Origin of the sequence: Paraglaciecola chathamensis S18K6 (genome assembly GCA_000314955.1) — a bacterium.
Classification (GTDB): Bacteria; Pseudomonadota; Gammaproteobacteria; order Enterobacterales; family Alteromonadaceae; genus Paraglaciecola; species Paraglaciecola chathamensis.
In genome coordinates, this window is the sequence record BAEM01000032.1 from 173,015 (window position 1) to 230,685 (window position 57,671).

The 57,671-nt window shown below is 44.4% G+C and carries 50 protein-coding genes (2 of these 50 running past the window's edge); 23 read left to right on the plus strand and 27 right to left on the minus strand.

What is annotated here, in order from left to right; genetic code table 11:
• From GCHA_RS10405 to GCHA_RS10440, 8 genes are all read left to right on the plus strand, one after another.
• Positions 1 to 765: the 3' portion of a NarK family nitrate/nitrite MFS transporter gene (locus GCHA_RS10405; protein ID WP_007987911.1), read on the plus strand. 702 nt of this gene lie to the left of the window's left edge; only the last 765 of its 1,467 coding nucleotides appear in the window; its start codon lies beyond the left edge, outside the window; its stop codon occupies positions 763 to 765.
• Positions 766 to 800: 35 nt separating this feature from the next.
• Positions 801 to 2,513: a bifunctional protein-serine/threonine kinase/phosphatase gene (locus GCHA_RS10410; protein ID WP_007987912.1), complete on the plus strand. Its 1,713-nt coding sequence runs from the start codon at positions 801 to 803 to the stop codon at positions 2,511 to 2,513.
• Between the two features lie 346 nt (positions 2,514 to 2,859).
• On the plus strand, positions 2,860 to 4,260 hold the full coding sequence (locus tag GCHA_RS10415) for a CmpA/NrtA family ABC transporter substrate-binding protein (protein ID WP_007987914.1): 1,401 nt from the start codon (positions 2,860 to 2,862) through the stop codon (positions 4,258 to 4,260).
• A gap of 88 nt (positions 4,261 to 4,348) precedes the next feature.
• Positions 4,349 to 5,305 (plus strand): ABC transporter permease, encoded by a 957-nt coding sequence (locus GCHA_RS10420; protein ID WP_379066236.1) that lies wholly within the window; start codon positions 4,349 to 4,351, stop codon positions 5,303 to 5,305.
• A 93-nt stretch (positions 5,306 to 5,398) separates the two neighbouring features.
• Entirely contained in the window at positions 5,399 to 6,253 is an 855-nt protein-coding gene (locus GCHA_RS10425; RefSeq protein ID WP_007987916.1) for an ABC transporter ATP-binding protein, read from the plus strand.
• 156 nt (positions 6,254 to 6,409) lie between these two features.
• Positions 6,410 to 7,642, plus strand: coding sequence for an alginate export family protein (locus GCHA_RS10430; protein WP_007987917.1), 1,233 nt, complete (start codon positions 6,410 to 6,412; stop codon positions 7,640 to 7,642).
• 274 nt (positions 7,643 to 7,916) lie between these two features.
• On the plus strand, positions 7,917 to 8,114 hold the full coding sequence (locus GCHA_RS10435; protein ID WP_007987919.1) for a hypothetical protein: 198 nt from the start codon (positions 7,917 to 7,919) through the stop codon (positions 8,112 to 8,114).
• A 12-nt stretch (positions 8,115 to 8,126) separates the two neighbouring features.
• The gene (locus GCHA_RS10440) at positions 8,127 to 8,846 is read left to right on the plus strand and encodes an SIMPL domain-containing protein (protein ID WP_007987920.1); all 720 of its coding nucleotides are present in this window, start codon (positions 8,127 to 8,129) and stop codon (positions 8,844 to 8,846) included.
• A 363-nt stretch (positions 8,847 to 9,209) separates the two neighbouring features.
• On the opposite strand, the gene GCHA_RS10445 is transcribed toward GCHA_RS10440, so the two are convergent.
• The 10 genes from GCHA_RS10445 to GCHA_RS10490 form a co-directional block, all read right to left on the minus strand.
• On the minus strand, positions 9,210 to 9,581 hold the full coding sequence (locus GCHA_RS10445; protein ID WP_007987922.1) for a glutathione S-transferase N-terminal domain-containing protein: 372 nt from the start codon (positions 9,579 to 9,581) through the stop codon (positions 9,210 to 9,212).
• Positions 9,582 to 9,715: 134 nt separating this feature from the next.
• Positions 9,716 to 10,270 carry a TMEM165/GDT1 family protein gene (locus tag GCHA_RS10450; protein ID WP_007987923.1) on the minus strand — a complete coding sequence of 185 codons (555 nt, stop codon included), beginning with the start codon at positions 10,268 to 10,270 and terminating at the stop codon, positions 9,716 to 9,718.
• 218 nt (positions 10,271 to 10,488) lie between these two features.
• Positions 10,489 to 10,926: a hypothetical protein gene (locus GCHA_RS10455; protein ID WP_007987924.1), complete on the minus strand. Its 438-nt coding sequence runs from the start codon at positions 10,924 to 10,926 to the stop codon at positions 10,489 to 10,491.
• A gap of 298 nt (positions 10,927 to 11,224) precedes the next feature.
• Entirely contained in the window at positions 11,225 to 12,475 is a 1,251-nt protein-coding gene (locus GCHA_RS10460) for an ABC transporter permease (RefSeq protein ID WP_007987926.1), read from the minus strand.
• Between the two features lie 10 nt (positions 12,476 to 12,485).
• Positions 12,486 to 13,802: an ABC transporter permease gene (locus GCHA_RS10465; protein ID WP_007987927.1), complete on the minus strand. Its 1,317-nt coding sequence runs from the start codon at positions 13,800 to 13,802 to the stop codon at positions 12,486 to 12,488.
• Between the two features lie 9 nt (positions 13,803 to 13,811).
• Positions 13,812 to 14,549, minus strand: coding sequence for an ABC transporter ATP-binding protein (locus tag GCHA_RS10470; RefSeq protein ID WP_007987928.1), 738 nt, complete (start codon positions 14,547 to 14,549; stop codon positions 13,812 to 13,814).
• Between the two features lie 91 nt (positions 14,550 to 14,640).
• Positions 14,641 to 15,963 carry an efflux RND transporter periplasmic adaptor subunit gene (locus GCHA_RS10475; protein ID WP_007987929.1) on the minus strand — a complete coding sequence of 441 codons (1,323 nt, stop codon included), beginning with the start codon at positions 15,961 to 15,963 and terminating at the stop codon, positions 14,641 to 14,643.
• A gap of 162 nt (positions 15,964 to 16,125) precedes the next feature.
• Positions 16,126 to 16,653, minus strand: a complete 528-nt coding sequence (locus GCHA_RS10480; protein WP_007987930.1) for a response regulator — start codon at positions 16,651 to 16,653, stop codon at positions 16,126 to 16,128.
• Between the two features lie 237 nt (positions 16,654 to 16,890).
• Complete coding sequence (locus tag GCHA_RS10485; RefSeq protein ID WP_007987931.1) at positions 16,891 to 17,355, minus strand: pyridoxamine 5'-phosphate oxidase family protein; 465 nt, start codon at positions 17,353 to 17,355, stop codon at positions 16,891 to 16,893.
• A 309-nt stretch (positions 17,356 to 17,664) separates the two neighbouring features.
• Positions 17,665 to 19,788 (minus strand): TonB-dependent receptor, encoded by a 2,124-nt coding sequence (locus GCHA_RS10490; RefSeq protein WP_007987932.1) that lies wholly within the window; start codon positions 19,786 to 19,788, stop codon positions 17,665 to 17,667.
• Between the two features lie 257 nt (positions 19,789 to 20,045).
• On the opposite strand from GCHA_RS10490, the gene GCHA_RS10495 reads away from it, so the two are divergent.
• Entirely contained in the window at positions 20,046 to 21,038 is a 993-nt protein-coding gene (locus GCHA_RS10495) for a DUF2608 domain-containing protein (RefSeq protein WP_007987933.1), read from the plus strand.
• A 144-nt stretch (positions 21,039 to 21,182) separates the two neighbouring features.
• Here the strand turns inward: GCHA_RS10495 and GCHA_RS10500 are convergent, their stop codons facing one another.
• Positions 21,183 to 23,312, minus strand: a complete 2,130-nt coding sequence (locus GCHA_RS10500; RefSeq protein WP_007987934.1) for an NADPH-dependent 2,4-dienoyl-CoA reductase — start codon at positions 23,310 to 23,312, stop codon at positions 21,183 to 21,185.
• A 369-nt stretch (positions 23,313 to 23,681) separates the two neighbouring features.
• The gene (locus tag GCHA_RS10505) at positions 23,682 to 23,948 is read right to left on the minus strand and encodes a DksA/TraR family C4-type zinc finger protein (protein WP_007987937.1); all 267 of its coding nucleotides are present in this window, start codon (positions 23,946 to 23,948) and stop codon (positions 23,682 to 23,684) included.
• 515 nt (positions 23,949 to 24,463) lie between these two features.
• Between GCHA_RS10505 and GCHA_RS10510 the strand changes: the two genes are divergently transcribed.
• From GCHA_RS10510 to GCHA_RS10530, 5 genes are all read left to right on the plus strand, one after another.
• Positions 24,464 to 25,648 carry a cation:proton antiporter gene (locus tag GCHA_RS10510; protein WP_007987939.1) on the plus strand — a complete coding sequence of 395 codons (1,185 nt, stop codon included), beginning with the start codon at positions 24,464 to 24,466 and terminating at the stop codon, positions 25,646 to 25,648.
• Positions 25,649 to 25,840: 192 nt separating this feature from the next.
• On the plus strand, positions 25,841 to 26,350 hold the full coding sequence (locus GCHA_RS10515; protein ID WP_039992329.1) for a hypothetical protein: 510 nt from the start codon (positions 25,841 to 25,843) through the stop codon (positions 26,348 to 26,350).
• Positions 26,351 to 26,656: 306 nt separating this feature from the next.
• Positions 26,657 to 28,156: a TolC family protein gene (locus GCHA_RS10520; protein WP_007987945.1), complete on the plus strand. Its 1,500-nt coding sequence runs from the start codon at positions 26,657 to 26,659 to the stop codon at positions 28,154 to 28,156.
• Positions 28,153 to 29,790 (plus strand): efflux RND transporter periplasmic adaptor subunit, encoded by a 1,638-nt coding sequence (locus GCHA_RS10525; RefSeq protein ID WP_007987947.1) that lies wholly within the window; start codon positions 28,153 to 28,155, stop codon positions 29,788 to 29,790. The genes GCHA_RS10520 and GCHA_RS10525 overlap by 4 nt, the downstream gene beginning before the upstream one ends.
• A complete protein-coding gene (locus GCHA_RS10530; RefSeq protein ID WP_007987949.1) occupies positions 29,787 to 32,912 on the plus strand; it encodes an efflux RND transporter permease subunit in 3,126 nt (1,041 codons plus the stop codon). The genes GCHA_RS10525 and GCHA_RS10530 overlap by 4 nt, the downstream gene beginning before the upstream one ends.
• 92 nt (positions 32,913 to 33,004) lie before the next feature.
• Here the strand turns inward: GCHA_RS10530 and ahr are convergent, their stop codons facing one another.
• The 3 genes from ahr to GCHA_RS10545 all read right to left on the minus strand — a co-directional run bounded on the left by ahr (position 33,005) and on the right by GCHA_RS10545 (position 37,355).
• Complete coding sequence (ahr, locus tag GCHA_RS10535) at positions 33,005 to 34,006, minus strand: NADPH-dependent aldehyde reductase Ahr (RefSeq protein ID WP_039992347.1); 1,002 nt, start codon at positions 34,004 to 34,006, stop codon at positions 33,005 to 33,007.
• A 193-nt stretch (positions 34,007 to 34,199) separates the two neighbouring features.
• Entirely contained in the window at positions 34,200 to 35,240 is a 1,041-nt protein-coding gene (gene add, locus GCHA_RS10540) for an adenosine deaminase (protein WP_007987953.1), read from the minus strand.
• A 264-nt stretch (positions 35,241 to 35,504) separates the two neighbouring features.
• Entirely contained in the window at positions 35,505 to 37,355 is a 1,851-nt protein-coding gene (locus GCHA_RS10545) for a M61 family metallopeptidase (RefSeq protein WP_007987955.1), read from the minus strand.
• A 228-nt stretch (positions 37,356 to 37,583) separates the two neighbouring features.
• On the opposite strand from GCHA_RS10545, the gene GCHA_RS10550 reads away from it, so the two are divergent.
• The 5 genes from GCHA_RS10550 (at position 37,584) to GCHA_RS10570 (ending at position 41,828) form a co-directional block, all read left to right on the plus strand.
• Positions 37,584 to 38,198, plus strand: coding sequence for a PilZ domain-containing protein (locus GCHA_RS10550; protein ID WP_007987956.1), 615 nt, complete (start codon positions 37,584 to 37,586; stop codon positions 38,196 to 38,198).
• An 87-nt stretch (positions 38,199 to 38,285) separates the two neighbouring features.
• Complete coding sequence (locus GCHA_RS10555; protein ID WP_007987957.1) at positions 38,286 to 38,747, plus strand: Mpo1 family 2-hydroxy fatty acid dioxygenase; 462 nt, start codon at positions 38,286 to 38,288, stop codon at positions 38,745 to 38,747.
• Positions 38,748 to 38,881: 134 nt separating this feature from the next.
• Positions 38,882 to 39,943, plus strand: coding sequence for a sensor histidine kinase (locus GCHA_RS10560; protein ID WP_013753667.1), 1,062 nt, complete (start codon positions 38,882 to 38,884; stop codon positions 39,941 to 39,943).
• A 10-nt stretch (positions 39,944 to 39,953) separates the two neighbouring features.
• Positions 39,954 to 40,772 (plus strand): LytR/AlgR family response regulator transcription factor, encoded by an 819-nt coding sequence (locus GCHA_RS10565; RefSeq protein WP_007987959.1) that lies wholly within the window; start codon positions 39,954 to 39,956, stop codon positions 40,770 to 40,772.
• 213 nt (positions 40,773 to 40,985) lie between these two features.
• Entirely contained in the window at positions 40,986 to 41,828 is an 843-nt protein-coding gene (locus GCHA_RS10570; RefSeq protein ID WP_007987960.1) for a DUF6279 family lipoprotein, read from the plus strand.
• A gap of 135 nt (positions 41,829 to 41,963) precedes the next feature.
• Here the strand turns inward: GCHA_RS10570 and GCHA_RS10575 are convergent, their stop codons facing one another.
• The 6 genes from GCHA_RS10575 to GCHA_RS10600 all read right to left on the minus strand — a co-directional run bounded on the left by GCHA_RS10575 (position 41,964) and on the right by GCHA_RS10600 (position 48,392).
• Positions 41,964 to 43,133: a cupin domain-containing protein gene (locus GCHA_RS10575; RefSeq protein ID WP_007987961.1), complete on the minus strand. Its 1,170-nt coding sequence runs from the start codon at positions 43,131 to 43,133 to the stop codon at positions 41,964 to 41,966.
• 61 nt (positions 43,134 to 43,194) lie between these two features.
• Positions 43,195 to 44,418, minus strand: coding sequence for an adenylate/guanylate cyclase domain-containing protein (locus GCHA_RS10580; protein WP_039992332.1), 1,224 nt, complete (start codon positions 44,416 to 44,418; stop codon positions 43,195 to 43,197).
• A gap of 112 nt (positions 44,419 to 44,530) precedes the next feature.
• Positions 44,531 to 45,898 (minus strand): adenylosuccinate lyase, encoded by a 1,368-nt coding sequence (gene purB / locus GCHA_RS10585; protein WP_007987965.1) that lies wholly within the window; start codon positions 45,896 to 45,898, stop codon positions 44,531 to 44,533.
• A 13-nt stretch (positions 45,899 to 45,911) separates the two neighbouring features.
• Complete coding sequence (hflD, locus tag GCHA_RS10590) at positions 45,912 to 46,571, minus strand: high frequency lysogenization protein HflD (RefSeq protein ID WP_007987968.1); 660 nt, start codon at positions 46,569 to 46,571, stop codon at positions 45,912 to 45,914.
• The gene (mnmA, locus tag GCHA_RS10595; RefSeq protein ID WP_039992348.1) at positions 46,571 to 47,704 is read right to left on the minus strand and encodes a tRNA 2-thiouridine(34) synthase MnmA; all 1,134 of its coding nucleotides are present in this window, start codon (positions 47,702 to 47,704) and stop codon (positions 46,571 to 46,573) included. Before mnmA ends, hflD begins: the two co-directional genes overlap by 1 nt.
• 109 nt (positions 47,705 to 47,813) lie before the next feature.
• Complete coding sequence (locus tag GCHA_RS10600; RefSeq protein WP_007987972.1) at positions 47,814 to 48,392, minus strand: pseudouridine synthase; 579 nt, start codon at positions 48,390 to 48,392, stop codon at positions 47,814 to 47,816.
• A gap of 227 nt (positions 48,393 to 48,619) precedes the next feature.
• Between GCHA_RS10600 and GCHA_RS10605 the strand changes: the two genes are divergently transcribed.
• On the plus strand, positions 48,620 to 50,851 hold the full coding sequence (locus GCHA_RS10605) for an NADP-dependent isocitrate dehydrogenase (protein WP_007987973.1): 2,232 nt from the start codon (positions 48,620 to 48,622) through the stop codon (positions 50,849 to 50,851).
• Positions 50,852 to 50,911: 60 nt separating this feature from the next.
• Here the strand turns inward: GCHA_RS10605 and cspD are convergent, their stop codons facing one another.
• Positions 50,912 to 51,130 (minus strand): cold shock domain-containing protein CspD, encoded by a 219-nt coding sequence (cspD, locus tag GCHA_RS10610; RefSeq protein WP_006990872.1) that lies wholly within the window; start codon positions 51,128 to 51,130, stop codon positions 50,912 to 50,914.
• A gap of 201 nt (positions 51,131 to 51,331) precedes the next feature.
• Here cspD and clpS point away from each other — a divergent pair, with 201 nt between their 5' ends.
• Positions 51,332 to 51,652: an ATP-dependent Clp protease adapter ClpS gene (gene clpS, locus GCHA_RS10615; RefSeq protein ID WP_007987974.1), complete on the plus strand. Its 321-nt coding sequence runs from the start codon at positions 51,332 to 51,334 to the stop codon at positions 51,650 to 51,652.
• Between the two features lie 20 nt (positions 51,653 to 51,672).
• A complete protein-coding gene (clpA, locus tag GCHA_RS10620; RefSeq protein WP_007987975.1) occupies positions 51,673 to 53,940 on the plus strand; it encodes an ATP-dependent Clp protease ATP-binding subunit ClpA in 2,268 nt (755 codons plus the stop codon).
• Between the two features lie 98 nt (positions 53,941 to 54,038).
• On the opposite strand, the gene infA is transcribed toward clpA, so the two are convergent.
• The 4 genes from infA to trxB form a co-directional block, all read right to left on the minus strand.
• Positions 54,039 to 54,257, minus strand: a complete 219-nt coding sequence (gene infA / locus GCHA_RS10625) for a translation initiation factor IF-1 (RefSeq protein WP_006990869.1) — start codon at positions 54,255 to 54,257, stop codon at positions 54,039 to 54,041.
• Positions 54,258 to 54,337: 80 nt separating this feature from the next.
• Positions 54,338 to 55,033, minus strand: coding sequence for an arginyltransferase (locus GCHA_RS10630; protein WP_007987976.1), 696 nt, complete (start codon positions 55,031 to 55,033; stop codon positions 54,338 to 54,340).
• A complete protein-coding gene (gene aat, locus GCHA_RS10635) occupies positions 55,033 to 55,737 on the minus strand; it encodes a leucyl/phenylalanyl-tRNA--protein transferase (protein WP_007987977.1) in 705 nt (234 codons plus the stop codon). Before aat ends, GCHA_RS10630 begins: the two co-directional genes overlap by 1 nt.
• A 51-nt stretch (positions 55,738 to 55,788) precedes the next feature.
• Positions 55,789 to 56,739, minus strand: a complete 951-nt coding sequence (gene trxB / locus GCHA_RS10640) for a thioredoxin-disulfide reductase (RefSeq protein WP_007987979.1) — start codon at positions 56,737 to 56,739, stop codon at positions 55,789 to 55,791.
• Positions 56,740 to 56,988: 249 nt separating this feature from the next.
• Between trxB and yfbV the strand changes: the two genes are divergently transcribed.
• Positions 56,989 to 57,435, plus strand: a complete 447-nt coding sequence (gene yfbV, locus GCHA_RS10645) for a terminus macrodomain insulation protein YfbV (RefSeq protein ID WP_007987980.1) — start codon at positions 56,989 to 56,991, stop codon at positions 57,433 to 57,435.
• Here yfbV and GCHA_RS10650 read toward each other — a convergent pair.
• Positions 57,432 to 57,671: the 3' end of a SprT family zinc-dependent metalloprotease gene (locus GCHA_RS10650; protein ID WP_007987981.1), read on the minus strand. The gene runs 300 nt beyond the window's last position; only the last 240 of its 540 coding nucleotides appear in the window; its start codon lies off the right edge, out of view — the gene reads right to left on this strand; the stop codon is at positions 57,432 to 57,434. The genes yfbV and GCHA_RS10650 overlap by 4 nt on opposite strands.

The following is a 57,671-nucleotide window of genomic DNA, read 5'->3' on the forward strand; positions in this document are numbered from 1 at the left end:
GCCTTACTCAACTGGAAGTTATCGCCGCAAGGTGTTTCATTGTTAAGCGAGGGCGTCGCGCTTGCCATCTATTTAGGACTCGCGGCGCTGTACGTGTACGACGCCTATGCCACCTATAAAGTGAACAAAGAAATATTTGTTACCCCAGTGCCTGAGGTACATCAATATTCGTTTAAGCAAGTTGCAGTATTAAATATTTTGTACTTTGCCACCTTTGGCTCAGAGCTGGCGGTGGTGTCTATGTTACCAGCCTTTTTCGCAGAAACGTTTGAGCTGAATATGGCCACAGCAGGGCTACTTGCCGGTATGTACGCTTTTATGAATTTAATGTCGCGCCCAGGAGGAGGCTTAATTTCAGACCGTTTTGGGCGCAGAAAAACCTTACTGATACTAACAGCAGGTCTCGCATTGGGTTATTTTTGCCTGAGCCTTATTGATGCTACTTGGCCTATTTGGCTTGCCGTTATCGCTGTTATGGCCTGTTCATTCTTCGTGCAATCAGGGGAGGGAGCCGTCTTTGCAGTCGTCCCCCTCATCAAGCGCCGTTTAACGGGGCAAATAGCAGGCATGACCGGTGCGTACGGGAATGTAGGTGCTGTTGTGTATTTAACGGTTTATTCCATGGTTGATACCTCAACTTTCTTCGTTGTAATTTCTTGTACCGCTGTGCTTGGGTTTGTGGCATTGCTGTTTATGAAAGAGCCGCAAGGGGCAATGACGGAAGTGAGAGAAGATGGTAGTGTTGAATTAATCAACGTGACCTAGGCCACAGAAGTCGCCGTTTATATGAGAAATGCATATTGGAAAAACTAAGCTTAGTATTTGGTGGTTTTTCCAGCGAAGGGGTAAAGGCAGAAAACCAAGACGCCTTTGCCGCTTACCTACCAAAGGATGCCAATCTTGGCTCAAAAGGCGCCGTCGCTGCTATTGCTGACGGCGTCAGCGTTTGTACCCGCGCCCGGGAAGCCGCTATCACCTGTGTCACTAATTTTATTCAAGATTACTATCAAACCCCGCAAACCTGGACGGTTAAACATGCTAGCAGCAAAGTCTTACAAGGATTAAACCGTTGGTGCTTTGGCCAACATGACTACGAGCATGGGGGCCATAGTCAAATGGTGACTACCTTCAGTGGTATGGTGTTTAAGTCCGCCACTGGGTTTATATTGCATACGGGGGATAGCCGTATTAGCCGGGTGCAAAATGGAGATTTTGAGCAACTCACAACGGATCATGTTTCTCGCCAGGGGCGTCACAACGTATTGACGCGAGCGGTCGGTATTGAAGCCCACTTAGATGTTGATTTTCGCACCATTGCATTGGCGCGTGATGACATATTCGTGCTGACATCTGACGGTGTACATGAATTTTTAAATGCAAAAAAACTGCTGTCATATATTCAAGATGTGAGTGTGAGCTTAGAGCAAAGAGCCAAAAATATTGTTGCTGCAGCCCTTGAGGCGGGCAGTGACGATAATCTTACCTGCTTGCTTGTGCATGTTAGCGAATTGCCTAATGCCAGCTTAGATGAGCACTACCGTCAGCTAATGCATCTGGCCATGCCCCCCGCATTAGATGTAGGCATGAAGCTTGAAGGATACAGGGTGGTGCAAACCCTATTCAATGGCACACGCAGCAGCTTGTATAAAGTCATAAATGAACGGGACAACAAATCGTATGGGCTAAAAATACCGTCACAAAACTTTGTTGACGATTCTGTGTATTTAAGTGGTTTTTTACGTGAAGAGTGGATTGGTCAACATATTCAGCATCCCAATGTGATGCGCATATTTAAGCGTCCTGACGACGCTAAATTTATGTATCACGTGTGCGAATACATCGAAGGGCAAACCCTACGCCAATGGATGCTAGACAACCCTAAGCCGTCGATTGAGCAGGTGAGGGTGATTATTCGTCCTTTAGTGCAAGCACTGCGCGTTTTACAGCGCCGCGATATGGTGCATCGTGACGTTAAACCTGAAAATGTGATGGTTGATCACAATGGGGAAGTAAAACTGATCGATTTTGGCACTGTGCTAGTCAATGCGTTAGCAGAAACAAACTCCTTGCCGACAGAGAGCATTGCGCTTGGCTCGGTGCATTATATCGCTCCGGAGTACCTGCTTATGCAGAGCAGTGATCATCAAAGTGATATGTTTTCTGTGGCGGTTGTGGTCTATGAAATGCTGACAGGTAAGTTGCCATTTAAAGCATTTAGGTACCAAGATTATATCCCTAGCAGCTTTGATGAATGGCAGTATCAACCTTTAAGCCAAAATAGGCCCGATCTGCCTTCTTGGTTAGATCTAACCCTACGCAAAGCCTTGCAGCCTAACCCTGTGTTTCGTTATCAGGCTTTTTCAGAGTTTTTGATGGACTTATCTCAGCCTAATCAAACGCTCGTGTTAGCCGCGCAAAAACGCCCCTTGATTCAGCGAAACCCACTGGCGGTCTTTCAGGGTCTTTGCGTCATTCAATTCGTTATTATTTTATATTTACTCAGTATTATTTAACCTATTGAGAGGTGCGTTAGTCGTAATCTAACGCCCAAATTTTGAGCATCCTGCACTTTTTTGGCATTTTGTTTCTTTATTTTTACAAATGGAAATATGTTAAGGTGTTGATATATAGCGTAAATTTAAATTGGCATTGTTGATGCATTAACACTTGTGACACTGAGCAGCGTTAAAAACAACAATCATTAAACGTTGACGCTTAGCATCAATAGACAAAGACATATTTGTTGATTGACCACGGGGTTAATTTACAAAGAGGCAAAGTAGCCCACAACCATCCAAGTTTTTTGGAAGGTTGTGGGTTTTTTTTTGGACAAATTTTGAAACCGATACGGAGTAGGAAATGGTTAAAAACAGCGTATTCAATTCACTTGCACTTACCGTTAAATCACTTCGTTTAGCAGTGATTGCCACAGTGTGTACAACAACGTTAGTCGGTCACAACGTAGCAGCACAAACGGTAGGATGGCCTGAAAAAGAAGAACTCAAATTTGGCTTTATTAAGCTGACTGATATGGCACCCCTAGCAATAGCCTATGAAAAAGGCTATTTCGAAGATGAAGGCCTATACGTCACGTTAGAAGCTCAGGCTAACTGGAAAGTGTTACTTGATCGAGTGATTGACGGTGAACTGGATGGCGCGCATATGCTTGCCGGTCAACCCTTAGGGGCCACCATTGGTTATGGTACGAAAGCCGATATCATCACCGCCTTCAGTATGGACTTAAACGGTAATGCCATTACTGTGTCGAACGATATCTGGCAGCAAATGAAGCCCAATATTCCCCAGGAAAACGGTAAACCGGTGCATCCGATAAAAGCTGATGCACTAAAACCAGTGGTCGAAAGTTATAAAAAGCAAGGTAAGCCATTCAAAATGGGCATGGTGTTCCCGGTTTCAACTCACAATTATGAGTTGCGTTACTGGTTAGCCGCTGGCGGTATTCACCCAGGGTATTATGGCCCGAATAACGATGTGAAAGGATTAATCAACGCCGAGGCGCAGTTGTCTGTTACGCCGCCGCCACAAATGCCATCGACCATGGAAGCCGGCACTATTTACGGTTACTGCGTCGGTGAGCCATGGAACCAACAAGCCGTCTTTAAAGGTATTGGCGTGCCTGTTGTGACCGACTATGAAATATGGAAAGACAACCCAGAAAAAGTGTTTGGGGTGAATAAAGCATGGGCTGAAGAAAACCCGAATACTCACATTCGCGTGGTTAAAGCCATGATACGGGCTGCGATTTGGCTGGATGAGAAAAACAATGCTAATCGCCCTGAAGCGGTGCAAATTTTAGCAAAAAGTCAGTATGTGGGCGCCGATGCAGAAGTGATTGGCAACAGCATGACAGGCACCTTCGAATATGAAAAAGGCGACAAGCGCTCAGTACCTGATTTCAACGTTTTCTTTCGCCACAACGCCACTTACCCATATTACAGCGACGCCATTTGGTATTTAACGCAAATGCGCCGTTGGGGGCAGATCAGCGAGCAAAAGTCTGACGATTGGTATAAAGACATCGCCAAGAAAGTCTATCGCCCTGATATCTACGCACAAGCTGCCTTATCGTTGATTGCTGAAGGAAAGGCCAACGCCGAAGATTTTCCTGAGTTTTCAAGCGAGTCTGGCTTTAAACAGCCGCAAACTCACTTTATCGACAATATCGTCTACGACGGTACCCAACCAAATGCCTACCTAGAGAAGTTCGATATTGGTTTAAAAGGCGACAATAAAATTTAATCAACACGCTTAGCGGCTGAGCAACTTGCTCAGCCTTGGTGAGGAGGAAATCGTTATGTCTAGAGCACAAACAGCATCGTTGATTTCAATGCCGGTAAAAAGCCTGAATATCAGCTCAGCGTCAACGCTGCTTAGAAATGCCATGTTGCCTCTGCTTGGGATCCTAATTTTCCTAAGTTTATGGGCGGTATTGGCGAAAAATATTGATACATCTCTGGGGTCGTTCCCAGGGCCAAGTGAAGTATTTACTCAGGCCCAAGTGTTAATTGAAGAACATGGTGCCCAGCGGGAAAAAGCAAATGCATTTTATGAGCGCCAAGAGCAGCGTAATGCAGCGCGGATAGCGCAAGACCCTAGCTATAACCCAACGATTCGTGCATTTACTGGCGCCCCGACATTTTTTGATCAGATATGGACCAGTCTGTACACGGTGACTGTCGGCTTTTTAATCGCATCGGTTATAGCGGTACCTCTTGGGATAATTTGTGGATTAAGTAAAGCTTCCTATGCGGCAATTAACCCATTGATTCAATTGCTAAAACCGGTTTCGCCTTTGGCGTGGCTGCCCCTAGTGACTATGGTGGTGAGTGCGGTTTATGTGAGCGATGATCCTATGTTTTCAAAATCGTTTATTACCTCTGCTGTCACTGTCTCACTATGTTGCTTGTGGCCTACGTTGATCAACACGGCGGTTGGTGTTTCAAGTATTGATAGCGATTTACTCAATGTCAGTAAAGTACTGCGTTTAGGGCCGTTTTCACACGTGATGAAGATAGTGATGCCCTCATCAATACCCATGATTTTCACCGGGTTGCGGTTATCACTAGGCATAGGTTGGATGGTGCTAATTGCGGCTGAAATGCTCGCCCAGAACCCTGGTTTAGGTAAGTTTGTTTGGGATGAGTTCCAAAATGGCAGCTCTGAATCACTGGCTCGGATCATGGTGGCAGTGTTAACCATAGGCTTGATTGGCTTTGCCTTAGACAGACTCATGTTACTGCTACAAAAACAAGTCAGTTGGGACAAAGGCGCTGTGCTGCGTTAATGATGCTGAGCTGCGTTAATGGTGCACTGCATCAATGCGCAGTGGATTTGACGCGTTTGCATGAACAATAGTGAAATATAAAGGTAAAACAAAATGACCGCAAAACATCATTTAGAACTCACCCAAGTAGGAATCGATTTCCCTACGCCTAAAGGACCGTTTACTGCGCTGACCGATGTGAATTTGAAGATCCAAAAGGGTGAGTTTATCTCACTGATCGGCCACTCAGGGTGCGGTAAGTCAACGGTACTCAATATTATTGCAGGGCTACACAAAGCTACGAAGGGCGGCGTGATTTTAGATGGTCACGAAGTCAATGAGCCTGGGCCCGAACGTGCGGTGGTATTTCAAAACCATTCTTTGCTGCCATGGCTCACGGCCTACAAAAATGTAGAGCTTGCGGTTAGGCAAACAAGCAAAGGGCGCAGCAAAGCAGAAATGCGTGACTGGGTTGAGCACAATCTTGAGTTAGTGCATATGAGTCATGCAGTTGACAAGTTACCAGCAGAGATTTCTGGAGGTATGAAGCAAAGGGTAGGGATTGCAAGAGCACTGGCTATGGAGCCAAAAGTGCTGTTAATGGATGAGCCTTTTGGGGCTCTAGATGCCCTGACAAGAGCCCATTTGCAAGACTCGATAATGGAAATTCACGCCGACCTAGGCAATACAGTAGTGATGATAACCCATGACGTAGATGAGGCTGTGTTGCTATCTGATCGTATTGTCATGATGACCAATGGTCCCTCTGCCACCATAGGGGAAATTCTAGATATTGAATTGCAACGGCCACGGGATCGCCTAGCACTGGCTGATAACCCTCAGTACAACCATTACCGTCACGAAGTCTTGACGTTTTTATACGAGAAGCAGCGAAAAGTGGAATCGGTTGCTGAGCATCGTAAAAAAGCGCAAGGCAAAACCAAGGCTAACGACGCAAGCGTCGCATAACGAATTACGCACTGCGCTATTAGGGGTGGTAAACGCCCTGTTACGTTTACCCTAGCAGCGGCTGCTGCTGGGTAAATCAGTGCGAGCAAAAAACACATATAAGCCTGATTAAACAGGCGTTAACAACACACATTATACTGATATGAAGGAATGAACATGAGCGCACAAACCGTTAATCACCCAATTAAAAAATCAATACTCGCTAGTATGGTTGGCCTTGTATGTGCCGGGGCGACAATGGGACAGGCGCATGGTGCTGAGCAGAGCAGTATCACAAGTGCGTTAAAAGAGGGCAGCGCTGCCGTTAATTTACGCTTGCGCTACGAAGATGTTGACCAAGATAGTAACGACGCCAGTGCGCTAACGCTGCGCACTATGCTTAATTACACGACGGCAAGCTACAAAGGTTTCTCAGCCAAAATCGAAGTAGAAGACACGCGCATTGTGCTAGGTGAGGGCGACTATACCGTTGGGCCCAGTGGTTATAATGTAGGACAATATTCGGTGATTGCCGATCCTGAGCACACCGAGTTGGATCAAGGTTATGTGCAGTATCAAAATGAAGGGTTAACCGCCAGATTAGGCCGCCAAATTATCACTATGGATGGCCACAGGTTTGTGGGGCACGTAGGCTGGCGACAAGATTGGCAAACCTTTGATGGGGTAAGCGTAAAATATGCCGCAAGCAAAGATCTGACCATGCAATATGCCTATCTTAGCCAGCGTAACCGTATTTTTGCAGACGATGCGGATTTTGACAGCAAAGACCATCTTCTCAACGTCGCATATTCAACGCCCTACGGTAAATTAGTCGGTTACAGCTATTTGCTCGAAATAGATAACGATACAGATAATGCACTGGATACCTACGGTTTCAGCTTCAATGGCGGCACTAAACTGTCTGATACCTCAGTGCTATATGGCATGGAATACGCCACACAAACAAGCGAAACCGCCACCACTGATTTTGATGCGGATTATTTAATGCTCCAAGCTGGGGTTAAGCTTGAAGCGGTTACCCTGAAACTCGGTTACGAGTCATTGGGCTCAGATGACGGCCAGTATGGTTTCGCGACACCCCTTGCTACTTTGCATAAATTTAATGGTTGGGCAGATACCTTCCTCAATACTCCAGCGCAAGGCTTAGTGGATGTCAGCGTGACAGCGACAGGTAAGTTAGCTGGAGGTGCTTGGTCAGTGATTTATCACGATTTCAGTGCGGATGAAGAAAGCACTGAGGTAGATGACTTAGGTAGCGAGATTGATTTGAGTTACGTGCGTAAATTCGAAGGTGGCTATTCAGCGGGCATTAAATACGCTGCATATTCCGGTGATAGCGGCCGCCAAGACACAGATAAACTTTGGATTTGGACCAGCGCCTCATTTTAAGAAGCGTTGCCAGGGCTGATGAAATATATCAGCTAATGAATAACCCTAGACAGTCAAGCCACAGGTGTAGACTTGGGAACTATTCGCACTTTGAGCAAGCTTGTGCTTTTAACCCTCTGAGCAGAGATTAAAAGCCGGCTTGCTTTTTTTTACGCGTTTTAAAGCCATTAAAAAAGTAAAGCTATTAAAAAAGCAGCGTGATGGAAAAGGGTTTGATAAGCTAAGGGACGAACGCCACTTCGTACGCTATTTTTTATTAATTTCAAGGATATATATGTCGGAATTTGAATCCATGGCCAACACTGGCTCCTATTTTGTCGGCTGGTTTACACTCGCACTTATCAATGCTGGGCTCGCCCAAGGCAAGGGGCGCAACGGATTGATTTGGTTTATTATATCTTTGTTTGTCGGCCCATTTGCGACTTTGCTCATCGTAGTATTTGAAAACCTGAACAAGCAGCGCCATTTTTAGTTTGAGGTAATAATGACAACGCAAAGCAAAAGCGCGGCATTCATTTTAGGCGCGTTTTTATGTACAGGCTTAATTGTACTTGGTATGCAAATTAGCCACTCTGTGATTGAATATCGCCAGTTCGAACGAAGCGTTACCGTTAAAGGGTTGTCTGAACAAGAATACCCAGCCGACATCGTTATTTGGCCGATTCAATATACGGTTGCGGATAATTCACTCGAAGCCTTGTATGACGCCATTGAAAGTAACACAAGGCTGATATCAGATTTTTTGCAACAGCGGGGGATTGCAGCGTCAGATATTAGTGTTTCTGCCACGGCTATCACGGATAAATCTGCTCAGCAGTACGGCGGTAATGCCACTCCCGCGTTTCGGTTTACTGCAGCACAAACGGTCACTGTGTATTCTAGGGATATAGATCTAGTTCGCAGTGTTATGGGGCAGCTTACAGAGCTTGGTAAGAAAGGCATTGTACTTAATCAAAATAACTATCAAGCCAATGTGGAATACATATTCACACGTTTAAATGATGTTAAACCGGCGATGATAGAAGAAGCGACCCGCAAAGCGCGAGAAGTTGCACAGAAATTCGCCAAAGACTCAAACAGTGTATTGGGTAAGATAAAACGCGCTTCTCAAGGCCAATTCAGTATCAGTGCGCGGGATAGAAACAATCCCCACATTAAAAAGCTACGAGTCGTTTCAACCGTGGAATATTATTTGTCTGATTGAACGTGTTATACCATTCCACGTTAATAAGTGATGACTCAGCGAGAGTTTAAAAGGGCTTAAACAAGGCGCATAACTGAATGAATAGTTGTTCTCTTTCGAAGTCATGCAACGCAGTGTAAGCCCTCTTAAAACTCGCCTACAAGGAATGCCCCAGCGGCTTTTGCTCTGCGTTCTCACTATTTGAAAGGGAACAACCATTACTACATAGCGACGCCTTAATCAAAAACCGCTGGACGCATTCTGAGGCGGTCACTTATTAATGCGGATTGGTATTAACACTGAAAAAGCCGCCCGTGTGCAATTTGCTCACGGGCGGCTTTTTTATTGATCTTTTATTCAGCGCATTGGAATTCGCCTATTTATTTAAGCGAATTTTTGCTCCAAATAATTGATGATCTCTGAAGATTCGTACATCCAGGTATCTTGGCCATCTTTTTGAATACGCAAACAAGGTACTTTCACTGCACCGCCACCGTTTAATAGTTCAGTTCTGTGCTGTGAGCCTTGTTTGGCATTGCGCTTTTGCATCGGTAAGTTCAGGCGATGCAACGCACGGCGAGTTTTGATGCAAAACGGGCAGGCATAAAATTGATAAAGGGAGTAGCTGTTAAGCTCGGCCTCCACTTTTGCTTGTGCCTCAGGACTGCGTTTCTGTTTACGAGGGCGGGTAATCAAATCAATTAAAATAATGATTCGACCTAATGCTTCGCGAATAAACTTTATAACAAATTTCATTTCTAGTACTTAACTCTTTCATTTAACCCTTGGAACTGATGGGCGCATTATAAGCATTATCTGTCCCCAAAGTGAGACAATAATGATAACAAAACATTTCTGCTATTCATTTTTACGATTTGTATCTGCATCACCTAGCTGATCAGGCCATATAAGCCGATTGCCACAAAAACCAGAGCGGCTAGGGCGCGGGTTAACGTGAATGGGATACGTTGCATGATGTAATTTCCTGCAAAAACCACAGGTACATTGGCCAGCAACATACCTAAGGTGGTGCCTAATGTGACCCAAAGCAAAGACTGGTATTGCGCTGCTAACAGCACGGTGGCAATTTGGGTTTTATCACCAATTTCAGCAATAAAAAACAGCACGAGTGAAACCACAAACGCACCGTATTTATCGAGACTGGTATTGGGTTCATCGTCTTTGTCAGGAATAAGCAGCCATAGGCCCACGGCAATAAAGCTCAGATGAATTAGTAACTCCCCTAACTCGCTGGTTAGGAATTGGCTGAGCCAATCACCGAACCAAGCCGATACGCCATGATTAAGCAATGTCGCGATTAAAATACCAGCAATAATTTGCCATGGTTTTTGTAATCGTGTTACAAGCAGCAAAGATAATAGCTGGGTTTTATCGCCCATTTCGGCGAGGGTGACAGTAAGGGTAGAAGTGAAAAAAGCGTCCATTTATAACAATCTCGCGCGGGATACTAAACCAAAGGCAAATAGACGCCTCCCGCAATTGGGGCGCTACTTGCCTTAGGTCTTGCCGATATTCATACTAGTAAAAGTATGAACACAAAACTGCCATAAGCCATGAGGGCTCAAGTATGTTGACAGTCTTACTCAAACGTTTGAGCGGGCTACTCCCCTAAGACGCCAGCAATGTACCCAAAGTTAGCTGTTTAATCAAGGGGTAAAACGGGCAAATTGCTGTGTTGAGTACTTAAGCTGAAGCCGTGTTGATTTAGCCAGCGCATGCCTTCTTCGCGACTGTTGTAGATCATGATAGTGTCTTTTTTTAGATTATTGCCTAAATACTGTTTTAAGGTAAAACGTTTGATCTGTGCGTGTTGCTCACCCACTATAAAGACCAGATGAGTGCGGTGGTGCCGTCTAACCCATATTTCAATTTCCAACAAGATACTATCTATTTTAGCTGCGCTTAACTCCCAATGTTCAGCTAATAAAATATTCCCCCAAGGTGCGCCGTTTAAGGTCAATATTTGTTCTTTTAAATTATTAAATAACTTGCGTGCATTGACTTCGTCGATAGTACCAACGAGTTCAGTGATGAGAATATTTCCGCTAAGTGTTGTGCTAAAAGCAGGTGGGCGACTCATTTTTTACCTTCAGGTTTAATCTCAATGACCAATAGTCAGGAGCGAACTTAGCAATATCATTGCTTAATTTGCGTACGTTAGGCAAGAAAATCAAAGGGGTGTTTCTCAAATAGCAATATTCACCGGCCTAAATGACGTAAAACGCGAATATAGGTAAAATTGTAGTACAAAAACAGGGGTTTACCCTGCACAAGTCAATAGATTGGCTCACATGGGTTATCAATATGCTGATGACAAGCGGAAGTATACAGCAAGCTAGGTGTAGCTTGCTGTAGATAGCTATGCGTACGCTTTGTGTTTAGACACTTCTGGTGGCGAGCGCAGGGGCGATATTCGCGGCTTTTCTTGCTGGGCCAAAAACAGCAAGCTGCCCCACAAGCCAAAGTGCAACCATTCCCAGAGGAATGTAATACCAAGCGATAGGGTCAAGGCTAAATGCATCCACTAATACAATGTTGAGCACTATGGTTAAAGCCGCACCTATTACTACACCTGCTGAACTTATGAGAAAGTTCTCTAACATGAAGTAGCGCACGATAGACAACTGGCTTGCACCAAGTGCTCGGCGTGTGCCTATTTGCTTCTTACGTTGATTGACGCTAAAACTCGCCAAACCAACAATTCCTAAGCCTGTGACGATAACGAGAATTGTCATGACGGTAACCAAGATGCTTATCATGGCGCTGTTATCGCGATAAGCCCGCAAACGTGTTCCTTCTACGCTGCGCATATCTCGTAAAATACGTCCTGAATTGCTTTTCGCTAATTGGCTTTCTACTTCATTCATGACGCGATCGCGTTGGCCTGGTTTTGTGCGAACAAAATAACGGCTTGATTTAGCGTCGCGTATTTCGGGTGTCAACATCACGTTCTCAACATTGTCCCATCCCACCCAAGGAGCTTGCAGTTGGTCAACGATACCGGTAATGATCATGGGTTCAATATCATTGATATACACGGTTTTGCCCAGTGCAGCTAATCCTTCATCAGGGAATAACCTGTTTGCCATGGCAAGGGTAATAATCACTTTATCAGGCCAGTGTGTTTGGCTCGATTGGCGGGTTTGAATATCTGTTGGGCTGAAGTTTTCACCGGCAACCAAAGCAACATCTAAGCTATTTAATCCGTGTTCATCGATCATATACACGGCGGTTCCGGTGCCGTCAAACTCAGTGCCTGGTTGAGTTTGCAAGCTCATTGACCACCCACTGCCACTTAACGGTACTGCGTTAATTTGCACGGCATCGATTACACCGTCGAGGGAACGAATTAGATTTAAATCTTCCTGAGTCGTTACCAAGCTATTAAAGTCATGGCTAAACCCAACGCTTGAAATATAAAAACTGTTGGCCTCATCGATACCGCTGGGACGCTGCATTTTATCACTGCGCTCTACGATAATGTATATTGCATTGACGACTATGGTCATGGTGAAAGCAATTTGCAGTGCGATTAGCATGGCGCCGACTTTATTGCGCAGTAAGGCTCTGAAAATGGGTCCTATCTCCCAATTTTCAGCGAAAAACGACGGGCTTTTTGAATCTGTCATCTTGATATCCTTATTGGCTTTTAAGTTGGCTGGCAGGAGCGATATTGCAGGCTCGCCAAGTGGGGTAAAGGCCTGCACAAATACTGGCTAGCAATGACAACACCAGCGCCAGTGCGATCATGGTCAGATCTAAGCTGGCTAAATCATTTAGCACTTCACCGTACAGCTGGCGTATGCCTATTAAACCTAATAGTGCGAGCACTAAACCAAACAATCCGCCCGCGAAACCTACCGCACCGGTTTCCACTGTGTATTGCATAAATAAGTCGCGTTTAGTGGCGCCCACTGCTCGGCGCAGGCCAATTTCACCAGACTTCGCACTGAATTTTGCGAGTTGCAAACCTATGGTATTGAGTAAGCACACCACCAAAAACATAAACGAGAGCCACATCATGATTTGTGCATCATCGGCAACCACGTCTTGGTCGTCCATCCATTGCATTACGTTTAACAACTGGTTGTTCAAAGGGCGAGGGAAGCGACCCAATTCTTTTTGGTCATTCACATAATTGTTTAAAAATGACATATAAGCTTGTTTATCTTGTGGGGTTTTAAGCTCAACCCACATTTGAAAGTTTATGCATTCTGATTGTAAGAACGCGGTAAAGCCTTCACCCTCAGGGGTTTTCCAGCAGTTGGTATTGCCCCAATTTGGCAACTCAAGTTCTTGTTTTAAATAAAATGGCATGAACAGGTCTTCGGGCTCATCGAATGCGCCATTGTTAACATCGTAAAATTTGGGCAGCGGTTGCCAAGCGTCTAGTACACCGATGACCCGAAATGACTGGCCAAAGATAACAATGCTGTTACCCACTGAATTTTCACCTGCAAAGACTTTGTCGTTGATTTCTTTACTGAGCACCACAACAAGTTGGCGATCGTCATCTGCTTGTTGATCCCAACCGTTACCGTACTTAAACGGCACGTTAAACATGGGAAAAAAGTCTTTAAAGGCTAAGCGAATTGATGCTTCAAAGGGGTTAATATCAGGGCTGCTCGGTTGAATAATGGCCCCAGATTTTGCCATCGCCGTTTGCCTAAAGGCTTTTTTCGCCGACATTAAATTGGTGGCATCCGTCCATGTAAGTTGATTCGGTGGGGTATTTGGCTCGTCGTTAAAGCCGTGATTGGGATCCCAGCTGTCCACTTGAACATGAAACAATTGGCTACTTTTCTCTGGAATAGGGTCGGCTGACATCAAGTAGTTTACCGTTATGGTTGTCATGCTCGCCCCAATTCCTAATGCAATGGCGGTGATCATTAAGCCAGTTAAAATCGGGTTGCGCTTGAAGCTGTTAAACGCCAGTTTTATATAATAATTAAACATGGGTACTCCTTACTCGCTTAAACCAACAACACGCTTGTGCTGCGAGGGTTTAAACTGTGCCGCTTCAGGGCTTAAGCTCATAGCCTTCTCACTTACTTTACCGTCGCTCACATGAATATTCCGATTGGCTTGTGTGGCCAAACCTGCGTCATGGGTTACCATGATAATGGTGGTGCCATTGGCGTTGATGTCCTTGAGCAGAGCCATAACGCTTTGGGCCATGCTGCTATCGAGGTTACCCGTGGGTTCGTCGGCTAGCAAAAAACGCGGTTCCCCAGCGAGCGCCCGAGCGATGGCAACGCGTTGTTGCTGACCCCCTGATAGTTGTGCTGGTAAGTGCTTCATTCGATTTCCAAGACCGACCATTTCTAAGTTGTGTTCAATACGCTTTTTACGCTCTTGACGGGAAAACCCACGATAGCGAAGCGGCACGTCGACGTTGTCAAATAAGTTAAGGTCCGGTATCAGATTAAAACTCTGAAATACAAAGCCAATTTTTTGGTTACGTAAGCGGCTACGTGCCGCGTCGTTTTGATGGCTAATGTCGACTCCATCTAATTCAAACCTGCCTTCTTCGAAGGTTTCAAGTAAGCCCGCGATGTTTAAAAAGGTCGTTTTACCTGAGCCTGAAGGCCCGGTGACCGCGACAAAATCGCCTTCGTTTACGTGTAAGTTGAAATCTCGTAGTGCGTGGGTTTCGATTGAATCCGTACGGTAAATCTTTTTAATGTCTTTCATCGTTAACATGCTGATAATTCCTTGTGCTGATGCGTTTCTTATCGTTGTTTGCGGGCAGCGTTTCTAAGTTGCCTGAGCTTTTAAATTAGGGTTATTGGCTTTATTGGGTTATCAATACGGTTTGGGCATCATTGAATTGATCTGTGCTTGAAATAATGACCTGCTGATTTGCACTCAAGCCAGACAAGACTTCAACGTTTGATAAACTGCGCGCGCCAGTGACGATATTCGTTCTTCTGGCGATATTGCCTTCAACGACATAAGCCACTCGTCCTGAACCGCTTTCTAGAAATTGTCCTCTTGAGAGCATTAGCACGTCAGGCCGGTTTTCCATTAATATACGTGTGGTTAATCGTTGGTTTTGGCGCAGACCACGAGGAGGCTGCAACGCGCTACCGTTTTCATCTTTTTTGGAAAAGCGAACACGCCCAGTTACTTGGTTGTTCTCGATTTCAGGTGAAATACTGACTAATTTGGCGAGATGGTCGCTACCGTTAACGGTGACGAGCGCCGGCATGTTGATAGCGAGATCATCTGCGTAGCTTTCGGGAATATCCACTTCAAGTTCAAACTCTGACAAGTCAACCACGCTTAGAATCGCTTGGTTTTTTGCCACTTGGTTTCTTTGTTCAGCCGCTAAGTTACCTACAATACCGCTGACAGGGGAGCGAATATCCAGTCTTGCGACTTTGCGTGACAAGTCACTGACCATTAAGGCTTGGCGTTTAACCAATAACTGTTTGGACTGTACTTCAAACGCGAGACTCTCTTTGCTTAGGTCGGCATCCTGCTGTGCATGTTTGTATACCAGCTTGGCATTTTCTAACTCGTCTTGGGCTTTTTCAAAGTCAATTTGACTGATGGATTGGGTACTGAATGCTTTGTCGGCTCTACGCTTTTCCCGTTCAGCAGCAGTAAGTGCCACTTTGGCCAGATCGACCGCTTTTTGATTTTCTAAAGCTTGCTTTTTCGATTGAATACGTTGGCGGTCAAGCTCCATTTTGAGTTTCTGTAAGCTTGATTCCTCTTGTTGTAATTCATTGGTCAGCTCTGGGCTATCTACACTGGCAAGCACTTGGCCTTTTTGAACGGTGTCACCGGCATCGACTAAAAGATTAATCGTTCCTTGTGCAGGGCTGTAAAGACGCGGGCTGATTGCTGCGACCACTTGACCTTGCACTGATAAATCTCTTATTAGATCTCCACGTACGACTTTGGCTAAGTGGATACGTTTGGCCGATATGCTGGTATCAGATGATCGCCAACTGCTAAAAGCCGGCTCTACCACCCAATACAAAAGTAGTGTGCAGATCACGCCACAAGTGGCAAGCCAGTAGCGTTTTGCTGATTTTTTTTTAGTGATTGTTATATCTTGGGCGCTGGTATCCGATATACCAATACGCCCAGTGTGTGGCGTGTCCATTTTTATCCCCGAATTAGATGGCGTTATCAGGGAGTAAGTCGAGGGGAATTGTCGAAAGGTTTAAATTTGAAAAAATAAATCTGCGCAGGTTGATGAGTTAAACTCATCAACCTATTTTAGTAACACCCTGTATAACAGGTTGTTTGCTAGTGATTCAGCCGCTTAATGAGGGCGTATTTCTGTTGGTTGTGTGCTTAAAATAACACGCTCTTTTAATGCAGGTATCTCTTTTGGTTTAAGAGACAACACAGGTCTTGCACACATTGACCAATATTCGTGACATCCCTTTACGATATTCAACAATGCATCAAACGTATTGGGTTTCACAATATAGGAAGCAGCGCCAAGATCATATGCATTGGCAACTAGGGTATCGTCTAGCGAGTTAGCAAAGATAACCACCGGAACGCGCCTAAATTCGCTCGATTTTTTCAGTATAGTAAGCGCTTCAAACGTCTTATTCGTGGGGGCCCTTAGTTCAAGCAATATGATATTTGGTAAAGGGTAATGTTGTCGGTCTTGATATACGCCGCTTCCGTCTAAGTAGTCGATAAGTTGGACTTCATCTTTAACGCAGTTCAGGTGGTTTAGGCTGGTAGATTCAGCGAATGCCTCTTGCATTAAAATGGTGTCATCTTCATCACTGTCGACCATTAAGAAATGCAGGCGTTGGCTGTGGTTGATTTTCATGGTTAGGGCCCTATCGACGTAAGCTCACTATTGAGCTTTAACGCATAGGGTAAAACGTGTCACTGATGTATAAAGATCACCAAAAACAAAAAAATATTATACTTTTGTCTAATATGTACAAATGGCGACTTAGCTACTCGCGTTAAACAAGTGTGTTTGCCGAATAGCTAGGCCAGCGGACGATAGCTAGCCAGCGATGAATTGCCGGCTAGCTCTTGGACGTTAATCAAAAAACGCTTATAATTTAACCTTGTCGTGTTCGCCCATTTCTTCAGGTTTGACCTTACCACCAAATGTGACACTGACCTTGGCGGAGAAATCGGCATCTGCTTCCCAGATTTCTGCTTCGTCTAGGTCAAATCTTAGCATTTTAAGGGTGGCGTCTTTGCGGCCATCCTTATACCAAGCAGAAACATGCTTAGACCAATATTTATCGATGATATCAGGATTGGTTTCTTCTACTAATGTGCCCGCTATACAGGCAAATACTTTGTGATCTTTACTGGCAAATTGCGCCATGGCCTTGCCGCCTGCAGCGTTACGATTAGTTTTAGTGGTGTAAAACCAAAACGCACTGTTAGCGTCTTTATCCAGTTGAGCGTGCATAGGCTCACGGTGCTCATTTGAGTCGGTTAAACCGAGCATAACGATGGGGCTATCTGCCAGCGCTTTCCACATTATTTCACGAATATCATGTGACATATTATTCTCCTTATTTTAGTAGCGATACGGTTCAATGCGGGTAAGTGTCCCGCATCTCATTTACGTATCTCACTAATGAGTAAACAAAAATAAACTTGTCCTTGATAAAGCACGGCTTATGCCAAGCGAACAATAAACCGAAGCGAGTAACTTGTACGCCAGACGATGCGCCATGTGCATTGAATTTTGCGCATCGCCATGTCGACAAGGTGAGGTGAATAACGTGGGGTTAGCGTGAACATGAGCAGAAAATTATTCACGCTTTGTATAATAGTTACTGAAGCCACAACAAAATAACATTCGGCTGAATTAAAACTGGTACGAGGCACCTAAATTTACCGTCATGCCCAAACCTTTATGATTATAGCCATCGTAGGTGTAAACTTGCGAGCGAGCAGGGTAGTAATCATTGTTGAGTAGGTTTTCGATCCCCATAAAGACTTGCCACTGATGATTGACATCATAACTACCATTAATATTGACTAAATGGTAGCTATCAACCGGCCCTTGGTCACCGACATATTCGCCTTCAATTTGTGCAAAGCGCTTTCGTGAACCAACGTATAGGTAATTTAGTGCGAGGCGAGCATCAGGAGTCGGTTGCCAATTCACATTAATGGTTCCTTTTGGCGCACCAATATCTTTACCGCCTAAATACACATCTAATTCTGTATTTTTACCCTCTACCCATGAATAGGTCGCTGAAAGGTCAAGATTTTGCGTCACTTGGTAAGTGGCTAATGCTTCGTAACCATATATCTCTTGAGGGGCGCGAACAGGTAAATACACGCCAGTCTCAACATCAAACGAGTTTGTCGTTCCCAGTTCTGAGGTACTGCGATAGGCTGAGAACTCGACACGTAGGGAATCTAGCTCAGAGGTAAAACCGATTTCATAGTTATCAATAATAGATGCTTCGGTACGTATAAGGGCAATATCAGTAACCGTTGCTGTGCGCAACAGACGTCCAGTATCAGAAATGTCAGCGCCTTGTGAGTAACTAATGAAAGGCCTAAACAGGTCACTTAGGTTATAGCGAATGGCTGCATTGTAAGTGGTTGCTTTGTAATTTAAGGTATCACCAACTACATCAAAAGCGACTGAACATTGGTCGGCAGTGCGGCACAAACGAAGCGTGCTAAAATCATCCACTGCTAAATCGATGTTTTCGTGTCGAACCCCAGCTTTTATAATGATGTTATCGTGTAAAACCCATTTTCCTTGGATGAATGCGGCAATGTTATCCATGTCCATTTTAGGCACCCATACGCGCCCATCGACCAGTGGCTGCGACGTGACATCGTTTAACGCATCGATACCATAAATCAGGGTCGTGTCGATGTCGTGCAAAGTAAACTGACTATTGAAGGTGGCACGCAAACCTTTTTTCTCAGACTCGATAATGGATTGTCCGCCATCAAACCCTTGCTCTGGGTTGGCTAAATTCGTGGAAAAGAAAAAGACGTTTTCAATGCGCTGGGTATAGGCATCAATCACTAATTGGGTTTGAGTGAATATCTCGTCATCTGAATACTTAAGCATGACATTGTGGTTTTCTGGCCCCTGGGGCTCACCGATAATCGACGTGCCGTCGAGAGATTCAATGGCATAGGTTTTATCGCCTGAATTGATATTGCCCATGATATTAATTAAGTCGGTATCCTGTTTTGACTTAAAATAGTTGTAGGTGAGTTGTAGTGCTTTTTCGTCATCAAACTGATAAGCAAATTTGCTAAAGTAATTCTCAGTGTCAGTATCTGTTAACCCGTAGGTCAGACCAAGAATATCACCTTGTGCATCGCGTTGAACGCCATTTTCTTCATAGCTTGCGTTAAGTACGTAGCTAAATTTATCTAACTTCCCATTAATGCCTGCATCTAACCTTCCGCCTAATGTATCGTCAAATTTTACACCGCTAAAACGAGATGAAACGGTTACATGACCGGCCATTGGTGAGTTACTGTCCGCTTTTTTAGTGATGTAATTAATGATCCCTCCTGCCGCGCCGTTGCCATATACGGAGGTTGCTCCTTTTATGACTTCGATTCGTTCAATGGTACTGGCATCTAAACTACGTACCCCGAGAGACCCGTTTCTCAGTGGTGTTGATTGGGGAACGCCGTCAATCATGATCAAGGGGGCGCGACCACGTAATGTTTGACCCGAATTACTAGACGTGCCGGTAGAAGGTGCCAATCCAGGCACAAGGGTTGAAAGCAGCGACTGTAATTCACTGGTCACTTTTAACTGATCTTGAATCTGTTGTTGGGTGATGATCACAATTGAAGCAGGGACTTCGTCAATGCTCTCTACAATGCGGCTTCCGGTAACGATCATACGTTCTAGATCTTGGCCATCGCTTGGTTTATCACTTTGTGCCTGAAGCGTTGTGCTGACCAAAAAACTGAGAAGAGATAAAGAAGTGTAGCGCATAGAATATCCATTTAGCGTTGCGAGAAAGTGCGCAGATACTAATGGTAATAATTATCATTTACAAATTAAAATTGAACTTTTTAAACATTTTTTAACACGTGAATCTAATCGATTGTAGCGTGCGGAACAGCTACATATGCTGTTAAAGAACAATTTGTTAGGTTAATTTAACTGTGTACGCTGAGAATTCTGGCTACACGCTAAAGAGTAAATGTTGTATGATTTGAGCCTAATTTTGCATAAAACGATAAATAATAATGCTCAAAACCCTCTATTTACATCAGGCCAATGTGATCCGCATTACGCGTAAATCTTTGGTCTGCGCTGCCATGTTAGGCTTAAGCTCCACCGTGTTTTTGACTGGTTGCGCGACAGGTCAAAATGACACTCTTCATGATACTACGCATAACGCTATCCATGAACCGCTCCATGCTTCTGCTGGGCAAAATGAATTCAGTAGCGATATTGTCAATGTGGTGTACTCAACGACTGATTTACATGATGCCGTTGTTCACGCGAATACCTTAGACGCTCAAACTACGCTGGTGGTATTCGATATTGACGATACCTTGTTAACGGCAACTGAATTTTTCGGTAGCGACAAATGGTACGACTGGCAGCGTGGTCGTGCGCTAAATGAAAGTGGGGCGGTGATCGCGACCAGCGACGCTGAAAAAGTAAATTGCTTGTTTGACACCCTAGGGATGGTGTTTGAGATTGCGACCAATAAACCCTCTCAGCCGAACATGGCTAATTTGGTGCACAGCGTGAACAATGACGTGGTGATTTTAACCGCTCGTTCTGGTGCATACCGCGCCGCCACAATGCGTGAGTTAGCGCGCAACGATTTAGATTTTACTGATAAGTCGTTAACGTCTCCTGATGTGGGCCTGCATTATGATGTCACCCTAAATGGCCGCACCGCAACGGTAAGCTATGTAGACGGTGTATTTATGGTTCAGGGCATGGACAAGGGCGTGTTGTTACTTGATCTACTTGAGCGTACCGGCCGCGAATATAGCTCAGTGGTTTTTGTAGATGACAAACAACACAATATCGACAACATGGCTGATGCGCTCAAATCTGCAGGAGTTAACTTTTACGGATACCACTACACGCGTATTTCTAAAACGGTTACCCCAGAAGAAGTAGCGCAAGCTAATGCGGCGCGCATCGCATTAGGTGAATTGCTCAATACGCATTTTGAAGACAGGGCAGAGCATATCAATCACCGTCAGTGTGATTATTAATTAAAGCCTGTTAAAGCAATTACAAGCACATTAAAAAACCGCTAAAGGCCTAGTCTTTAGCGGTTTTTTAATGTGCCGGGTTAGGTGCCGGGTGATGTGCCGCTATACGTGTCGGCAAACCAAAGCGCTAAGCAAGTTAACGCGCTAAATAGACGCCGCTAGTTCAGCACCTTGGCGAATAGCACGCTTGGCATCAAGCTCTGCTGCTACATCAGCACCACCAATAATATGCACAGGCACTTTAAGGGCAAGTAAACTGGCGTGTAATTCGCGCAGGGGCTCTTGCCCTGCACAAACGATGACATTATCGACGTCAAGCGTTTTAGGCTCGCCATTAATGTTAATGTGTAGCCCATTGTCATCTACTTTTACGTATTCTACTGAATTGATCATCTGCACATTGTGCTGGGCAAGAGACGCTCTGTGCACCCAACCTGATGTTTTACCTAAACCCCCACCAACTTTGCTTGATTTGCGTTGTAATAAATACACCTCGCGACCACTATGGGCAATATGTGGCTTGGTGAGACCGCCAGCTTGGGAAACGCTTTTATCAATCCCCCAGTTTGCCAACCACTTATCAATATGGGTTGCGAGATGCTCCTGCTCCACTAAATATTCCGCTACATCAAAACCGATACCACCGGCACCAATGACGGCGACTTTATTGCCGACAGCCTTGTGATCCCTAAGTACATCTATATAACTGAGCACTTTAGGGTGACTGCTACCTGGGATGGATAATTGTCGGGGTTCAATACCCGTCGCCATGACAATTTCATCGAATTTATATTCTCGTAAGGCATTGGCACTGTACTTTATGTTCAGGTGCAGGTTTACGCCGGTTTTCTCTATCATACGGGCGTAGTAACGCAGAGTTTCGTAGAATTCCTCCTTACCTGGGATCTGTTTTGCGTAGTTAAACTGCCCGCCAATTTCATTGGCTTGCTCAAATAAATGTACCTGATGCCCTCGCTCTGCGGCATAGGTAGCAAAGGCTAAGCCTGCAGGGCCCGCGCCGACTACGGCAACTTTTTTCGGTTCAGCCACCGTTTTAAAAATTAACTCAGTTTCATAGCAAGCTTGTGGGTTTACAAGGCAACTCGCACGCTTTTGGGCGAAGGCATGATCAAGGCAGGCTTGATTGCAGGCAATGCAGGTATTGATTAGCTGTGATTCGTTACGCATGGCTTTGGCGACAAATTGCGAGTCAGCCAAAAAGGGGCGTGCCATCGACACCATGTCTGCGTGACCTTGGGCCAATACTGACTCGGCTACTTCAGGGGTATTAATGCGGTTTGTGGTAATGAGAGGTAGCGCCACTTCCGCTTTCATTTTTTGCGTTATCCAGGTAAAGGCTGCTCTGGGCACAGATGTGACTATGGTAGGAACACGTGCTTCGTGCCAGCCAATGCCGGTATTAATAAGAGTCGCACCGGCTTGTTCAATAGCTTTGGCCAGATAGACTACTTCGTCCCAAGAGGCGCCGCCCTCAACCAAGTCGAGCATAGATAAACGGTAAATTAAGATGAAATCGCGACCGACTTTTTGCCGAGTTTGGTTGACAATTTCAACCGCTAGTCGGGCACGGTTTTCAAGGCTGCCGCCCCATTCGTCGTCCCTGTGGTTGGTTCGCTCACAAAAGAACTGGTTTATCAGATACCCTTCAGAGCCCATAATTTCAACGCCGTCGTAACCCGCTTCTTGAGCATAGCTGGCACAGGCGACGTAATCAGCAATGGTGCGTTGAACGCCCCGGGAAGATAACGCTTTTGGTTTAAATGGCGCTATGGGGGCTTTAGAGGCTGACGCAGACACGTTAAACGGGTGATAGCCGTAACGCCCAGAGTGCAAAATCTGCATGCATATTTTACCTCCTTCTTTGTGTACTGCATCTGTGATGACGCGATGCTTCTTGGCGTGGCGAGAACTGCTCATGCGCCCAGCAAACGGTGCGACCCAACCAGCAATGTTTGGGCTGATGCCCCCCGTTACGATTAAACCAACACCGCCTCTGGCACGCTCTGCATAAAATGCGGCGAGTTTATTAAAACCGCCTTTTTCTTCTTCTAGCCCTAAATGCATTGAGCCCATGAGAGTACGGTTTTTTAATGTGGTAAAGCCCAAATCCAGAGGGCGTAATAAGTGTGGAAATGCGGAGTCATCAGATAAGTTTGTTTGCGTGCTTTCAGCTGCCGGGGTTTGAGCTTGGGGCTCTTGGGCGTTGGCTTCTTCAATACTAGACGATTCAGGTAGGGATTTAGATGTTGTCATGGTCTTGACCTATATAATTTATGATCATTATTATTTTATTATCAGGGTAAGACGCTTAAGCGCTAGGTGCAATACACCTATTGGCTAGGCCAATACACCTATTGGCTAGGGCAATAGGTTTGTTGGGTGACACATGCCCGCACACCAAGGCGGCAATCTAAAGCATCATATCAAAGCAGCACACTAGGGCCGACACCGGCACTTGGCGCGCGCTGTGTGGTTTGAGAAGTACCATATGCTGTGTACGTTAGATACATATCACGAGCGGCGGCTAGCTGAAAAGCTAACAACATAAAAAAAGATCGGAATTACAGAGTCTCTGTTACAGGCTCAACCTCATCCTCGTGCCATGCCTGTGTGGTGAAAGCCTTATCTTAATTGACTGTCTTTACTACCTCGGCGATTGAAAGATGATGTAACACTCGCATGTTTTTCTATTTCTGTTTGACAATTGATACACAATTGAACACCTGGCAATGCGATGCGCCGCGGCTCAGGAATAGGTTCGTCGCACTCTTCACAAAATTCAGCACTCTTACCTTTAAGCATTTGGCTTTTTGCTCGCGCCACGGCTTCATCAACGCTTGCGTCAATTTGGTCTTGAACCGCACCGTCTTTCGCCCAACCTCCGGCCATGTTGCCTCCTGTTTACTAAGGTGTGCTGAGTGCTGAAAATTGCACAGCGAATGTCAACACGCCTTAATGATGAGTAATAGTAATTACTGGACTAGTTATTGCTCTAGTTACTGCACTATCGTGTACGAGTCACTACGTGGTTAAAATCAATTTAGGTATGTCAGACTACGGTTAAAGCAAGGAAAGTACCGTATTGCACATACCTGTTGATTTACCGTAGCATATGGCGTTTCGCTGAGAGACTTAGATTTGAGCCCCCGTGATAAATGCTATTTGGCTGTATCACTTACTTGAAGGAATGCATATTTTTCATAGTCGTTTTCCATTACATACTTACTGCTGTGAGATGCGTTTATGTAACGCCTCGCTGACGTCCTCAAATGTCATGATGATGCCCCGAATGTGCCTCGTTTTTAGTGTTTGGCCTAAAGTGTGACAAAGCTTTTCAATTAGGAACCTTTTAACTGAGCATGGTCTTTGTATCTACAAAATAATAAAACTGTACATTAACGCCTATGCATTTTGACCCTATTTTACCCGCCGTGGTGGGCACAACCCTGATTGGTTTGCTGCTCTGTTTATTGTTTAGGCAGTTCAAACTACCTCTTGTTCTCGCCTATATTCTAGCGGGGCTGATTGTTGGCCCTCAGTGTTTAGGTTTAATCAATGACATTGATGTGATTGAGACCATGGGCTCCTTAGGCGTGATATTGCTGTTGTTTTTTATTGGAATGGAGGTAAGCCCAGACAAATTGCGCCGCAGTTGGCGGGTGTCTATTACCAGTACTGTGTTACAGATAATATTGTGTGTGGCGTGTGTTTACCTTGTTGGTAGCCTGCTTGATTGGTCACTTCAGCGAATCGTGTTGCTCGGGTTTGTGCTGAGCTTAAGTAGCACAGCTGTGGTGCTCAAATTAATGCAAGACAATAACGAGCTACACAGTGAACAAGGCCAGCATGTTCTAGGTATATTGCTGGTGCAAGATTTAGCCGTGATCCCTATGGTGATAGTGATTGGCATAATGGATGAAACAGGTGTGCAATCGGACGTGATTGCTATGCAAGTAGGCGCAGGCATTGGGGTGTTGTTATTAGTACGCTGGTTGCTGAATCAAGAATATATTGAATTTCGCTGGTTGAATAAACTTAAAGTGAACCATGAGTTACAGGTTTTTGGGGCGCTGCTGTGTTGTTTTGGCTTGGCGTTAATATCTGGCTTGATGCACCTTTCGACGGCTTTAGGGGCGTTTGTTGGCGGCATGCTAGTGGCGAAGATGAAAGATTCACTTTGGATCAGAAGCAGTTTAGAGGCTTTTCATGTGGTGTTTATTGCGCTGTTTTTTATGTCTATTGGTATGTTGTTAAACGTGCAGTTCATTGTGCAAAACAGTACGTTATTGGCATCACTACTGTTTTTAGTATTGGTGGGTAATACCTTAATTGCCACTGTAACACTGCGCTTGCTAAAAATCAGTTGGGCAAAGAGCTTTTATGCAGCCGCGATGTTGGCGCAGGTAGGGGAATTTAGCTTTATTCTGGCAACCCTCGGCCGTGAATCAAAACTGATTAGTAGTTATGGCTATCATGTAACGGTTGCGGTGATTGCATTGAGTTTATTCGCAAGCCCTTTTTGGGTGGCATTAGCACGCAAGATTTTACCGGCACCGTCTGTTGCTATTACGAGAGCCGATAATAACTAATACCATGCCTATCGACTTCAAATATAAAACTTCGATTATAAAAAGAATGCAAAATTTTACGTGCATGTGAGTCATATGAAAGGATAAACTAATGCTGTAAGGGCTAGCTGGGAGCATTAATGCCCATCAGTACCGTGTTTGTCGTTGATAGTCTGTCATTGTTTTTTTGCATTAAACGAGTATGTGTATTTCATGAGCTATAAATTTACATCCTACCTTTTGATTGTGTTGCTTCTTGCAGTGCAGTCTTTTGGCGTAAATGGAATGGCATGTGTTGCGATGGAAATGCAGGCGAGTCAGCAAAGTAAAAATACAACGATGCGCACAAGTACAGGCACAATGTCGCATGCCAATATGCCTATGGGGGATGTGACGAAAGCGCAAGTACAAATGCAATCTGCGCAGTATGAAGCGAACACGCCCTGTGCGATGCAAATGAACGATGTTTCAAACTTACATGCAGCGAATTCACATTCGTCGATGGATAACGACGACAAAGACAGTGAAATGAACATGGAATGCTGTGATAAAGACAGCGTTGAGTCGTGCCATTGTCCCGAAGCCGCTTGTAGTGCGGCAGTAGTCATCGCCTATCAAGGGGTGATACTGAGTTTGCCCTCAGAGGATAAAATCATCAGTGTTTTATTTTCTACGCCCGATCCGTTCCAATCAAAAGCGAAACGCCCTCCCATATTCGGTTAACACAGTCTAATTGGGTTTATTTTGCCCAATTATTGTTTTAATCGAGAAAGTGAGGCGGATCATTCACCTTATTCATCACGCTTTCTCTTCGAAATGAAGCCAGTGTTGCAAGTCTGAGTGTTTACAGACTGTCCTGATGATATTCAGGTTGTTGGCGCTGTAAAATGTTTGCCGAGATACATCATGAAATTGACTATGTTATTGCCCCCTTTACGTTGCAACGTATTGAGGAAGGTCAAAAACACATTTATAACGGCAGTTTGTTTGCTGTCAGCCACTTTATTTAGCGCACCCCACAGTTGGGGAATGACGCTTATTGACGCGATTTCCCGCGCTCAGCAACAAGACCCTTGGTTATCTGGTAGCCAGCAAAAAGAACGGGCTTTGCAAGCTCGGGGCGTGGCGGGAGATACACTTGATAACCCAGAGCTTTCTTTTGGTTTACTGAACCTGCCCAGTGATGGTTTTGCCTTAGATCAAGAACCCATGACCCAGTTTAAAGTGGGGATAAAACAGACCTTTACCCGTGGTGATAGTCGCAGCATCACTCGCCAACGCTTTAACCAATTGGCCGCGGCCCAGCCACTTATGCGTGATGACAGGCGCAAGCAGATTACCCAGACCATTACCTTATTGTGGTTAGATTTATATTACGCCAAGCAAAGTATTGCACTGGCTACCCAGCAAAGTCACGTATTGCAGCAACTGATTGATATTGCCCAGCGAAACTATGCCTCGGTGTATGCGAATGGCAGCGGCCAGATTACCCAAAATGATGTGCTAAATGCACAGTTAGATAAGGCAACGTTAGGGGATCGCATTGCAGAACTAAACGTCAGCAAGCGCACTATTGAAGCAAAATTATGCCAGTGGTTAGTCAACGAGAGTTCGACAGACGAGTATGCGCAAATTGATGCCTCTCACACTTTTTCAAATACGCGCTCACAGGGTTATACAACAAATAATAACTATGAACTTGGGTTTGATGACTGTGAGTTAGGCAGTGATGCCGCGGGCTCGCTGCCAGAAATACCTTCTTTACCTGATTTTATTACCCTTGATACACAAAGCATGTCTGCACGGTCAAATACCCGTGATAAGCAAAGGCCGTTGGGGCGAAGTAATGCAATGTTAGCGTTACTCGTTGAGCACCCTCGTGTTCAAGCGCTTAAGCAAAACATCACAGCCAGTGACAGTGACGTAAAGTTGGCCAAAACCCAATACGACCCGAAGTGGGCTGTTAACGCGAGTTATGCTCATCGACAAGATGATGCGCTAAATAGTAGTCGCGCAGATTTTTGGTCATTGGGGGTGAGTGTGGATTTACCCCTGTTTTCTGACCAAAAACAAGACAGCCTTTTGTCCGCTGCCCATCATCAAAAAGAGGCTCTTAGAACAGATTATCGCTTACTTATTCGACAAATGATGGCTCAGCTTGATGTGTTATCTGCTCAGTACGTGGAATATTCAAAACGTATACGCCATTACGAACAGGTTATTTTACCAAATATTGTTGAGCAAAAAGAGGTGAGCACTGCCAATTTAAGCCACGACTATGGCAGTTTGAACGCTGCGGTAGAGGTGTCGATTACTGAACTTGATGCAAAGCTAGCGTTACTCAAACTGCGTAATGAACAACGAAAAATTCAAGCGAAAATACTCTATTTTCTGCCTCATCAAGACACGAATTTAAAACCTGCAGACGGCTCATCGCCGGCCAAGCAGCAAGCACATGAACGGTCTATTTCCCTTAAATCATCTTTATCAGCAGCATCACCAGTAATAGCATCAGGAGCACGCCCATGAAAATTCACATGCGAGTCGTTATCGCTTTAATCGTAGGCGGCGTGATAGGGGCGGGTATAAGCACTTTGCTTTTTTCATCACCTGCCATGAACGAGCATAAAAAAGTAAGCAACCAGACAGCTAAAGACAATAAGGCGAGTAACCAGCAACGGGAGCCCTTGTATTGGGTTGCTCCGATGGATCCAAATTTTCGTAAAGACAAACCTGGAAAGTCGCCAATGGGGATGGATCTTATCCCTTTTTATGGGAACCAAAGTGGGGCAGAAAACAGCATATCTGAGCAAGCGGGAGCAGTAAAAATCTCCCCGGATGTGGTGAATAACTTGGGTGTGCGCACAGCGCGAGCAAAAATGGCAACTTTAAACAATACCATTGAGACAGTGGGTTACGTCAAATACAACGAAGACACCATAATACACATGCACCCGCGAGTAGAGGGGTGGGTGGATGCGCTATACGTGAGCACTGCGGGTGAAACCGTTAGTAAAGGGCAAAAAATGTACGGTATTTACTCCCCTCAATTGGTCAGTGCTCAGGAAGAATATTTGCTAGCCAAAAAGGGGCAAAGCCGCGTGATTATTGACGCTGCTCGGCAAAGATTGTTAGCTCTGCATATGCCCAAAGAGGCTATGCAGCAATTGGATAGCGACGGCAAAGTCCTGCAAAGTGTGACCTTCTACGCCCCTCAATCTGGAGTGCTAGAGCATTTGAAAATTCGTCATGGATTTTACGTGAAGCCAGGTGACACACTACTGTCGATTGCGAGTCTTGATGAGGTGTGGGTTGAGGCTGAGGTGTTCGAGCAACAGGCTGCACTGTTAGAGGAAGGGCTTGGCGTTAACATGGATGTGGCATACCTGCCTGATAGGCAGTGGCAAGGCAAGCTAGATTACATTTACCCTTCGCTGGATAAAACCACTCGCGCGCTGCGAGTACGGTTACGTTTTGATAACCCCGAGCGATTACTTAAACCCAATATGTACTCAAATATCACGATCGAGGGTAAACACGACGCTGCCACGTTAACGGTTCCCCGAGAAGCTGTGATCCGTACCGGTAATCAAGACCGAGTGGTGCTTGCCTTAGGTGAGGGATATTTTAAGTCTGTTGCGGTCACGTTAGGCAAAATGTCTCGTGAGGCAATTGAAGTGACCAGTGGAATTGAAATGGGTGATGAAGTGGTCACCTCGGCTCAGTTTTTAATTGACTCACAAAGCAGTATTTCATCTGATTTTGTGCGAATGGATCACGACAACGGGTTTGGCAGCTCCGGCCAAGATAATGACAGTATGCAGGCTCACGCGGAAATGAGTATGAGCATGGACATGGAAAGCCCAAGCCCAGAACAAAAACATAGCCAAAACCAAAGCCTCAAAACCACGCCAGAGCAAGCACGCGTTCGCGGCACAGTAAACTCGATTAATATTGAACAACGTAGTGCCAATATTAGCCGCGGGCCTATCGAAAAATGGGGCCGAGGACCTGCTACTATGGTATTTACCTTTGCTGAGCATATTGATGAGCACATGCTTCATCAGCTTCATGCAAACAGCCAAATAGAATTCACCTTTGAAATTATTGACGGCGATTTTGTAATTGTCGCCTTGTCCATTATTGATGAGGGCGCACCATGATCCTGCATATCATTCGTTGGTCCGTTAAGAATAGACTGCTGGTGTTGCTAATAACCGCTATGGTTATTGCCCTAGGCTTGTTTAGCATTAAACAAACGCCTGTGGATGCCATTCCGGATCTGTCGGACGTACAGGTTATTGTTAAAACCAGTTACCCAGGGCAAACGCCGCAAGTGGTGGAAGATCAGGTTACCTACCCACTGACCAGTGCAATGTTATCAGTGCCTGGGGCAACTACGGTTCGTGGTTTTTCGTTTTTCGGCGATTCCTACGTTTACGTTATATTTGATGATGATACTGACCCTTATTGGGCACGCACCCGAGTGCTAGAATATTTATCTCAGGTGAGCCCGAGCTTGCCTTCACAAGCTAAACCGCAGTTGGGGCCCGATGCTACAGGAGTAGGTTGGGTGTATATCTACGCCCTGAAAGATGAAAGTGGCCAGCATGATTTAAGCGAGCTGCGCTCATTGCAAGATTGGTACTTAAAGTTTGAATTACAAACTGTACCGGGTATCTCTGAGGTGGCCGCAATCGGTGGCATGGTTAAGCAATATCAAGTAGTGGTAGACCCCAATAAGCTGCGCGCTTACAACATTCCACTTAGTTTGATTCAAACTGCTATTCAAGCAGGCAATCAAGAAGTGGGCGCTTCAGTGGTTGAAATGGCTGAAGCGGAATATTTGGTCTCCACCAATGGCTATTTGCAAAGTATCGATGATTTAGCACGTATTCCTCTTGGGTTTAACGACAATGGTGTACCTGTGTTACTGCGTGACATTGCAGATATTCATTTAGGGCCGCAGATGCGCCGTGGTATTGCTGAATTGAACGGCGAAGGGGAAGTGGTTGGTGGTATTGCTGTAATGCGTTTTGGTGATAACGCGCAAAAAACCATAGACGCTTTTAAACAAAAACTTGAAGCGTTGAAACAGGGGCTACCAGAAGGGGTAGAAGTGGTTCCGGTTTATGATCGCTCTGAACTTATTACCAGCGCGGTGGATCATTTGTGGTCAAAGTTAATTGAAGAGCTGCTGATTGTTGGTTTGGTTTGCGCCATATTTCTATTTCATGTGCGCTCATCTTTGGTGGCAATTGTCAGTTTGCCGCTAGGCATATTAGTGGCATTTATCATCATGTACTGGCAAGGCATTAACGCTAATATTATGTCCCTTGGAGGGATTGCTATCGCCATTGGGGCAATGACTGACGGTGCTATTGTCATGATAGAAAACATGCATAAGCATATGCAGGACACCGAACTGACAGACGATAACCGCTGGGAGATCGTCATAAAGTCGGCATCAGAAGTAGGGCCTGCATTGTTTTTCAGTTTGTTGATTATCACGGTCAGTTTTTTACCTGTTTTTATGCTCGAAGCGCAAGAGGGACGTATGTTTTCGCCGCTGGCGTTTACGAAAACGTATGCCATGGCTGCATCAGCTGGTTTGGCTATTAGCGTGGTGCCTGTGCTTATGGGCTATGCGATCCGCGGTAAGGTGATCAGTGAACATAAAAATCCTGTCAATAAAGGGCTTATTGCTCTTTATATGCCAGCCCTTAAAACCGTTTTGCGTTACCCAAAAAGTACAGTGCTTGTCGCATTGATGGTTACTGTTGTGGGTTTTTATCCTCTTAACGACATAGGCAGTGAGTTTATGCCACCTCTTGATGAGGGGGATTTAATGTATATGCCAACGACCTATGCGGGCATATCTGTAGGTAAGGCGCGGGAAGTGCTTCAGCAAACCGATAAGCTCATACGCAGCGTACCTGAGGTGAAAAATGTATTCGGCAAGATTGGCAGAGCAGAAACAGCGACTGATCCTGCTCCTTTGACCATGATTGAGACCTTTATTCAATTTAAACCTCAAGATGAATGGCGCCCAGGCATGACCAAAGCCGATATACGGGACGCACTGGAGCAAGTGGTAAACTTTCCTGGGGTGACAAACGCTTGGGTGATGCCGATAAAAACGCGCATTGATATGCTCGCTACGGGAATTAAAACCCCTGTGGGTATCAAAGTGGCGGGTGAAGATTTAGCGGTTATTCAAAAACTTGGGCAAGACATTGAGCGTATATTATCGCCAATGCAAGGCTCTGCTTCTGTGTATGCAGAGCGTGCGGTTGGCGGGCGCTATATTAAGTTGGATATCGACCGAGAAGCCGCTGCCCGATTTGGCTTAAGTATTAATGCCATTGGGCAAGTGGTTTCTATGGCAATCGGCGGGGTAAATGTAGGAGAGTCGGTTGAGGGGTTAGCGCGTTACCCGATTAATATTCGTTACCCTGAGGCTTACCGTGACTCGCCTGAGCAAATTAGTTTATTACCGATTGTGACCTCAAGTGGCCAGCACATTACCTTAGCAGACGTGGCTCGTGTTTATATTGATGATGGTCCGGCGGCGATCAAAAGCGAAAACGCGCGACTAAATGGTTGGATATTCATTGATATTGAAGATATCGATGTCAGCCATTATGTAGAAAACGGACAGGCGTTACTTAAAGATAAACTCGATTTACCACCAGGCTACAGCGTCACTTGGGCGGGCCAATATGAGTATATCGAGCGTGCAAAAGATAAACTGAATTATGTTATTCCGTTAACCCTTGCCATTATTGTTTTGCTTTTGTACCTGAACTTTAAGCGCTTTGCAGAAGTGGCTATCATCCTGGGGACCTTACCTTTGGCTATGATTGGCGGCGTTTGGCTGGTATATCTGGCAGACTTTAATCTATCCGTTGCTGTTGGGGTTGGCTTTATCGCCTTGGCGGGCGTCGCTGTAGAAATTGGCGTTATTATGCTGGTGTATTTAAATCAGGCCTATCAAGGGCTAACCGATAGAGCGCAAAAAGAGGGGGAGCGTATTAGCATAGAAGCGCTGCGCGAAAGTGTAATGCAAGGCGCTGGGCTTAGGGTACGCCCTGTGATGATGACGGTGGCCACGGTCATTATTGGATTGTTGCCCGTGATGTATGGCAGCGGTACAGGCTCAGAGGTCATGAGCAGAATTGCCGCCCCTATGGTAGGAGGAATGGCAAGCGCGCTAATATTGAGTTTATTGGTCGTGCCTGCTGTGTACTTTTTGTGGCGACAGCACAGCTTAAAAAGTCAGTAATGTGTAGTATTACCGTTTACAAGCACGCCTTAAGGCAGTTTTTGACTGCTTAGGGCGCGCTTTGTATTTGGCAAAGGTTTAGTGCTTCAACATTAGCGTTTCAATACGATGCGATACTTAACGTCACCCGTACGTAACCTTTCAAGTGCTTGATTAATCTGGTCAAATGAGTAGGTTTCGATGACCGGTTTAATGTCGTGCAAATTGGCAAATTCGAGCATTTTTTTGATGGTTGCCGGGCTGCCGACGGGCGAGCTTGATACGCTGCGCTGTTGTGACATCAATGAAAATACACTTATTTTTAGCGGCTGGGTTAGCGCGCCCACAAAATGCAAGCGTCCTCTGGGGGCGAGAGTGCTGATGTAAGCCTCCCAATCAAGCGATACTGCTACCGTTGAAATAATTAGGTCAAATTCGCCAGAGGCTTGTTTAATTTGGTCTTTGTCTCGGGAGTTAATCACATTGTGGGCACCTAAAGATAGCGCCTCTTCTTGTTTCGATTCGCTTGAAGTAAACGCCGTCACTTTACAGCCCCAAGCGTTTAAGAACTGTAACGCGAGATGCCCCAAGCCACCGATACCAATCACCGCAACCTTGTCTGTGGGCTTGATATCAAATTCGCTCAATGGATTGAACACCGTAATGCCGCCGCAAAATAGTGGGCCTGCCGAGGCTAAATCAATTCCATCGGGGATAGCTACCACGGCACTTTCTTGCGCTCGCACTTTATCGGCGAACCCGCCATGATGACCGACAATTGTCGGACGGGCTTTGGCGCACAAGTTGTGATCGCCTATGTCGCATTGACGGCAATGTTCGCAATAGCTAGCGTGCCACCCTAAACCAGCGACTTGACCGACTTTGAGCCCTTTTACTGCGCTGCCTACTTGGCGAATGCGGCCGACCACTTCGTGTCCGCCGACAACTGGATATTTGCTGATCCCCCATTCATTATCAATGACACTAAGATCGCTGTGGCATACACCGCAATACATCACATCAATTTCAACTTCGTCGGGTTTTAGTTCCCCTGGATCGTACTCGAATGGGGTAAGCTCACCTTTTGGTTCATGTGCAGCGTAGGCCTTTATCATGGTTGCTCCGGAATTGATTATCGTTTGTACATCTTCGTTTTGTACATTTTTGTTTGGTACAGTGTGCTTCAGTGCACCAAGATAACAATCAAAATCTGTATCACAACCATTGATAAACACCCACCAAAACTACTTATAATTGCACTAGGCTAAGGGCACCTTTAGTACCTTTATCAGCTGTAGCGCTTTATCATTACGCAGCTTGATATTGTGCCTGTTTAACGTATAGGTCTACTTGATAAAGATACTGGCTAATTTCAGTGTCTTTTAACCAAGCTACGTTGAAGGCGTTTTTTACCATAGTGACGATATCCTGTGCGCTAAAGTGTCCTTCTTTTTGCAGTGCTAAAAAGTTGTCATTTAAGTAGGCTCGAAAATATGCAGGGTCGTCTGAGTTAATGGTGACCAGTAAATCGTGCTCAAGCATCTGACGAATTTCGTTTGAGGTTAATGATTGCACCACAAAACGGTTCGATACTGGACAAACCGTTAAACCCAGTTGTTTTTGTTTGATAGAAGCCAGTAAAGCTGGGTCTTGTAGGGCATTTACCCCGTGGTCAATGCGATCTACTTGAATATCATCTAAGCACTGCTTGATATGGGTCAGGGTATTTTGCTGGTTAACGTCACAGTGCATCGTTAGTTTTAAGTCTAATGCGCGAGCGTATTCAAATACCGCGGCAAATTTCGCTGGTGGGTTGTCTTGTTCGTTAGAATCTAGCCCTACACCGACTAACCAAGGCAAATAGGGCATGGCGAGTTTGAGGTGTTCCATCGCTGACTCTGCACTGAGCTCACGCAAAAAACACATGATGAGCTGGCTACGTATCCCGAGTTTTTGTTCTGCGTCGAGTTGTGCCTTATGAATACCGGTAATGATGGTTTCAAAGCTAACCCCACGGCATGTATGCGCTTGAGGATCGAAGAAAAGCTCGACGTATACGATATTTTCGCTAGCTGCTTTGGCTAAATAATCCCAAGTGAGTTGATAAAAATCTTCTTCTTGTTGCAGTACATTCATGCCTGCGTAATATATTTTTAAGAAAGAGGGTAAGTCATGAAAGTCATAGGCTGCAACAAGTTGTTCTGGGGTGTCGTACTCTAATGGGATATTGTTCTTAGTGGCTAAAGCGAAACTTAACTCAGGTTCAAGGGTGCCTTCAAGGTGAACGTGCAGCTCAGCTTTGGGCATATTGCAAATAAACTGCTGCATATCTAATGGTTGAGGTTGCATTGGACTGATCCTTTTTATGATGCTGAGTAAATAGCAAATTAATTATGTGCTAACGTTTACAGCAAAGTTCATGCCCGAGAAATATTCTGCTATAGGCTTAATTAATAAGACTTTTATAAATTGTAGAGGTAATACAGAAGTGATAACTGCACCAGTTTTGCCCTGAACTGAGGTAAATGTACAAAACTGGTGCAAAATGCAAAGCGCGCTTTATAGCGCGGATGGTTCAAGATGGAACTCCCTCAATCTAGTACCAATACGCCACTATGATTTGACGCTAGGTAACCATTTTTGCAGCTTGGGTTGATCATTGACAGTTAAATACACTGTGTCTGTTTTGGCCGCTTCTACTGACATGAGCAATTGTTTTAAGCGCTGATGGCGCAATACATCGAGTGTTACCTGTGTACTAGGTGAAAATTGCTGGTAGATACTCAATAGATTGCCAGCGGTGACTTGCCAGCTATCTAAGGCGATTAACTGATCGCCGACTTGCAGACCGGCGTCATACGCTGGGCTATTTTCAGTAACTTGGGTAATGATCACGCCAGTATCTGCGGCTTTAAACGCTGCGCCAAATTGATTTTTTGCTACACGCGGAGCCGGTTTTCCGCCTAGGTCACTGCCATCGATGCGTGGGCGCTTGTGCAAGGTGACGCCAAACTCATTTAATAAGGCCGCAACGGGCAATTCCTTGGTGGAATACAAAGCATCTTGTAAAAATGAGGCTAAGGGCAGCGCCATATCCTCAAGTACGATGCGATGAATAATATCGTCTGGGGTACCTTGGTCTATTTTGCCGTGTTGCTGCCAGAGATAGCGCATAACGTCATCTAAACTTTTTGTATGGTGAGTGTTCATGCGTATGTGTAAATCCAGACACAAAGCAATCACAGCCCCCTTGACGTAGTAACTAACAATATTGTTGATCGCGCTGGCGTCTTGTTGGTAAAACTTGGTCCATGCATCAAAACTCGAATCAGTCACTGTTTGTTTGAAGCGACCCGCGTTTCGCTCTAATCGAGTAAGCGTTTGGCCCAATACCTCTAAATAGCTGTCATGACCTGTGACATGGCTGCGCGTTAAGCTGATGTCATCGTAATAACTCGTGAAGCCTTCGTAGATCCACAGTTGGGGAGTATAGGTTTCTTGGCTCAGTTCGCTGGCTTGCAATACTGCCGGTCTGGTGCGCTTCACATGCCATGTATGTAAAAACTCATGGCTACATAGGCTCAAAAATGTGCGATAGCCATCAGGCATATGGTCAGCTTGCGCCAGACTGGGTAAATCATCGCGGCTGTACAATAACGCGGTGGACGATACGTGCTCTAGGCCGCCGAAATCTTTGCCGGTAAGCATGGTGATAAATAAATAACGATCCACGGGGGGCGTGTCATCAAACAGAGCAAAGTGATGAGCACATAGTTTGCGTAAATCTTCAGCCATGCGCTTGGTATCGCTGCGATGCCCACCCGCTAAAATCAATTCAAATTGGCAGGTATGCTGCGGCGTTGCTGCGCCTAATTCCTTGATAGGGGTAACCACATCAAAGGGAATAACGTCATAATTGCCGAGTAAAATGGGGTGGTCTATTAACTCGTTGTAATTTTTTGCCTGATATTCACCGAACTCATGGTGCTCTGTGGTGTTCGCTAGGGGCAGGGTGGTGGCAACACGCCAATTATCACACGGTGCGAGCTGCGGCTTAACCAATGTGACTAAACAAGGAGTATCTCGATGGCTTTTCAGTGCAAGGAATACACTGGTTCCATTGAAAAAAGCAAAGTCATCGAAGACATAAGCACTGCGCACCGATAAATCGTAGGCATAAACACGATAACACACTTCGATTGGCCCGCTATTGGCGGCAAGCTTCCAGGTTTGCTTATCAAGTTTGCGTAGTTCAACTGCATTGCCGTCTTTGTCTTTCGCGCTTATTTCTACTAGGTTTTTTGCAAAGTCACGGATCATGTAACTGCCCGGTATCCAAGCCGGTAAGCTCAGTTCGTGGCCCTCGTTTGAGGCGAGGTTAATGTGCAAGCTAACGTCAATTAAATGACCAGCTAGAGATGAGACGTTAACAGTGTAGTGGATATCAAAAGAGTCTTGTGGCATGAACTAAAACCTTTAAAAACAGAGAGATGAATTGCATACATTCCAGTCGTTTTACGACGACTTGAGGATAAATCTTAACGAAATTACTTTATATTCTGGCCAATTTTACGTTAAATGAAGTAAGTACACCTAATTTTGTTTTCTTCATATACAGGATGCTGACTCTTGCCAAATAACAGCGGCTTATCAAGGGATGAATTGTTTAAATTGCGATCGATGCGTTCGGGGATGATCGTAGACCTACAAATTCATTCACCAACCTTAAAGAGACGGGTTAAAACCGAATTTGTTGGAATGGATGGAAATCGTAGTTTGATTTTTCGTTTTCCCGATGAAAATAAATGGGCTGGTTTAGGTGGTGCCATTTATATGAACAATACCATGATAGTACGCTGTATATTGGAAGACGAAACCGGCGAAATCGTGGCATTTAAAGTCAAAATCATCATAGTGATCACTAAACCGTCAAAGCTGATTTTTACCTCATTGCCGGAAAGTTTACAAAGCCATGGTTTGCGAACAGAACAACGCGCCCAAACGCGCATTGCCGCTTTGTTGATTGACAGCCAAGAGCGCAGCCACATAGTGCCCTGCTTAGTGCGTGATATTTCTAATCAAGGTTGCATGATCAGCATTGGCCGAGATGCCAAAGGTGTAAAACCGGCTGTTGATCAAGAGCTTGAGTTGCTTATCCCTAACTCTGAAGGGGATGACATTAGTTTGTCGGGGCATGTACGTAATAAAAAAGAGGACGATAGTCGTCACTATTTTGGCATTAAATTTTGTGACGATGAAAATGATGTGGCTAAGCTGCTGTCTCAGTTACTGATCAATATTGATTAAGCTAAAGGACAATAGACTGGTTTCGTGGTTTTAGGTATTCTCGATGCTATTATGTTAACTAGATGTAAAATAAGAGCGAGATAATAAATGCGCCAAATAGAAATACTGCTAAATGAGTACGGACATAGCCATACTAATAAATTCAATATCTTGATCCATGCGGTGGCGGTGCCTGCCATTTATTTTGTGACCCTAGGGTTAGTGTGGTCTATTCCTCGTCCAGAGGTGTTAGTACATTTTGATGTCACTTGGGCGCATATCGCAGTGATTCCAATGTTGATTTACTATTTTCGTTTGTCAGGGCCAATCGGCGCTGCGATGACGTTGCTTAGTGTGGTGTCTTTGTATGGCATTATGCTCATCGAGCGTTCTGTGTATGACGTTTGGATGGTGTGCTTAGTGTTGTTTGTGGTGATGTGGATCCTGCAATTTGTTGGTCACAAAGTAGAAGGTAAAAGCCCGTCATTTCTAAAAGACGTGCAGTTTTTGCTCGTTGGGCCTGCATGGTGGTGGGTACATTGGCTTAAACGCATGAACATTCCGTATTAATTGCTTCCCCCGTTTCTCGCTGTGGTTAAGCGTAATATGCGATAAACGGGGAAGGGCGCACGCCCAAGCGACAACATTAGGTTCACCTTTCCCGTATAATGCTTATTTCATTGAATTTTAATGGTATTTCGAAAATGAAGTGGCAGGCTTTATTTGAAACTCGCGAACGTTTGTTTTGGACGTTACACACCCTTGGTTGGGGCGGTTTCGCAGTAATTTACTACATAGGCTCTTTTTTACATGATATGCGCAGCGTTTGGCTGTTCGTGATCATCTTGAATGCTTATGCGGGTTGGCTGTTAACCATACCATTACGCTACATTTTCGCTCGGGCGATGAAACTCAGTCCACTGAAAATGCTAATGGTGGTGTTAGCCAGTGTGTATATCGTTGCATTAATGTGGGCGTTGGTGAAAAACGTTAATTACTGGGAGATATATAAAAAGGGCTATCGCCCAGAAGAATGGTATATGTATTTCACCAACACGGTTAACTCACTGATCATGATCGGTTGTTGGACAGGCCTATATTTTGGTATTAAGAACTACCAAATGTTACTGAAAGAGAAACAAAACAGTCTTCGTGCCTCTACCATGGCACACCAAGCGCACATTAAAATGTTGCGCTATCAGCTCAATCCACACTTTTTGTTTAATACCTTGAACGCTATCTCTACGCTTATATTGATGAAAGAAAATAAGACGGCAGAGTCAATGGTTAGTCGTTTAAGTGACTTTTTGCGTTATTCGCTGGATAAAGATCCGATTAAAAAAGTCCCCCTTCGACAAGAAATAGAAGCGTTAACCCTCTATTTGGCTATAGAGAAAGTACGTTTCGAAGATCGCCTTACCGTTATATGGGATGTACAACCAACTGCGAATGAGGCATTAGTACCGAGTTTGATTCTGCAGCCGCTTATTGAGAATTCCATTAAATATGCTATTTCGAAGCTCGAGGAAGGCGGATGCATTGCTATTTCAGCTAAAGTGTTCGGGCGAGATTTAATGCTTGAAGTTACTGATAATGGCCCTGGAGCTGATATTAAAGATGGCCAAATGTATCGCGAAAATGGCGTAGGCTTACAAAATATTCAAGAGCGGTTAGGGTCGTTATACAAAGATGATTTTTCATTTAGTATTTCAAACAGTCAGCCTTCTGGTATAAAAGTGTGTATTCGTATTCCATTTGAGACATAAGAAGTCGTGCATGAAAATTAACACCGTAATAATTGATGACGAGCCGTTAGCGAGAAAAGGCCTCGCGATGCGCTTAGCGGATTTTGCAGAAATCAACCTTGTTGCTCAGTGTAAAAATGGGCTAGAAGCGGTCGCGCTTATTCCTCAGTTACGCCCAGATTTAATATTTTTGGACATTCAAATGCCAGGCTTGAATGGTTTTCAGGTCATTAATAAATTGCGAGAGCTAAATCAACCTGTACCGATGGTTATTTTTGTTACCGCTTACGATACCTATGCCATAAAGGCATTTGATGCTCACGCATTAGATTATGTACTAAAGCCGGTAGACGATGAACGCTTGCGTGTTGCTGTTGATAAAGTCATTAATCATGTGTCTTTACACAGCGAGTCTGATCACAAACAAACCTTAGCTAAGATTGTTGCTGATTTTACAGGTGACGACTGTGAAGACATATTGCGCCGCTTAGCCAGTGGTGAAGTATTAAATACGACTCAATACGGTGATGTATTAGCTATCAAAGATGGCACGGAAGTAACACGCGTCTCATTGGCTGATGTGCAGTGGATTGATGCCGCAGGCGATTACATGTGTGTACACGCGCTAGAACAAACCCACATTATGCGCCGCACCATGAAAGAGCTAGAAGAAGAACTCGACCCTCGTGTCTTTGTCAGAGTGCATCGCTCAGCAATAGTGAATATCAAGTATGTGCAAAAATTAGTCAGTCATGTAAGTGGCGAGTACCATCTTATTTTATCTAATGGGACCGAGTTAAAGGTGAGTCGCAGCCATAGAGATAATGTTAAGAGTATGATTAATAGTTAATATTTGGTAACAAACTGACTGACAGGTAAGGAAAAAGTATAACGACTTTGGCGACGTTAGTGTTTATATTCAATGATAGGTAATGGGATTAGGTAGATATCTATCTAAATCTCTAGCTAAACATTTAGATGGCAGCAATACCTTTAACAACAAACGTAAAATCGTCAGGCGCCATTTTTTGTATTTTGCTTCAGTCACGTGGTTGATATATTCATGAAAAAAATCATTTTACTTTTTTTTACCCTCAATTTACTGCTCACTGGGTGTAGCTCAAAGTTCGCCTACAACAATATTGACTGGTTGATGTATTGGTATATTGATGACTATATAGAGTTAGATAAAAGCCAAAAATCACTGCTTGATGGTCATGTTGAGAAGTGGATGCATTGGCATCGTCAAGACGAATTGAGCGAATATAAATCTCATCTCACAGCCTTATATCAACAGATTTCATCCGGACCGGTTAGCCAAACACAATGGTTAGCGCATTTTGAGCTCGGTAAGCAGCACTGGGTGCGTTTTAGAGATCACGTTAGCCCTGAATTGGTGAACCTTGCCCCACATTTGACGGATGAACAAGTCATTGACTTATTTGCTGAGTTAAATGAACAAAATGAAGAACGAATTGAAAAGCGCAAAGAGCGTACATTAGAAGAGCGTTTAGAGAAAAATATCGAAGATACCCAGGATAACGCTAAGGAGTTTATCGGTAAGCTACGTCCTGAACAAAAAGCGATAATCGTAACGTATGCAGACGAGTTTAAAAGCAGTTTTGATCTATGGATGGCTTATCGCCAGCGAATTCAGAAAGCCGCTTTTGAGATGCTACTGAATAAGCGCCAGGAGCCTGATTTTCAACAAAACTTCTTAGATTTACTGTCACACCCTGAGCGTTATCAAGACGATGAACTTGTCTTAATATCACAACACAATAATCAGGTTTATGCGGCCATGTTAGCTGAGCTTGGGCAATCACTTAGCGCTAAACAAAAGAAAAAAGCCTTAAATGAACTGCAAAACCTTATTGATGACATAACTGATTTGCAAGAAGACTAGGGGAAAACCCTATAGAAGTTCACCTGTTATGAAATCGCGAGACTTTAGGTAGTTCGTTAAGGCTTCAGTTTAGCATCAGCCAAAGCGGGCCCGCTGATGCAAGCCGGCTTCGGTTCATATTCTAGGACATTCTTTTTAATAGGTTTCTTCTTTAGGCAACCATGCACCAGCATTGACCAACTCACTCATAAGTTGTACCCAAAAATGATTAACCGACAAAGGAGTGGCAGTCGTACTTGATGCTTGGTATTGCCATGTGGGTGATTTGAGTAATTCACGTACCGCGGGAACATACTTGGCGGGTGCAAAGAAGGCTTGGCCTTCGATGAAGAATTCTAACGAATGTTGAGGGTCGTTTTTTGTGAGATATACAGGACGTACTCCAGGTTGACGCTCAAATATTGTGTGTTCGTCGAACAAGTCTAGTATTTCGCTCAAGGTGTAATCTGGGTTGTGCTGCTCATCATAGCCCTGATTAAGCTGAGTATTGCTAAAATGAGACGTTAACCAGCGTTCAAAGTGAGCTGAATCAATGGTCTCGTGAAGCATTTTTCTAAAACTGCTAATTTCGGCTTGTGCTAATTCACTTGGGTCCCGTCTTGGTGTTAGCCCTCTGTCTTGATAACGGGTTTTAAACAAACCTAAGTCAATACTGTAATCAGCAAAAGAAGAGAGTAAATCCTGTTGTGATGGCGCTCGAAAGCCAACGGAATAGTTCATGCAATCTTCTAAGGCTACACCGTTGTGCGGGCAACCAGCGGGGATGTATATCATATCCCCAGGCTGCAAAACTTCATCGACAATAGGCTCAAATTGCGTAATTTGACTGAGATCTGGGTGAGGATAAAACGTTGGGTATTCTCCCTTATCACCCGCCTGCCAGCGACGACTGCCTTTTCCTTGAATGATGAACACATCGTATTGATCAAGATGAGGTCCAACACCAGCCCCTTCATTTGAAAAACTCACCATTAAGTCATCAAGCCGCCAATAGGGAATGAAATTAAACATACGAATAAGCTGGTCTGCTTCATCTATATGTTGATCAACACTTTGTACTAATAGACTCCAATTCCCTTTACATGCCTTTTCGAAGTCAGCAATTGGACCATGCTCTACTTGCCAGGTAGTTTTCTCAAGAGAAACTACACGTGAATCTATACGGGGGTCTTGCGCCAACCCAGCGAGCTCATGTTCGTCAAGCGGATCTACAAATTTCTTGAATGTGCGTCTGAATACTGCGGGGCTTTTTTGCCAGTGATAATCTAAAAATATTTCTGGATCAAAATTGTCAAATACATACATGGTAACTGCAGCCCTTGTGCTGATTGTTATTTTATTTTAGAAGCGTGAAATTGAGCTGGACTTATTCTTTTACACCGAGCAACCAATAGGTTTGAATTTGGCCTAACCCTTTAACACTCACTTCACCTCTGGGTTCAAAGCAATATTTGTGTTTGGCCATCTCGTAAGTCGATTGCGTTACTTGAATATGATCACTGCGGCCGTGGCTTTCCATTCTCGCTGCAAGGGTAACAGCTTCCCCCCACAAATCGTAACAGAATTTACTGCGACCTATGACACCGGCTACCACTTCCCCAGAACCGATGCCAATACGTAGCCCCGTTCTAAGGTCGTATTTGATTTGCAGCCTAACAAAAGCCTCTTTTACTGCCAGAGCATATGCGCAACATTGCAGTGCATGCGCATTGTTACTTTTGGGAACTCCGGCTGCTGCCATATATCCATCACCTATGGTTTTTATTTTTTCCAGCCCATGATAAGTACTTAGCTGATCAAACTGGGTAAAGACATCATCAAGCAAATCCACAAGTTCATGGGCTTTTAAAGATTTCACCAATAAGCTGAAACTCTCCAAATCAACAAAACATATAGACGCTTGTTCATATTGGTCGGCAATCTTACCTTTTGCATATTTCAAACGTTGGGCAATTGGCAGCGGCAGAATGTTCAATAAAAGAGATTCTGAACGTTGATTGGCTAACGACAGCTTTTGCTGGGTACGTGTCATATTACGTCCAATATGAAAGCTCGTTAACGTGCAAGATAAAGCCAGAAATACGCTACTTGATACACTGACCGTCTGATGATACTCAGACAATTCCTGGGGGTTAACACGCAAGATAAAAAATCCATCGATCAGTAAGAAAAACAAGACATGGGACAAAATGCTTAGCCACATTGTGACTCGCTGGTTACTAAAGATGAAAGGACAAACAAAAATGCCTAATAATAGATAGTAGTGCACGTGAACATTGGCTTGCCAGATGACGCTAGACCAACAGATATAACTAATGAAAATGAATACCAGTGCCATTTTTGCTAGCGGCTGAAGTTGAGCCCGATTGAGTAACGGGACAAAGCATAGAAGTGCACAGTGACTTACGATCAAACCTAATTTGTATAATCCATCATAGCGCCAGTAATACGCACTAATGGGCACCTGCAGTAAAAGTACAAAGATAACCATCAAACTAATGATGTTGCTGATCCGAGTAGGATTAATATCATACGTGGGATTAGTTGGAATGCCGCACCAAATCCATGCGTGTAAAATGCGAGTGACCATGAGGTCTTCCATTTGACCAAGAGGAATTGAGTATAGGCTAAAATGAGCAGTTATTTTGCCTAAAAATGTGGCGAAAGGTGAGGGGATAGCGATCCCCTCGTTTAGCTATCGGTTAGATCTGGTTAACAAGGTCGACCGCTTGGCCTATGTAGTTAGACGGCGTTAATTTTTTTAGCTGAACTTTTGCTTCATCTGGTAATTCAAGCCCGTCAATAAATTCCGCCATAATCTGCTGATTAACTTTTTTACCGCGGGTGAGCTCTTTTAATTTCTCGTAAGGTTTTTCAATGCCGTAGCGACGCATAACGGTTTGAATTGGCTCTGCGAGTAGTTCCCAGTTGTTATCGAGTTCGTTCAATAAACTTTGTTCATTAACTTGCAGTTTACTGATCCCTTTTAGTGTCGCTTGATAGGCAATAATGGCATATCCCACACCCACACCTAGGTTACGTAATACAGTTGAGTCCGTTAGGTCTCGCTGCCAGCGAGATACTGGTAGTTTACTGGCAAGATGCCCAAACAAGGCATTGGCCAAGCCTAAGTTTCCTTCGGAGTTTTCAAAGTCAATTGGGTTCACTTTATGAGGCATGGTTGATGAACCGATTTCGCCAGCAATGGTTTTTTGCTTGAAATGTCCTAGTGCGATATAACCCCAAACGTCACGGTTAAAGTCGATCAATATAGTATTGAATCGCGCTACAGCATCAAATAATTCAGCGATATAATCGTGTGGTTCAATCTGGGTGGTAAACGGGTTTAATGTTACGCCTAAGCTTGTTACAAATTCTTGGGCAAACTGCGCCCAATCAAGGCTTGGGTAGGCTGATAAATGGGCGTTATAGTTACCCACTGCGCCATTAACTTTACCCAATACGGCAACCTCTGCTATTTGCTTGCGTTGACGCTCTAAGCGATAGGCAACATTGGCCATCTCTTTACCCATAGTGGTCGGGGAAGCAGGTTGTCCGTGTGTTCTCGCCATCATAGGAATACTTTGGTATTCCTTTGCGAGACGCTTTAATTCATCAACTAATTTATCTGTGTAGGGCAATATTACTCTATCACGGGCTTCCTTGAGCATGAGTGCATGTGACATATTGTTGATGTCTTCTGAGGTACAAGCAAAATGAATAAACTCGTTAACCGCATTTAGTTCTTCATTTTGCGCCACTTGCTCTTTTAAAAAATACTCAACTGCCTTTACATCATGATTAGTGGTGCGTTCAATTTCTTTGATACGCCCCGCATGGCTTTCATCAAATGTGGCCACGATGTTATCTAGTATTGCATTCGCCTCAGCACTAAAAGCAGGCACTTGTTCGATAGCTGCGGTAGAAGCCAATTTCTGCAACCAGCGAACTTCTACTTGTACCCGGTACTTTAGTAAACCGAACTCGCTAAAGATGCTGCGTAACTCTGCTGTTTTGTCAGCGTAACGTCCATCTATGGGGGATACGGCGGTTAATGCGGATAACTGCATGGAATGTGTGCTCCTAACGTGATTGGTTAATTTGCGCTAATGCTTGTTCAGCGCAGACTAAAATGCGCTGTCGGTTGAGTAATATTTGTCGGCGTTTACCGCCTAGCTGACGCCATAAGACTGCTGAGCGAACGCCCGCTAAAAGTAAGGCGCGCACCTTATGTTGGTTATCAACTTGTTTAAGTAGTTGAGGGTCGCCAGACACCTGTATTTTGGCGGTAACTGGGCTCACCACATCACTGTATACACTGGCTAAATTGGACAACATTTGCCCTGAAAATAAATCTAAATGGAGTTGCTGTCGTTTTATATGATTAATTCTGTCACCCAATTCACTCATCCGCTTGGACGAGCGAGCGAGCTTGCGTTCAATGCTCAACAAGTTCGCGATATAACGCGTAACAACAGTGTCTTTGGGCGTTGAGCTATTGCCTAATTGTGCGTGCAGAATATCAAAGCCCATTTTTAGATTGCTCATTTGACCGTATACTTGTTCGGTATTATCCGACTCGGTAATCGTGATGCTTTCTATGCAGGCCTTATAGGCTTGTTCGTCGCAGTTACCGTGCTTAGAGACCTGTTTAACTAGCGCAGCTGCTTGGCATACTCCTGCAAGGGCCAGGCATTTTTCAATTTCACTGGTATTGATAGTATTTTTTGACGAATTTTGCATTAACGAATATAGCTCTCTATTATTCCGCCACCTAAGCAGACTTCATTTAAGTAAAACACTGCAGATTGCCCTGGTGTCACCGCTTTTTGCGGCTGATCAAAAATAACACGTGCTGAGCCATCGGAATCCAATGTTAGGGAGCAGGGTATATCTTCTTGGCGATAACGTGTTTTGACGCTGCACTTTATTGCACAGGTAGGGCCAACACGGTCAACCCAATGTAACTGATTTGCCACTAAGCCTTTTGAAAACAGGCGAGGGTGATCGGCACCTTGGCCCACAATCAAGACATTGCGTGCCATGTCTTTATCGACCACATACCAAGGGTCATCTCCAAATTCTTTCATACCGCCGATCATTAGGCCTTTTCGTTGGCCTAGCGTGTGGTACATCAAACCTTGATGTTGCCCAATCTCTTGGCCTTCTGGTGTTTCGATAACGCCAGGTTGAGCCGGAAGGTACTGAGATAGAAAATCAGTAAATTTGCGTTCACCGATAAAACAAATTCCCGTGCTGTCTTTTTTATCGTGAGTGATAAGCCCTTGTTCTTGCGCTATTTCACGAACATGGGGCTTTTCAATATCGCCAATTGGGAATAAGGTTTGGCCTACATGTTGTTCGCCTAGGGTATACAAGAAATAACTCTGATCTTTGTTATCATCCATACCGCGTAACATTTGCCAATGACCGTCTACTTCACGACGGCGTACGTAATGGCCGGTGGCGATGTAATCGGCTTCAAGCTCCTCAGCAGCAAATTCAAGGAAGGCTTTAAATTTGATTTCCTTGTTGCACATGATATCTGGGTTTGGTGTGCGTCCCGATTTATATTCTTCCAAAAAATATTCGAACACATTATCCCAATACTCGGCCGCAAAGTTAATTTGATGAAGTTCAATGCCGAGCTTATCCGCTACTGCTTGGGCGTCTTTCAGATCTTCAGCCGCAGCGCAATATTCATCGTTGTCATCTTCTTCCCAGTTCTTCATGAAAAGGCCTTCAACTTGATAGCCTTGCTGCAGCAATATATACGCTGAAACAGAAGAATCGACACCACCAGACATACCAACAATAACCTTTTTCTGGCTATTACTGGCTAACTCGGCAGCACTAAGGGAATGAATATAAGGCATGATAAATAGCAAAGTCTCAATAAAAATGGTGGCGAATTCTAGCAAATCCCCACACACAAATCATCTGCAATGTACGCATAATATGTGACAATATGTTGTATAAACGCGCCTAATCAAGTTCTCGGTAAGTGCCTGAGGCGATGCCGTCTAACGTCCAGTTACCCACTCGATAACGTACCAACCTCAAGGTCGGAAAACCGATGTGAGCTGTCATGCGTCTAACTTGACGGTTTTTACCTTCACTGATGGTGATGGCTAACCAACTGGTAGGAATGGATTGGCGAAAGCGTACAGGCGGATTTCGCGGCCATAAAGAGGGTTCTTGCATTCGCTCAACTTTCGCGGGACGAGTCATACCGTCTTTTAGCGCTACACCGTCGCGCAATGCTTGTAATTGGTACTCTTGGGGTTCGCCTTCCACTTGGACCCAATAGGTTTTACTGGTTTTCTTTTTGGGGTCCGTTAGTTTGTGCTGTAATTTTCCGTCGTTGGTCAGTACTAATAAGCCTTCGCTGTCTTTATCAAGACGCCCAGCAGCGTATATATCTGGGATAGGAATGAAGTCTTTCAACGTTTGCCTGCCGGTAGCATCGGTAAATTGCGTTAAAACGTTGAATGGTTTATTAAATAGTACGATTTTTGAACGACGAATAGGCACTTTTGGCTTTTTATATTGATCAATGTTCATTTCTTGTAACTTATTATGAATAAAATAGCTGAGTTATTTTGCACTCTGCGACGAATTGTTTATTATCTTCCAGCGAATTTTTCAATGTAACTTTACCCTGATGTCAGGATCGGATGTGTTAATTCCTGATAAATTTACTAAATGACCGCTATTTAGCAGCAAATAATGTGCTTTATATCAGTCTACACTAATCCGGTAGCTCTCTACCGCAACATTTGAGGTATATAATGACAACTCAGAAGTCAAAGATTATCTATACGAAAACTGATGAAGCCCCAGCGCTAGCAACATATTCGTTGTTACCCATAGTAGAATCATTTGCTTCATCTGCTGATATTGAAATCGAACTTAGCGACATTTCATTAGCAGCACGTATTTTGGCCAATTTTGCTGATTATTTGAGTGACGAGCAGAAAGTACCTGATGCCTTAGCAGAGTTAGGCGAGCTCACACAAGACGCAGCAACAAATATCATTAAATTGCCTAATATCAGTGCTTCTAAGCCGCAACTAAAAGCCGCTATCAAAGAATTAAATGATAAAGGGTTTAACGTTCCTGCTTACCCAGAAGATCCAACTACCGACGAAGAAAAAGACGTTGAAGCGCGTTACTCTAAAGTACTGGGCAGTGCAGTAAACCCAGTGCTACGTGAAGGTAACTCTGATCGCCGCGCGCCTAAAGCAGTAAAAAGCTACGCGCGCAAAAATCCGCATTCGATGGGCGAGTGGAGCCAAGCTTCACAAACACATGTGGCTCACATGCGTGGCGGTGATTTCTACTCAGGTGAAAAATCAGTCACGGTTGATAAAGCGGGTCACGTTCGTATCGAGTTCACTGATGCAAGTGGACAAGCAACAGTATTAAAGCCACGTGTTGATTTACTTGCCGGTGAAGTGATTGACGGCATGTTTATGAGCAAGAAAGCATTATGTGATTTCTTCGAAGAGCAAATTGAAGATGCAAAACAAACGGGTATTCTTTTCTCGTTACACGTCAAAGCGACCATGATGAAGGTATCTCACCCCATCGTATTCGGTCACTGTGTAAAAGTTTTCTATAAAAAACTTTTTGAAAAACACGCAGCATTATTTGAAGAGCTAGGCGTAGACGCAAACAATGGTCTGGGCAGTGTTTACGATAAAATTGCAACATTACCTGAGTCGCAGCGTGCTGAAATTCAAGCAGATATAAACGCTTGTTACGCTGACCGTCCGCCTATTGCGATGGTAAACTCTGACAAAGGAATTTCTAACCTTCACGTACCAAGTGACGTGATTGTTGATGCGTCAATGCCTGCGATGATCCGTTCTTCTGGTCAAATGTGGGGTCCTGATGGAAAACTGCATGACACTAAAGCCGTTATTCCAGAAAGTACTTACGCGACTATCTATCAAGAAATGATTAACTTCTGTAAAACCCACGGTGCATTTGACCCAGTGACTATGGGCTCTGTGTCAAACGTTGGTTTGATGGCACAAAAAGCGGAAGAGTACGGTTCACACGATAAAACGTTTGAAATGGCCGGTACGGGTACTGTGCGTGTTATCGATCAAGACGAAAACGTGTTGATGGAGCATAACGTTGAAGAGGGCGACATCTGGCGTATGTGTCAGGCCAAAGACGCGCCTATCCAAGATTGGGTTAAGTTAGCGGTTAATCGAGCACGTCAATCAGGTGATCCTGCGATTTTCTGGTTAGATGATGAACGTGCTCACGATGCTCAGCTAATTGAAAAAGTGAACACCTATCTAAAAGATCACGACACAGATGGCTTGCACATTGAGATCATGGCACCTGTTCGTGCAATCCGTTACTCAATGGAGCGTGCGCTTCGTGGCCTAGACACTATCTCAGTAACAGGTAACGTACTACGTGATTATTTAACCGATTTATTCCCGATCCTTGAGTTGGGTACCAGTGCGAAAATGCTTTCAATCGTGCCGTTAATGGCCGGTGGCGGTTTGTTCGAAACAGGCGCGGGTGGCAGTGCACCTAAGCATGTTCAACAATTTGTTGAAGAAGGTCATTTGCGCTGGGATTCATTAGGTGAGTTCTTAGCAATAGCCGTTTCAATTGAAGATCTTGCTATCAAAAACGACAATACCAAAGCAAAAGTATTGGCGAAAGCGTTAGATACTGCAACAGAGAAGCTATTAAATGAAGGTAAATCACCTCAGCGTAAAGCGGGTCAATTGGATAACCGCGGTAGTCATTTCTACCTAGCCTTATACTGGGCTGAAGCGCTATCTAGCCAAACTGAGGACAAAGCACTTGCTGATAAGTTTGGGCCTTTGTTTGATGCGCTAAGCAGCAATGAAGCGAAAATTGTCGCTGAAATTGACGCAACGCAAGGTTCACCAGAGAACATTGGTGGGTACTACTACCCTGATGATGCACTTTTGACACAAGCTATGTGCCCAAGTGAAACATTGAATACTATCCTAAAAGAATTTAAGTGATTATTTTTAATTAGGCATAAAAAAGCAGACCTTAAGGTCTGCTTTTTTTATGACCAATTTTTATTGCTCAGGCTCACCGTTGAAATCGATATTCTCAGCGTGAAGACCTTTAGGTCCTTGCTGCACATCATATTTCACTTCTTGCCCAGCTTTTAACGAGCGGTAACCTTCCATCTGAATGGTCGAATAATGAGCAAAAATGTCATCTCCACCATCTTCAGGAACGATAAAACCAAACCCTTTTGCATTGTTAAACCACTTTACTTTGCCAACAGCCATACTTCTGCTTCCTTTTAATCCCTTGAACTGACGCATATTTATCCCCACAATGAACTATGGGAAAGGCGCAAATGTTAAAATAACAAATGTCGCACTAGAAAATGTAGATTTTTTAACCTGTTTTTGTCAAGGGTAAATTGATAAATAAACGAATGTTAATAAAACTGCAAAATTTGCACTAAGGGCACTATTCTTCTTATTATGAGCAAAGACAACACGATTAATATAGAGCGCGAAAAGCAGCTAGACACGGTTAAGCAAAAATTAGCGCCACCACCCATGTATAAAGTTTTGCTGAATAACGATGATTACACACCGATGGATTTCGTGATCGAAGTATTGGTTAGGTTTTTCAACTTGGACTCAGAAAAAGCTCATCAAATTATGTTGACTGTGCATTATCGCGGTCGTGCAGTGTGTGGTGTTTATACCGCTGAGATTGCCGAAACAAAAGTAATGCAAGTCACCCAGTATGCCAAGAAGCATCAACACCCGTTGATGTGCACAACGGAACAGGTTTAGCGCAGTAAGAGGGTCTAAAAATGTTGAATAAAGAATTAGAACAAACGTTAAATGAAGCGTTTATTTTTGCCAGAGAGCATAGACACGAATTCATGACGGTCGAGCACCTTTTGTTAGCCTTGCTCGATAATGGCTCTGCCACTGAAGCACTACAAGCCTGTGGCGCTAATGTAGACATTATTAAGAAAGAGTTGACAGATTTCGTGAAAGACACGACACCTTTGTTGCTTGAAGATGCAAACAATGAGCGGGAAACTCAGCCCACTTTGGGTTTTCAGCGCGTTCTACAACGTGCTGTATTTCACGTTCAATCATCCGGTAAAGAAGAAGTCACCGGGGCGAATGTACTGGTCGCCATTTTTAGCGAACAGGAATCCCAAGCGGTTTACATTCTGAAGAAGGCCGATGTGACTCGCCTTGATGTGGTTAACTTTATTTCCCATGGAGTGTCCAAGAGTGATGATGAAAGTACGCACTCAGTTGAACAAGACGAGGAGGGTGCGGGCCAAGAGGCAGGGTCATCCATGCTTGATCAATACTCGACCAATTTGAATGAGCTGGCCAAAGAAGGGAAAATTGACCCGCTGATTGGTCGAGATTTCGAAGTTGAGCGCAGTATTCAAATATTGTGTCGCCGTCGTAAAAACAACCCGCTGCTTGTTGGTGAAGCTGGCGTGGGTAAAACCGCCATCGCGGAAGGTTTGGCGTTTCGTATCATTCATAACGACGTGCCTGACGTCATTGCTAACGCAGTTATATACTCTTTGGATATGGGTACCCTACTTGCAGGTACAAAGTACCGTGGTGACTTCGAGAAGCGCCTTAAAGGGATATTAAAAGAGTTATCTAAAGACCCTGACGCTATTTTGTTTATCGATGAAATTCATACCATCATTGGAGCGGGCGCAGCATCTGGCGGCGTGATGGATGCTTCGAATTTATTGAAACCCAAATTAAGCAGTGGTGAACTTCGTTGTATGGGGTCTACTACCTATCAAGAGTACCAAGGTATTTTCGAAAAAGATCGCGCGCTGGCGCGGCGCTTCCAGAAAGTGGATGTTATAGAGCCTTCAGTGGCAGATACCACGAAAATTCTGATGGGATTGAAATCACGCTACGAAGAGCACCACAGTGTGCGCTTTACGCACAAGGCTATCCGCGCCACGGCCGAGCTATCAGCGAAGTACATTAATGAGCGTCATCTGCCTGACAAAGCTATTGACGTGATGGACGAGGCTGGGGCGAGTCAGCGGTTGTTGCCTCCGTCAAAACGTAAGAAGACCATAGGGGTGACTGATATCGAGCATATTATCTCGAAGATCGCGCGTATCCCTGAAAAGTCAGTATCGTCTAGTGATAAAGAGTCACTGAAAAACCTCGATAGAGATTTGAAATTAGTGGTATTTGGTCAAGACCAAGCTATCGATACCTTGACGGATGCAATTCGTCTGTCTCGAGCAGGATTAGGTGTCGAAACCAAACCGATTGGTAGTTTCTTATTTGCTGGCCCAACTGGAGTCGGTAAAACCGAAATCACCCAACAACTGTCGAACATCATGGGCGTAGAGTTATTACGCTTTGACATGTCGGAATATATGGAACGCCACGCAGTGAGCAGGCTCATTGGTGCGCCTCCTGGATACGTTGGTTTTGATCAAGGTGGGTTGTTGACCGATGCGGTCATTAAACATCCTCATTCGGTGGTATTACTAGATGAGATAGAAAAAGCCCATTCAGATGTGTTTAATATTTTATTGCAAGTGATGGATCACGGTACGCTGACTGACAATAACGGCCGTAAAGTTGACTTTCGTAATGTGATTTTGGTCATGACGACCAACGCAGGTGTACAAGAGACCATTCGTAAATCGATTGGCTTTAAACAGCAAGATCATAGCCATGACGCAATGTCGGAAATCAACAAGGTGTTTACACCTGAGTTTAGAAACCGTCTAGATGCCATAGTCTGGTTTAATCACCTAGAGCAAGAGGTTATCTTGCAAGTGGTTGATAAATTCATTGTGGAGCTTCAGGTTCAACTTGATAATCAAGGGGTATCTCTGGATGTGACGAATGAAGCGAGACAGTGGCTAGCGGAGGAAGGTTACGACAGGAATATGGGCGCACGTCCTATGTCACGTGTTATTCAGCAGCACGTTAAGAAAGAATTGGCCAGTGAGCTGTTGTTTGGTGAATTAAGCCAAGGCGGTAGTGTTAAAATATCACTGAAAAACAAAAAATTAGTATTTACGTTTAAAGCAGTGAAAGAAGAGAAATCTGAAGCTTAAAATATGGGTCGGGGTCACAGCTGACCCTGACACGTAAATTGCAGACATAGAAAAAGGCCCAATGTTGTAAAACATTGGGCCTTTTCGTTTACTGTATACTAACGAGCGCGGTAAATAATGCGCCCTTTAGATAAATCATATGGCGTCATTTCACATGTTACTTTGTCGCCTGTTAAGATACGGATATAGTTCTTACGCATCTTTCCTGAAATATGTGCAGTAACAACGTGACCGTTTTCTAATTCGACACGAAACATAGTATTTGGAAGGGTATCCAACACTGTACCTTCCATTTCAATACAATCTTCTTTCGCCATGTAGCTCTGTTACCTCTGTAAATAATAAGTCTCAAAAATGCCGCGCAGATTTTGCCCAATAACGGCGGCCGTGTAAAGCTTTACCAGTCTTTTTTTGAAATTAGCTGCCATTTTTGCTCAATAAAACGCTCGTGGGGCAAAAAATTGCGCTTATAGCTCATTTTTTGACAGTCATCTATCTGGTAGCCTAAATATAAATGTTCTTTAGCTAAACGCCGAGCGATCGCGATTTGTTGTAAAACTGCGAAGGTGCCTAAGGAACGTTCGGCCAAAGAAGGTTTAAAAAATGTATAAACTGCCGACAATGCGTTTTCCAACGGATCGGTCACGGCAATGCCAACCAGCTCACCATCGAGATGAAGTTCAATAAACAGCGGATTTAACCAGTGTCCATCGGCAAAGCTTGCGTATTGCTCTGGTGTTGCAGGGTACATACTGCCATCTTGATGTCGAGTATTGATGTATTGCGCATACAAAGTGTAGTAGTGAGGTTTATTTTCTTCACTTAATACCACTTTTATATCGCTATTACGTTTGAGTATACGTTTCTGGCTTTTAGATGGAGTAAAGTCATTCACTGGGACGCGTATTGCTTGACAGGCATGGCAATGCGCGCAGTGGGGGCGATAAACTTGTGCGCCGCTGCGCCGGAAACCGGCTGCCATTAGCATTTCATAGTGAGTACCGTGCCCTGTTTCTTCTGCATAAACGAGTAGTGTTTCTTGTTCATCTGACAAATAACTACAGGCAAAGCTTTGACTAATTCCAAATTTCATTACGTTTGCGTTAATTCCCTAGGACGCCACAACGACTGATTTATAGGTTCTTTTACAACTGCTTTAAGCTTGCTTAAGAACGCGGTTCTCGGGATTTCTATACACCCGAGACTCTCCAAGTGTTCATTTTGTAATTGGCAATCAATAAATTCAGAGCCGTTTTGACGCAGCAGTTCAACTAAATAAAACATAGCAAGCTTTGAAGCATTCGTCGCATAATGAAACATGGATTCACCGCAAAAGAGATTACCTGGGGTCACACCGTATAAGCCGCCGACCAGTGTCTCGTCATCCCATACTTCTATAGATTGGGCATAACCACTGCGATGCAATTCAATGTACGCATTGATCATTTCGTCTGTTATCCATGTGCCAGACGATTGTCGTGTGACGTTAGCGCACGCATATATCACCTGAGCAAACTGTGTATTTACCGTGACGCGAAAAGGCGTTTTACGAATAAATTTTTTTAAGCTTTTTGACACGTTGAAATTTTCTAAAGGCAATATGCCTCTTGGATCAGGAGACCACCATAATATTGGTTCATTGCTGCTGAACCAAGGAAAAATACCTTGTTGATAAGCATGTATTAAGCGGTTTACCGACAAGTCTCCGCCGAAGGCGAGCAGACCTGGAGGATCAGATAACGCTTGAGCGGGAGAGGGAAAATGCAGTGATCTATCTAATTGAAACAGTTCAATCATACTGGCTCATTGAATTGAAAGGCCTCAAACGAGGCCTTGGGTCGTTAGCGCTTATAATGCGTCTAAGAATTTTTCAGCATCTAACGCAGCCATACATCCAGTTCCGGCTGAGGTGATAGCTTGACGGTAGACGTGATCGCTTACATCACCTGCGGCAAAAACACCTTCAACACTGGTTTGGGTAGCGTTGCCAGCCGTACCACTGTTAACTATGATGTAGCCATCTTTCATGTCTAACTGACCTTCGAAAATGCCCGTGTTTGGCTGATGGCCAATGGCAACGAATAGTCCCATGACATCTAACTCTTTGCTTTCATCAATCATTGTTGATTTAATGCGAACACCCGTTACGCCCATTTCATCACCAAGTACTTCATCAAGAGTACTGTTCAAGTGCAGGGTAACGTTGCCGTTTTCAGCTTTGTCAAACAGGCGCTGTGATAAGATTTTTTCACTTCTGAATGTGTCTCGTCTGTGGATCACATGTACTTCAGACGCGATATTCGATAAGTAGAGAGCTTCTTCAACGGCCGTATTACCGCCACCGATAACCGCCACTTTTTGATTGCGATAGAAAAATCCGTCACAGGTTGCACATGCAGAAACGCCTTTACCCATAAATGCGGTTTCAGATTCCATGCCTAAGTATTTCGCTGAGGCACCAGTACAAATAATAAGTGAGTCGCAAGTATAAGTTCCCGCATCACCTACTAAAGTAAATGGACGTTTAGTCAGGTCAGTCTTGTTAATGTGGTCGAAAATAATTTCAGTATCGAACTTTTCAGCATGCTGCTGCATACGAACCATTAAATCAGGACCCGTTAACCCTTCTGCATCTCCTGGCCAGTTTTCTACTTCTGTGGTGGTAGTAAGCTGACCACCTTGTTGAATACCCGTTAATAATACCGGGTTCAAGTTTGCTCGTGCAGCATATACTGCAGCAGCGTAACCGGCTGGGCCTGAGCCTAAAATAAGTAATTTTACGTGTCTTGATTCAGACATGAATGTCTCCAAAGTAATTTTGTGGGCGATTTTATTCAATAGCGCCAATGAGGTAAAGAAGTTATCTTTCTATTACGCATAGAAATGCGTCTCTACAGGAAACTTTCAATCTCTATCTAATAAAAAAATTATTATAACATTGCTATTAGGTAGAACTAATCCTCATGATAACTTTCTAAAGAGTGATCTTTTCGCTAATATTCTGGATATGCCTTATAAAGGCGAGCAAATTATATTAAGTAGGTTGCCATGGCACAAACCGTTTTTACTTTATTCAAAGATGGCCAGCAGTATATGCAAACTTGGCCGGTCAAAAAGGAACTGTATCCACTGTTCCCTGAGTGCAGAGTTATTTCTGCTACTAAGCTCGCCATTAAAACCATGCCGCCATTGGCAGTGCTTACGGTTGCTTCGGCTTATTCTGTGACAGGCGTAGAAACCTTACCGAATGCTGTGGCGATGGCAATATTCTTTTTATCGATCCCGGTACAAGGGCTGTTGTGGTTGGGCCACAGGGCAAATCAATGGCTTCCACCATCAACTTCGAGTTGGTATCGCGATATTCATCAAAAGATGCGTCAGCAGGGTTGCCTTGTGGCGACTATGAAATCGCGGCCGAAGTATAAAGAATTAGCGGCACTGCTTAAAACGGCGTTTGATGATCTGGACAAAGCCTTTACCCAGCGCTGGTTTTAGACGCTGGTAGGCTGCTTAAAGCTAAGCACCTTATGGCATTGGCGGCAGATATACTGTTGTTGCTGTCTTAGCACCTTATTGTGGCGCCTGATACTCAGTTCAATATCACCACATAAACATTGATAGGTAAAACGTTTCCCACTGACTTTGGTTACGTCCATTTTGTGGTATGTGTGTCCATTTAATCCGAATACCTGCCGCATAATGGCTTGCCACTCTTTTCCATGGGGTTTTAC

Coding starts and splice junctions, on each gene's coding strand:
- hflD (WP_007987968.1), bottom strand. CDS start 46,571: ATGCAAAATTCGTCAAAAAATACTATCAATACCAGTGAAATTGAAAAA.
- GCHA_RS10425 (WP_007987916.1), top strand. CDS start 5,399: ATGACCGCAAAACATCATTTAGAACTCACCCAAGTAGGAATCGATTTC.
- GCHA_RS10415 (WP_007987914.1), top strand. CDS start 2,860: ATGGTTAAAAACAGCGTATTCAATTCACTTGCACTTACCGTTAAATCA.
- GCHA_RS10570 (WP_007987960.1), top strand. CDS start 40,986: ATGAAAAAAATCATTTTACTTTTTTTTACCCTCAATTTACTGCTCACT.
- GCHA_RS10470 (WP_007987928.1), bottom strand. CDS start 14,549: ATGTTAACGATGAAAGACATTAAAAAGATTTACCGTACGGATTCAATC.
- GCHA_RS10430 (WP_007987917.1), top strand. CDS start 6,410: ATGAGCGCACAAACCGTTAATCACCCAATTAAAAAATCAATACTCGCT.
- GCHA_RS10560 (WP_013753667.1), top strand. CDS start 38,882: ATGAAGTGGCAGGCTTTATTTGAAACTCGCGAACGTTTGTTTTGGACG.
- GCHA_RS10545 (WP_007987955.1), bottom strand. CDS start 37,355: ATGCCACAAGACTCTTTTGATATCCACTACACTGTTAACGTCTCATCT.
- ahr (WP_039992347.1), bottom strand. CDS start 34,006: ATGATAAAGGCCTACGCTGCACATGAACCAAAAGGTGAGCTTACCCCA.
- GCHA_RS10565 (WP_007987959.1), top strand. CDS start 39,954: ATGAAAATTAACACCGTAATAATTGATGACGAGCCGTTAGCGAGAAAA.
- mnmA (WP_039992348.1), bottom strand. CDS start 47,704: ATGCCTTATATTCATTCCCTTAGTGCTGCCGAGTTAGCCAGTAATAGC.
- GCHA_RS10445 (WP_007987922.1), bottom strand. CDS start 9,581: ATGAAATTTGTTATAAAGTTTATTCGCGAAGCATTAGGTCGAATCATT.
- GCHA_RS10600 (WP_007987972.1), bottom strand. CDS start 48,392: ATGAACATTGATCAATATAAAAAGCCAAAAGTGCCTATTCGTCGTTCA.
- GCHA_RS10485 (WP_007987931.1), bottom strand. CDS start 17,355: ATGTCACATGATATTCGTGAAATAATGTGGAAAGCGCTGGCAGATAGC.
- cspD (WP_006990872.1), bottom strand. CDS start 51,130: ATGGCTGTTGGCAAAGTAAAGTGGTTTAACAATGCAAAAGGGTTTGGT.
- GCHA_RS10495 (WP_007987933.1), top strand. CDS start 20,046: ATGCTCAAAACCCTCTATTTACATCAGGCCAATGTGATCCGCATTACG.
- GCHA_RS10525 (WP_007987947.1), top strand. CDS start 28,153: ATGAAAATTCACATGCGAGTCGTTATCGCTTTAATCGTAGGCGGCGTG.
- GCHA_RS10435 (WP_007987919.1), top strand. CDS start 7,917: ATGTCGGAATTTGAATCCATGGCCAACACTGGCTCCTATTTTGTCGGC.
- GCHA_RS10575 (WP_007987961.1), bottom strand. CDS start 43,133: ATGTATGTATTTGACAATTTTGATCCAGAAATATTTTTAGATTATCAC.
- add (WP_007987953.1), bottom strand. CDS start 35,240: ATGCAACCTCAACCATTAGATATGCAGCAGTTTATTTGCAATATGCCC.
- GCHA_RS10530 (WP_007987949.1), top strand. CDS start 29,787: ATGATCCTGCATATCATTCGTTGGTCCGTTAAGAATAGACTGCTGGTG.
- GCHA_RS10515 (WP_039992329.1), top strand. CDS start 25,841: ATGAGCTATAAATTTACATCCTACCTTTTGATTGTGTTGCTTCTTGCA.
- yfbV (WP_007987980.1), top strand. CDS start 56,989: ATGGCACAAACCGTTTTTACTTTATTCAAAGATGGCCAGCAGTATATG.
- GCHA_RS10490 (WP_007987932.1), bottom strand. CDS start 19,788: ATGCGCTACACTTCTTTATCTCTTCTCAGTTTTTTGGTCAGCACAACG.
- GCHA_RS10460 (WP_007987926.1), bottom strand. CDS start 12,475: ATGACAGATTCAAAAAGCCCGTCGTTTTTCGCTGAAAATTGGGAGATA.
- aat (WP_007987977.1), bottom strand. CDS start 55,737: ATGATTGAACTGTTTCAATTAGATAGATCACTGCATTTTCCCTCTCCC.
- GCHA_RS10455 (WP_007987924.1), bottom strand. CDS start 10,926: ATGAGTCGCCCACCTGCTTTTAGCACAACACTTAGCGGAAATATTCTC.
- GCHA_RS10580 (WP_039992332.1), bottom strand. CDS start 44,418: ATGGTCACTCGCATTTTACACGCATGGATTTGGTGCGGCATTCCAACT.
- GCHA_RS10630 (WP_007987976.1), bottom strand. CDS start 55,033: ATGAAATTTGGAATTAGTCAAAGCTTTGCCTGTAGTTATTTGTCAGAT.
- purB (WP_007987965.1), bottom strand. CDS start 45,898: ATGCAGTTATCCGCATTAACCGCCGTATCCCCCATAGATGGACGTTAC.
- GCHA_RS10440 (WP_007987920.1), top strand. CDS start 8,127: ATGACAACGCAAAGCAAAAGCGCGGCATTCATTTTAGGCGCGTTTTTA.
- GCHA_RS10420 (WP_379066236.1), top strand. CDS start 4,349: ATGCCGGTAAAAAGCCTGAATATCAGCTCAGCGTCAACGCTGCTTAGA.
- GCHA_RS10475 (WP_007987929.1), bottom strand. CDS start 15,963: ATGGACACGCCACACACTGGGCGTATTGGTATATCGGATACCAGCGCC.
- trxB (WP_007987979.1), bottom strand. CDS start 56,739: ATGTCTGAATCAAGACACGTAAAATTACTTATTTTAGGCTCAGGCCCA.
- clpA (WP_007987975.1), top strand. CDS start 51,673: ATGTTGAATAAAGAATTAGAACAAACGTTAAATGAAGCGTTTATTTTT.
- GCHA_RS10605 (WP_007987973.1), top strand. CDS start 48,620: ATGACAACTCAGAAGTCAAAGATTATCTATACGAAAACTGATGAAGCC.
- GCHA_RS10465 (WP_007987927.1), bottom strand. CDS start 13,802: ATGTTTAATTATTATATAAAACTGGCGTTTAACAGCTTCAAGCGCAAC.
- clpS (WP_007987974.1), top strand. CDS start 51,332: ATGAGCAAAGACAACACGATTAATATAGAGCGCGAAAAGCAGCTAGAC.
- GCHA_RS10520 (WP_007987945.1), top strand. CDS start 26,657: ATGACGCTTATTGACGCGATTTCCCGCGCTCAGCAACAAGACCCTTGG.
- GCHA_RS10480 (WP_007987930.1), bottom strand. CDS start 16,653: ATGAAAATCAACCACAGCCAACGCCTGCATTTCTTAATGGTCGACAGT.
- GCHA_RS10450 (WP_007987923.1), bottom strand. CDS start 10,270: ATGGACGCTTTTTTCACTTCTACCCTTACTGTCACCCTCGCCGAAATG.
- GCHA_RS10555 (WP_007987957.1), top strand. CDS start 38,286: ATGCGCCAAATAGAAATACTGCTAAATGAGTACGGACATAGCCATACT.
- infA (WP_006990869.1), bottom strand. CDS start 54,257: ATGGCGAAAGAAGATTGTATTGAAATGGAAGGTACAGTGTTGGATACC.
- GCHA_RS10550 (WP_007987956.1), top strand. CDS start 37,584: ATGATCGTAGACCTACAAATTCATTCACCAACCTTAAAGAGACGGGTT.
- GCHA_RS10510 (WP_007987939.1), top strand. CDS start 24,464: ATGCATTTTGACCCTATTTTACCCGCCGTGGTGGGCACAACCCTGATT.
- GCHA_RS10505 (WP_007987937.1), bottom strand. CDS start 23,948: ATGGCCGGAGGTTGGGCGAAAGACGGTGCGGTTCAAGACCAAATTGAC.
- GCHA_RS10500 (WP_007987934.1), bottom strand. CDS start 23,312: ATGACAACATCTAAATCCCTACCTGAATCGTCTAGTATTGAAGAAGCC.